This window comes from Pseudomonas sp. PP3, assembly GCF_905336995.1.
Taxonomy (GTDB): Bacteria; Pseudomonadota; Gammaproteobacteria; order Pseudomonadales; family Pseudomonadaceae; genus Aquipseudomonas; species Aquipseudomonas reinekei.
Genome location: NZ_HG995459.1, coordinates 57672 through 114632, shown reverse-complemented (window position 1 = coordinate 114632; position 56961 = coordinate 57672). Strand labels below are relative to the sequence as shown.

52 protein-coding genes and 1 pseudogene (2 of these 53 running past the window's edge) are annotated in these 56961 nt (G+C 58.1%); 21 read left to right on the top strand and 32 right to left on the bottom strand.

Features of this window, described 5'->3' with window-relative positions:
- From spoT to KHO07_RS00510, 3 genes are all read left to right on the top strand, one after another.
- Positions 1-831 carry the end of a bifunctional GTP diphosphokinase/guanosine-3',5'-bis pyrophosphate 3'-pyrophosphohydrolase gene (gene spoT / locus KHO07_RS00520; protein WP_075946868.1) on the top strand. The gene continues 1275 nt to the left of window position 1, outside the view, so the window shows 831 of its 2106 coding nt (coding positions 1276-2106); the start codon falls outside the window, past its left edge; its stop codon occupies positions 829-831.
- A gap of 25 nt (positions 832-856) precedes the next feature.
- Positions 857-1237 carry a RidA family protein gene (locus KHO07_RS00515; RefSeq protein WP_003229509.1) on the top strand — a complete coding sequence of 127 codons (381 nt, stop codon included), beginning with the start codon at positions 857-859 and terminating at the stop codon, positions 1235-1237.
- A gap of 68 nt (positions 1238-1305) precedes the next feature.
- Positions 1306-2046 carry a hypothetical protein gene (locus KHO07_RS00510; protein WP_212626227.1) on the top strand — a complete coding sequence of 247 codons (741 nt, stop codon included), beginning with the start codon at positions 1306-1308 and terminating at the stop codon, positions 2044-2046.
- Positions 2047-2185: 139 nt separating this feature from the next.
- Here the strand turns inward: KHO07_RS00510 and KHO07_RS00505 are convergent, their stop codons facing one another.
- Complete coding sequence (locus KHO07_RS00505) at positions 2186-3043, bottom strand: SDR family oxidoreductase (RefSeq protein ID WP_150734007.1); 858 nt, start codon at positions 3041-3043, stop codon at positions 2186-2188.
- Positions 3044-3232: 189 nt separating this feature from the next.
- Here KHO07_RS00505 and exbB point away from each other — a divergent pair, with 189 nt between their 5' ends.
- The 6 genes from exbB (at position 3233) to KHO07_RS00475 (ending at position 10078) form a co-directional block, all read left to right on the top strand.
- On the top strand, positions 3233-4207 hold the full coding sequence (exbB, locus tag KHO07_RS00500) for a tonB-system energizer ExbB (RefSeq protein WP_150734006.1): 975 nt from the start codon (positions 3233-3235) through the stop codon (positions 4205-4207).
- Between the two features lie 6 nt (positions 4208-4213).
- Positions 4214-4642, top strand: a complete 429-nt coding sequence (gene exbD, locus KHO07_RS00495) for a TonB system transport protein ExbD (RefSeq protein ID WP_150734005.1) — start codon at positions 4214-4216, stop codon at positions 4640-4642.
- Positions 4639-5388, top strand: coding sequence for an energy transducer TonB (locus tag KHO07_RS00490; RefSeq protein WP_212626226.1), 750 nt, complete (start codon positions 4639-4641; stop codon positions 5386-5388). The genes exbD and KHO07_RS00490 overlap by 4 nt, the downstream gene beginning before the upstream one ends.
- 196 nt (positions 5389-5584) lie before the next feature.
- A complete protein-coding gene (locus KHO07_RS00485; RefSeq protein WP_075946874.1) occupies positions 5585-6514 on the top strand; it encodes a hydrogen peroxide-inducible genes activator in 930 nt (309 codons plus the stop codon).
- Positions 6515-6523: 9 nt separating this feature from the next.
- The gene (recG, locus tag KHO07_RS00480; RefSeq protein WP_212626225.1) at positions 6524-8599 is read left to right on the top strand and encodes an ATP-dependent DNA helicase RecG; all 2076 of its coding nucleotides are present in this window, start codon (positions 6524-6526) and stop codon (positions 8597-8599) included.
- 78 nt (positions 8600-8677) lie between these two features.
- Entirely contained in the window at positions 8678-10078 is a 1401-nt protein-coding gene (locus tag KHO07_RS00475) for an aminoacyl-tRNA deacylase and HDOD domain-containing protein (protein WP_212626224.1), read from the top strand.
- Between the two features lie 279 nt (positions 10079-10357).
- On the opposite strand, the gene KHO07_RS00470 is transcribed toward KHO07_RS00475, so the two are convergent.
- On the bottom strand, positions 10358-11506 hold the full coding sequence (locus KHO07_RS00470) for an aldose epimerase family protein (RefSeq protein ID WP_150734000.1): 1149 nt from the start codon (positions 11504-11506) through the stop codon (positions 10358-10360).
- A gap of 178 nt (positions 11507-11684) precedes the next feature.
- Positions 11685-11813 (bottom strand): annotated as a pseudogene (locus KHO07_RS00465) (helicase); the annotation flags it as partial.
- A gap of 317 nt (positions 11814-12130) precedes the next feature.
- Here KHO07_RS00465 and KHO07_RS00460 point away from each other — a divergent pair.
- Both KHO07_RS00460 and KHO07_RS00455 read left to right on the top strand, forming a co-directional pair.
- Entirely contained in the window at positions 12131-13480 is a 1350-nt protein-coding gene (locus tag KHO07_RS00460; RefSeq protein ID WP_212626223.1) for a DUF6861 domain-containing protein, read from the top strand.
- A gap of 17 nt (positions 13481-13497) precedes the next feature.
- Positions 13498-14115: a GAD-like domain-containing protein gene (locus tag KHO07_RS00455; RefSeq protein WP_212626222.1), complete on the top strand. Its 618-nt coding sequence runs from the start codon at positions 13498-13500 to the stop codon at positions 14113-14115.
- A gap of 326 nt (positions 14116-14441) precedes the next feature.
- On the opposite strand, the gene KHO07_RS00450 is transcribed toward KHO07_RS00455, so the two are convergent.
- The 18 genes from KHO07_RS00450 to KHO07_RS00365 all read right to left on the bottom strand — a co-directional run bounded on the left by KHO07_RS00450 (position 14442) and on the right by KHO07_RS00365 (position 36206).
- Positions 14442-14819: a helicase gene (locus KHO07_RS00450; RefSeq protein WP_212626221.1), complete on the bottom strand. Its 378-nt coding sequence runs from the start codon at positions 14817-14819 to the stop codon at positions 14442-14444.
- A gap of 119 nt (positions 14820-14938) precedes the next feature.
- Positions 14939-15949, bottom strand: coding sequence for a serine/threonine-protein kinase (locus KHO07_RS00445; protein ID WP_212626220.1), 1011 nt, complete (start codon positions 15947-15949; stop codon positions 14939-14941).
- The gene (locus KHO07_RS00440) at positions 15946-16674 is read right to left on the bottom strand and encodes a PP2C family serine/threonine-protein phosphatase (protein WP_212626219.1); all 729 of its coding nucleotides are present in this window, start codon (positions 16672-16674) and stop codon (positions 15946-15948) included. The genes KHO07_RS00445 and KHO07_RS00440 overlap by 4 nt, the downstream gene beginning before the upstream one ends.
- Positions 16674-20174, bottom strand: a complete 3501-nt coding sequence (tssM, locus tag KHO07_RS00435) for a type VI secretion system membrane subunit TssM (RefSeq protein WP_212626218.1) — start codon at positions 20172-20174, stop codon at positions 16674-16676. Before tssM ends, KHO07_RS00440 begins: the two co-directional genes overlap by 1 nt.
- Positions 20174-21067, bottom strand: coding sequence for a type IVB secretion system protein IcmH/DotU (icmH, locus tag KHO07_RS00430; RefSeq protein ID WP_212626217.1), 894 nt, complete (start codon positions 21065-21067; stop codon positions 20174-20176). The genes tssM and icmH overlap by 1 nt, the downstream gene beginning before the upstream one ends.
- Before the next feature lie 5 nt (positions 21068-21072).
- Positions 21073-22404 carry a type VI secretion system baseplate subunit TssK gene (gene tssK, locus KHO07_RS00425; protein WP_212626216.1) on the bottom strand — a complete coding sequence of 444 codons (1332 nt, stop codon included), beginning with the start codon at positions 22402-22404 and terminating at the stop codon, positions 21073-21075.
- A 2-nt stretch (positions 22405-22406) separates the two neighbouring features.
- Positions 22407-22907 (bottom strand): type VI secretion system lipoprotein TssJ, encoded by a 501-nt coding sequence (gene tssJ, locus KHO07_RS00420; RefSeq protein ID WP_212626215.1) that lies wholly within the window; start codon positions 22905-22907, stop codon positions 22407-22409.
- Positions 22904-24097 (bottom strand): type VI secretion system-associated FHA domain protein TagH, encoded by a 1194-nt coding sequence (tagH, locus tag KHO07_RS00415; RefSeq protein ID WP_212626214.1) that lies wholly within the window; start codon positions 24095-24097, stop codon positions 22904-22906. The genes tssJ and tagH overlap by 4 nt, the downstream gene beginning before the upstream one ends.
- Before the next feature lie 20 nt (positions 24098-24117).
- Positions 24118-24258, bottom strand: coding sequence for a type VI secretion protein (locus tag KHO07_RS00410; RefSeq protein WP_212626213.1), 141 nt, complete (start codon positions 24256-24258; stop codon positions 24118-24120).
- 61 nt (positions 24259-24319) lie between these two features.
- Positions 24320-25837: a sigma 54-interacting transcriptional regulator gene (locus KHO07_RS00405; protein WP_212626212.1), complete on the bottom strand. Its 1518-nt coding sequence runs from the start codon at positions 25835-25837 to the stop codon at positions 24320-24322.
- A 10-nt stretch (positions 25838-25847) separates the two neighbouring features.
- A complete protein-coding gene (tssH, locus tag KHO07_RS00400; protein WP_212626211.1) occupies positions 25848-28472 on the bottom strand; it encodes a type VI secretion system ATPase TssH in 2625 nt (874 codons plus the stop codon).
- A 12-nt stretch (positions 28473-28484) separates the two neighbouring features.
- The gene (tssG, locus tag KHO07_RS00395) at positions 28485-29492 is read right to left on the bottom strand and encodes a type VI secretion system baseplate subunit TssG (RefSeq protein WP_212626210.1); all 1008 of its coding nucleotides are present in this window, start codon (positions 29490-29492) and stop codon (positions 28485-28487) included.
- A complete protein-coding gene (gene tssF / locus KHO07_RS00390; protein ID WP_212626209.1) occupies positions 29456-31243 on the bottom strand; it encodes a type VI secretion system baseplate subunit TssF in 1788 nt (595 codons plus the stop codon). The genes tssG and tssF overlap by 37 nt, the downstream gene beginning before the upstream one ends.
- Positions 31244-31258: 15 nt before the next feature.
- Positions 31259-31669, bottom strand: coding sequence for a type VI secretion system baseplate subunit TssE (gene tssE, locus KHO07_RS00385; RefSeq protein WP_212626208.1), 411 nt, complete (start codon positions 31667-31669; stop codon positions 31259-31261).
- 13 nt (positions 31670-31682) lie between these two features.
- Positions 31683-33158, bottom strand: a complete 1476-nt coding sequence (gene tssC / locus KHO07_RS00380; protein WP_212626207.1) for a type VI secretion system contractile sheath large subunit — start codon at positions 33156-33158, stop codon at positions 31683-31685.
- 26 nt (positions 33159-33184) lie between these two features.
- Positions 33185-33685: a type VI secretion system contractile sheath small subunit gene (tssB, locus tag KHO07_RS00375; protein WP_212626206.1), complete on the bottom strand. Its 501-nt coding sequence runs from the start codon at positions 33683-33685 to the stop codon at positions 33185-33187.
- 32 nt (positions 33686-33717) lie between these two features.
- Positions 33718-35274, bottom strand: a complete 1557-nt coding sequence (tssA, locus tag KHO07_RS00370; RefSeq protein ID WP_212626205.1) for a type VI secretion system protein TssA — start codon at positions 35272-35274, stop codon at positions 33718-33720.
- A gap of 557 nt (positions 35275-35831) precedes the next feature.
- On the bottom strand, positions 35832-36206 hold the full coding sequence (locus KHO07_RS00365) for a DUF6124 family protein (RefSeq protein ID WP_212626204.1): 375 nt from the start codon (positions 36204-36206) through the stop codon (positions 35832-35834).
- Between the two features lie 495 nt (positions 36207-36701).
- Between KHO07_RS00365 and KHO07_RS00360 the strand changes: the two genes are divergently transcribed.
- From KHO07_RS00360 to KHO07_RS00340, 5 genes are all read left to right on the top strand, one after another.
- Positions 36702-37097: a DUF6124 family protein gene (locus tag KHO07_RS00360; RefSeq protein WP_212626203.1), complete on the top strand. Its 396-nt coding sequence runs from the start codon at positions 36702-36704 to the stop codon at positions 37095-37097.
- A gap of 243 nt (positions 37098-37340) precedes the next feature.
- Entirely contained in the window at positions 37341-38690 is a 1350-nt protein-coding gene (locus KHO07_RS00355) for a DUF6861 domain-containing protein (RefSeq protein ID WP_212626202.1), read from the top strand.
- A 19-nt stretch (positions 38691-38709) separates the two neighbouring features.
- Positions 38710-39327, top strand: coding sequence for a GAD-like domain-containing protein (locus KHO07_RS00350; RefSeq protein WP_212626201.1), 618 nt, complete (start codon positions 38710-38712; stop codon positions 39325-39327).
- A gap of 54 nt (positions 39328-39381) precedes the next feature.
- Positions 39382-39999: a GAD-like domain-containing protein gene (locus KHO07_RS00345; protein ID WP_150733996.1), complete on the top strand. Its 618-nt coding sequence runs from the start codon at positions 39382-39384 to the stop codon at positions 39997-39999.
- Positions 40000-40048: 49 nt separating this feature from the next.
- Complete coding sequence (locus tag KHO07_RS00340; RefSeq protein ID WP_212626200.1) at positions 40049-40666, top strand: GAD-like domain-containing protein; 618 nt, start codon at positions 40049-40051, stop codon at positions 40664-40666.
- A 57-nt stretch (positions 40667-40723) separates the two neighbouring features.
- Here the strand turns inward: KHO07_RS00340 and KHO07_RS00335 are convergent.
- The 4 genes from KHO07_RS00335 to KHO07_RS00320 all read right to left on the bottom strand — a co-directional run bounded on the left by KHO07_RS00335 (position 40724) and on the right by KHO07_RS00320 (position 44572).
- Positions 40724-41946, bottom strand: a protein-coding gene (locus tag KHO07_RS00335; RefSeq protein WP_212624898.1) for an IS3 family transposase whose coding sequence is annotated in 2 segments (ribosomal slippage) — positions 40724-41595 and positions 41595-41946 — 1224 coding nt in all. Because the reading frame shifts where the segments join, the coding sequence is not laid out codon by codon here.
- 110 nt (positions 41947-42056) lie between these two features.
- The gene (locus KHO07_RS00330) at positions 42057-42830 is read right to left on the bottom strand and encodes a MetQ/NlpA family ABC transporter substrate-binding protein (protein ID WP_212626199.1); all 774 of its coding nucleotides are present in this window, start codon (positions 42828-42830) and stop codon (positions 42057-42059) included.
- Between the two features lie 60 nt (positions 42831-42890).
- Positions 42891-43565, bottom strand: coding sequence for a methionine ABC transporter permease (locus tag KHO07_RS00325; RefSeq protein WP_075946886.1), 675 nt, complete (start codon positions 43563-43565; stop codon positions 42891-42893).
- Positions 43565-44572: a methionine ABC transporter ATP-binding protein gene (locus tag KHO07_RS00320; RefSeq protein ID WP_150733992.1), complete on the bottom strand. Its 1008-nt coding sequence runs from the start codon at positions 44570-44572 to the stop codon at positions 43565-43567. The genes KHO07_RS00325 and KHO07_RS00320 overlap by 1 nt, the downstream gene beginning before the upstream one ends.
- A gap of 208 nt (positions 44573-44780) precedes the next feature.
- On the opposite strand from KHO07_RS00320, the gene katE reads away from it, so the two are divergent.
- Positions 44781-46919 (top strand): catalase HPII, encoded by a 2139-nt coding sequence (katE, locus tag KHO07_RS00315; protein ID WP_244858260.1) that lies wholly within the window; start codon positions 44781-44783, stop codon positions 46917-46919.
- Positions 46920-46959: 40 nt separating this feature from the next.
- Here the strand turns inward: katE and KHO07_RS00310 are convergent, their stop codons facing one another.
- Genes KHO07_RS00310 through zur form a run of 4 tightly spaced genes read right to left on the bottom strand, consistent with a single transcriptional unit; the run spans position 46960 to position 49762 of the window.
- Positions 46960-47676, bottom strand: coding sequence for a PA5502 family lipoprotein (locus tag KHO07_RS00310; protein WP_212626197.1), 717 nt, complete (start codon positions 47674-47676; stop codon positions 46960-46962).
- Between the two features lie 37 nt (positions 47677-47713).
- The gene (znuB, locus tag KHO07_RS00305; RefSeq protein WP_150733989.1) at positions 47714-48502 is read right to left on the bottom strand and encodes a zinc ABC transporter permease subunit ZnuB; all 789 of its coding nucleotides are present in this window, start codon (positions 48500-48502) and stop codon (positions 47714-47716) included.
- A complete protein-coding gene (znuC, locus tag KHO07_RS00300; RefSeq protein ID WP_212626196.1) occupies positions 48495-49280 on the bottom strand; it encodes a zinc ABC transporter ATP-binding protein ZnuC in 786 nt (261 codons plus the stop codon). Before znuC ends, znuB begins: the two co-directional genes overlap by 8 nt.
- Positions 49280-49762, bottom strand: a complete 483-nt coding sequence (gene zur, locus KHO07_RS00295) for a zinc uptake transcriptional repressor Zur (protein ID WP_075946891.1) — start codon at positions 49760-49762, stop codon at positions 49280-49282. The genes znuC and zur overlap by 1 nt, the downstream gene beginning before the upstream one ends.
- A 66-nt stretch (positions 49763-49828) precedes the next feature.
- Here zur and KHO07_RS00290 point away from each other — a divergent pair, with 66 nt between their 5' ends.
- Positions 49829-50749, top strand: a complete 921-nt coding sequence (locus KHO07_RS00290) for a zinc ABC transporter substrate-binding protein (protein WP_150733988.1) — start codon at positions 49829-49831, stop codon at positions 50747-50749.
- 151 nt (positions 50750-50900) lie between these two features.
- Here the strand turns inward: KHO07_RS00290 and KHO07_RS00285 are convergent, their stop codons facing one another.
- Both KHO07_RS00285 and KHO07_RS00280 read right to left on the bottom strand, forming a co-directional pair.
- On the bottom strand, positions 50901-51854 hold the full coding sequence (locus tag KHO07_RS00285) for a homoserine kinase (RefSeq protein ID WP_212626195.1): 954 nt from the start codon (positions 51852-51854) through the stop codon (positions 50901-50903).
- A gap of 57 nt (positions 51855-51911) precedes the next feature.
- Positions 51912-52202, bottom strand: a complete 291-nt coding sequence (locus KHO07_RS00280; RefSeq protein ID WP_150733986.1) for a DUF2782 domain-containing protein — start codon at positions 52200-52202, stop codon at positions 51912-51914.
- Positions 52203-52276: 74 nt separating this feature from the next.
- On the opposite strand from KHO07_RS00280, the gene polA reads away from it, so the two are divergent.
- Positions 52277-55081 (top strand): DNA polymerase I, encoded by a 2805-nt coding sequence (gene polA, locus KHO07_RS00275; RefSeq protein WP_150733985.1) that lies wholly within the window; start codon positions 52277-52279, stop codon positions 55079-55081.
- 323 nt (positions 55082-55404) lie between these two features.
- Here the strand turns inward: polA and yihA are convergent, their stop codons facing one another.
- Entirely contained in the window at positions 55405-56049 is a 645-nt protein-coding gene (yihA, locus tag KHO07_RS00270; protein ID WP_150733984.1) for a ribosome biogenesis GTP-binding protein YihA/YsxC, read from the bottom strand.
- A gap of 191 nt (positions 56050-56240) precedes the next feature.
- Between yihA and KHO07_RS00265 the strand changes: the two genes are divergently transcribed.
- Entirely contained in the window at positions 56241-56531 is a 291-nt protein-coding gene (locus tag KHO07_RS00265) for a c-type cytochrome (protein WP_046818664.1), read from the top strand.
- 46 nt (positions 56532-56577) lie between these two features.
- Positions 56578-56961: the 5' portion of a c-type cytochrome gene (locus KHO07_RS00260; RefSeq protein WP_212626194.1), read on the top strand. Its footprint extends 246 nt past the window's final position; the window shows 384 of its 630 coding nt (coding positions 1-384); the start codon lies at positions 56578-56580; its stop codon lies beyond the right edge, outside the window.

Here is a 56961-nt window from a genome sequence, read left to right as displayed (position 1 = left end):
CGGATCAATCGCCGTCTCGCGCCGCTGTCCGAACCGCTGCAAAGCGGCTCCACGGTCGAAATCGTCAGCGCTCCCGGCGCCCGCCCGAACCCGGCGTGGCTCAACTTCGTGGTCACCGGCAAGGCGCGTACGCACATCCGCCACGCGCTGAAGCTGCAACGTCGCTCCGAATCCATCAGCCTGGGCGAACGCCTGCTGAACAAGGTCCTCAACGGTTTCGACAGTTCGCTGGAGAAAATTCCGGCCGAGCGGGTCAAGGCGATGCTGGTCGAGTACCGTCTCGAACTGATCGAAGACTTGCTGGAAGACATCGGCCTGGGCAATCGCATGGCCTACGTCGTCGCCCGCCGCCTGCTGGGCGAAGGCGAACAGTTGCCGAGCCCGGAAGGCCCGCTGGCGATTCGCGGCACCGAAGGCCTGGTGCTCAGCTACGCCAAGTGCTGCACGCCGATCCCGGGAGACCCGATTGTCGGCCACCTGTCCGCGGGCAAAGGCATGGTCGTGCACCTGGACAACTGCCGCAACATCAGCGAAATCCGCCATAACCCGGAAAAATGCATCCAGCTCTCGTGGGCCAAGGATGTCACCGGCGAATTCAACGTCGAGCTGCGCGTCGAGCTGGAACACCAGCGCGGCCTGATCGCCCTGCTGGCCAGCAGCGTCAACGCGGCCGACGGCAATATCGAGAAAATCAGCATGGACGAACGCGATGGTCGCATCAGCGTGGTCCAGTTGGTGGTCAGCGTGCACGATCGCGTGCACCTGGCCCGCGTGATCAAGAAACTGCGCGCCCTCACCGGGGTCATTCGCATTACCCGCATGCGCGCCTAAGCCAGCCCCTTACAAGGAGTCATCAATGACCAAGACTGTTATCACCAGCGACAAGGCCCCGGCCGCTATCGGTACTTATTCCCAGGCGATCAAGGCTGGCAATACCGTTTACATGTCGGGTCAGATTCCTCTGGACCCAAAAACCATGGAACTGGTTGAAGGCTTCGAAGCCCAGACCGTCCAGGTGTTCGAGAACCTCAAGGCCGTGGCTGAAGCTGCTGGCGGTTCGTTCAAGGACATCGTCAAGCTGAACATCTTCCTCACCGACCTGAGCCACTTCGCCAAGGTCAACGAGATCATGGGCAAATACTTCGACCAGCCTTACCCAGCCCGCGCCGCCATCGGCGTAGCAGCCCTGCCAAAGGGTTCGCAGGTTGAAATGGATGCCATCCTGGTCATCGAGTAATGCGTGCGGCGCAGCCCAGGGCTGCGCCAATTGCTCTGCTGTAAAGAAAGCTTGAAAGGATTCCACCCATGCGCAAAGCGCTTGCTCTCTCGCTGCTCGCCCTGTTCCTGGGCGGATGTGCCAGCGACCCTGCCGACCGTGATATCAGCGGCACCTGGATCAACCAGGTGGCAATTGACGCTGCATCCAAAGGTGTCCCCCTGCGCGAAGCGCTCCAGGCCTATGGCCCGAACCTGGAATGGGACGTCAACGCCAAGGCTGGTCAGGCCCGCTACACCAATGGTTTTGAAAATGTCGACGGCAAGCTGCTGGGCGAAGAGTCCGGCGCCTGGAAAGTCGACTTTTATGGCAGCTCCGGTAGCGAGCTGAAGCGCGACGGCAAACAGTTGAGCCAGGCCGCGACTGAAAATGAATCGGCCCAAGTCTTCGACCGCGCCTTGATTCCGGTTCCGGATGGCGCACCGATCGGCGCCAGCTTCGAACGCGCACTGTATTCGGCCTATATGGGCGGCAGCTGGAAGGTCGTCAGCGGTCCCGGCGAAGGTAATACCGTGCAGTTCCAGGCCGACGGCCAGGTGACCGGTTTGCCGGGCAGCGATCGCTATGCCCTGTGCCTGGCAGGTGATTGCGCCTCGATGAGTGGCGGCAACGACAATATGTGGCTGCAACTGAACGGGCAAGGAAACGCCTGGATCTTTGCCCGCAAAGGCAAAGAGCTGGAAATCTTCCAGACGGTGAACACCGCTCAAGCGGACGAAATGCCGCAGTTCACGCCGGGCGATCGCAAGTGGTTGCTTGAAAAACAGTAATCCGGATCTGCTTCAAGGAAGACCCCCATGTGGGAGCGAGCCTGCTCGCGAAAGCGGTGTAACAGTCGACAGATAAGTTGAATGTTGCGACCTCTTCGCGAGCAGGCTCGCTCCCACAGTTGTTATGCGTTCCCGGAGGTCAGCTGTTCCCGTCGATGATCGCGGCATAACCTTCGCGGAAACTCGGATACTTCGGCGTCCAGCCCAAGGCTTTCGCCCGCGCATTGCTGCAGCGCTTGCTGCCCGTGCGCCGCACGCTGGCGTCATCGGCCCAATCGGTCACGCCCAGATACTCGCGCAACCAACCCACCACTTCCGCCAATGCCGCTGGCGCGTCATCGACGCCGATGTAGACCTCATCCAGTTTTACCCCGCGCCGGTCCGCCTCGAGCAGGCACGCCATCAGCCCTGCAGCATCGTCGGCATGAATCCGGTTGCCATAGAGCGGAGGATCGACCGCCACGCGATACCCGCGACGCACCTGGGTCAGCAACCATTCACGGCCCGGCCCGTAAATACCGGTCAGCCGCACGATGCTGGCGGGAATGCCGCTGTTGAGGGCGATTTGTTCGGCTTCCAGCATGATGCGTCCTGAGTAGCCGGACGCCACAGCCGGCGAAGTCTCGTCGACCCACTCGCCTCCCTGCTGGCCATAAACACTGCTGCTGGACACGAACAAAATGCGATTGGGCACCTGTCCGTAGTCGCCCAGCCACTCCAGCACATGCTGCAAGCCCTCGATATAAGCGGCGCGGTAGCCGGCTTCATCGTGATCGGTGGCGGCTGCGCAATACACCAGATAATCCACGGCACCGATGGGCCAGGTCTGCGGGCAGTCTTTCTTGAACAGGTCGCCGGCAACGCCGATCACGCCATCGGGCAAACGCGAAACGTCGCGCCGCAAGCCGTGAACCTCCCACCCGCCCGCCAACAATTGCGTGGCCAGACGGCTGCCGACATCACCGCAACCGGCGATTAATACAGAAGGCGCGGACATCAGAAAACTCCCCTTGGAAACGGACAGACTAGCCCCGGCAATGGACGAGCGGCTAGTAATGCAGGAAAAAAAGATACTCTATTACTTTTGTTAACAAGAATTACTTGCAATAATGCGGACCACTTTTGTTCTCGGCCCTTCGAGGCCTGGAAGAACATAACCCGTTTTTTTCTCTCAGGTCCGGCCAGCATGACACGCAATCAACTCCCCGCTTCGCCAACCAAACGACCTCGCGCCTGGAGCGCAGTGGCCGCCCTGCTGCTCAGCCTGATGCTGGCACCGACCACCACATTCGCCGACGCACAAGCGCCAGCCACCCCGGCCGCCGCTGCATCCGCCCCGGCCGATCATACTGCCCCCGCTGCTGCACCTGCCGCGACCGACCCGGCCCAGGCAGTACCGGCGCAAGACGCGCTGGGCGACGACGCTCCTCAAGTCCTCGAAGCCGACAACAGCCTGGGCATGGCCCATGACCTGTCGCCATGGGGCATGTACCAGAACGCCGACATCATCGTGAAAATCGTGATGATCGGCCTGGCCATCGCATCGATCATCACCTGGACCATCTGGATTGCCAAAGGCTTTGAGCTGATGGGCGCCAAGCGTCGTCTGCGCACAGAAATCGCCCACCTGAAAAAAGCCGCCACGCTCAAAGAAGCCAGCGCTTCCGCGACCAAGCCAGGCACCCTCGCCAACCTGTTGGTCCATGATGCGCTTGAAGAAATGCATCTGTCGGCCAGCAGCCGCGAAAAAGAAGGCATCAAGGAACGCGTCAGCTTCCGCCTCGAGCGCCTGGTAGCCGCCTGCGGCCGCAACATGAGCAGCGGCACCGGCGTCCTCGCCACCATCGGTTCCACCGCGCCATTCGTCGGCCTGTTCGGTACCGTGTGGGGCATCATGAACAGCTTCATCGGTATCGCCAAAACCCAGACCACCAACCTCGCCGTTGTGGCCCCCGGCATTGCCGAAGCCCTGCTGGCGACTGCACTGGGCCTGGTCGCGGCGATTCCTGCGGTAGTCATCTACAACGTGTTTGCCCGCTCCATCGCCGGTTACAAGGCGCAGGTGTCCGACGCGTCGGCAGAAGTCCTGTTGCTGGTCAGCCGTGACCTCGATCACCAGCCTGAGCGCAGCTCGCAACCGCACATGGTGAAAGTGGGGTAATCGGCCATGGGCCTGCATTTGAAAGAAGGCGCAGACGACGATCTGGCCGAGAACCACGAAATCAACGTCACGCCGTTCATCGACGTGATGCTGGTGCTGCTGATCATCTTCATGGTGGCCGCTCCATTGGCCACCGTGGACATCAAGGTCGACCTGCCCGCCTCCACCGCCAAACCGGCGCCGCGGCCAGAGAAACCGGTGTTCCTCAGCGTCAAGGCTGACCAACGCCTGTTCCTTGGCGAAGAGGAAGTGAAGGCCGAAACACTTGGCGCCACCCTCGACGCCAGGACCCAAGGCAAGAAAGACACGACGATCTTCTTCCAGGCCGATAAAGGCGTGGATTACGGTGACCTGATGAGCGTGATGGATAACCTTCGCTCGGCCGGTTACCTGAAGGTCGGCCTGGTCGGGCTCGAGACGGCAGTCAAGAAATGATCGAGACGCGCCATAAGCTGACGCGTTACAGCGGTAGCCTGGCCGTGGTGCTGGGCGTTCACGCCCTGGCTATCGCGCTGGCCGTGAACTGGACCTCCCGCCCGCCCATCGAATTGCCGCCTCAGGCAATGATGGTCGAGCTGGCACCGGTTCCCGCCCCGCCACCGCCGGCACCGCCAAAGGTGATAACGCCGCCACAGCCACCGGCACCGGTGGAAGAACTGCCAATACCGAAGCTGGCCGAAGCGCCGAAAGCCGAGATTGCGGTACCCAAACCCAAACCGCCCAAGCCAAAGCCGAAACCGCCCAAGCCGGTGGAGAAAAAGCCGGAGCCGCCGAAGGAAAAGCCGTCCGAGGAAAAACCGAGCGACGCGCAACCCACCCAGGCGCCGACGGAGAAATCCGCTCAACCCGCTCCTGGCCCCTCACCCGCACAAGTGGCCGCCAAGGCCAGCTGGGAAGGCGCGTTGCTCGCACATTTGGCCAAGTACAAAAAGTACCCGGCCAGTGCGCAGTCGCGGGGCAAGGAAGGCTTGAACCGTCTGCGCTTTGTCGTGGATGCCGAAGGTAACGTATTGTCGTTCGAACTGGTGGGCCGCTCCGGCAATGCTGATCTCGACCGGGCCACCCTGGACATGATCCGCCGCGCCCAGCCCCTGCCCAAGCCACCGGCCGACATGCTGAACAACGGCTCCATCGAGATCGTTGCACCGTTTGTTTACTCGCTGGAAAAACGCCGCCGGTAAAAGGCGGCCGTTCAAAAGATCGCAGCCTGCGGCAGCTCCTTCAGAGGTTTGTTCTTCACCTTGCAGGGGCTGCTGCAGGCTGCGATCTTTTTTTGCCTTTCGAATTGGCCGGTGTCACTCAACACATACTGTCTGATAACGTGCGTCTATCGATTGCAGCCGGTATGCTTGGCCCGCAACTTCATGGACGCTTGCTATGACTCTTACAGAATTACGCTACATCGTTACCCTCGCCCAAGAGCAGCACTTCGGCCACGCGGCCGAGCGTTGCCACGTCAGCCAGCCGACCCTGTCGGTGGGCGTGAAGAAGCTTGAAGACGAACTCGGTGTGCTGATTTTCGAGCGCAGCAAAAGCGCCGTGCGCCTGACTCCGGTTGGCGAAGGCATTGTGGCCCAGGCGCAAAAGGTGCTTGAGCAGGCCCAAGGCATCCGCGAACTGGCACAAGCCGGCAAGAACCAGCTGACCGCGCCGCTGAAAGTCGGTGCGATCTACACCGTCGGCCCGTACCTGTTCCCGCACCTGATCCCGCAACTGCACCGGGTTGCCCCGCAGATGCCGTTGTACATCGAAGAAAACTTCACCCACGTACTGCGCGACAAACTGCGCAACGGCGAACTCGACGCGATCATCATCGCCCTGCCGTTCAGCGAAGCCGACGTGCTGACCTTGCAGCTCTACGACGAGCCTTTCTACGTCCTGATGCCGGCTCAGCACCCATGGACGCAAAAAGAATCCATCGACGCCAGCCTGCTTAACGACAAGAGCCTGCTGCTGCTCGGTGAAGGCCACTGCTTCCGCGATCAAGTGCTGGAGGCCTGCCCGACGCTGACCAAAGGCAACGACGGTGCCAAGCACACCACGGTTGAATCCAGTTCGCTGGAAACCATTCGGCACATGGTCGCGTCCGGTCTGGGCATCTCGATCCTGCCGTTGTCGGCGGTCGACAGCCACCACTATGCTCCCGGCGTGATCGAAGTCCGGCCGCTGTCGGCACCGGTCCCTTACCGCACCGTGGCCATTGCCTGGCGCGCAAGCTTCCCGCGTCCGAAGGCAATCGAGATCCTCGCTGACTCCATTCGCCTGTGCTCGGTGGCCAAGCCCGCGGCACCGGTAACGGCCGGTTAAGCCAAGGCCATGACCGAGTTGTCGCAAGTGTCGGTGACGGAACTCAAGGGTGTCGGCGAAGCCATGGCCGAGAAACTGGCCAAGGTCGGCCTGGAAAACCTCCAGGACGTGCTGTTTCACTTGCCGCTGCGTTATCAGGATCGCACCCGCGTGGTGCCGATCGGTGCCCTGCGCCCAGGGCAGGATGCGGTGATCGAAGGTACCGTCAGCGGCGCCGACGTGGTCATGGGTCGCCGTCGCAGCCTGGTGGTGCGCCTGCAGGACGGCACCGGTGGCCTTAGCCTGCGCTTCTATCATTTCAGCAATGCGCAGAAAGAAGGCCTCAAGCGCGGCACGCGGATTCGCTGCTACGGCGAAGCACGGCCAGGCGCCTCGGGACTGGAAATCTACCACCCGGAATACCGCGCCATTACTGGCGACGAGCCGCCGCCCGTGGATGAAACCCTGACCCCGGTGTACCCGCTCACCGAAGGCCTGACGCAGCAACGCCTGCGCCAGCTGTGCATGCAAACCCTGACCTTGCTCGGCCCCAGCAGCCTGCCCGACTGGTTGCCCAAGGAACTGGCCCGGGACTATCAACTGGCGCCACTGGCCGACGCGATCCGCTATCTGCACAACCCGCCGGCGGATGCCGATGTCGACGAACTCGCCCTCGGCCATCACTGGGCGCAGCACCGTCTGGCCTTCGAAGAACTGCTGACCCATCAACTGTCTCAGCAACGCCTGCGCGAAAGCATGCGCTCCTTGCGCGCACCGGCGATGCCCAAAGCCACGAAGCTGCCGGCCAGATACCTGGCCAATCTCGGCTTCAATCCCACCGGTGCGCAGCAGCGGGTCGGCAACGAAATCGCCTACGACCTCAGTCAGCACGAGCCCATGTTGCGGCTGATTCAGGGCGATGTTGGCGCGGGTAAAACCGTGGTCGCCGCCCTCGCCGCACTGCAGGCATTGGAGGCGGGTTATCAGGTCGCGTTGATGGCGCCCACCGAGATTCTCGCCGAACAGCACTTCATCACGTTCAAGCGCTGGCTCGAACCGCTGGGCATCGAAGTCGCGTGGCTGGCCGGCAAGCTCAAGGGCAAAAACCGTGTAGCCGCGCTGGAACAAATCGCCGGCGGCGCGCCGATGGTGGTTGGTACGCATGCGCTGTTCCAGGACGAAGTGCAGTTCAAGAACCTGGCGCTGGTGATCATCGACGAACAACACCGCTTCGGCGTGCAGCAGCGATTAGCGCTGCGGCAGAAAGGGGTCGGCGGACGGATGTGCCCGCATCAGTTGATCATGACCGCCACGCCGATCCCGCGCACGCTGGCCATGAGCGCCTACGCCGACCTCGATACTTCGATCCTCGACGAATTGCCACCCGGTCGAACCCCGGTCAACACCGTGCTGATCACCGACACCCGGCGCGTCGAAGTCATCGAACGGGTGCGCAGCGCCTGCGCCGAGGGACGTCAGGCCTACTGGGTGTGCACGCTGATTGAAGAGTCCGAAGAGCTGACCTGCCAAGCCGCGGAAACCACTTTTGAAGACCTCACCGCCGCCCTCGGCGAGCTGAAGGTCGGGCTGATCCACGGCCGTATGAAACCGGTGGAAAAAGCTGCGGTGATGGCCGAATTCAAGGCGGGCAACCTGCAACTGCTGGTGGCCACCACAGTGATCGAAGTTGGCGTGGACGTGCCCAACGCCAGCCTGATGATCATTGAAAACCCCGAGCGCCTTGGTCTGGCGCAACTGCATCAGTTGCGCGGTCGCGTGGGTCGAGGCAGTGCCGCCAGCCATTGTGTGCTGCTCTACCATCCGCCGCTGTCACAGATTGGTCGCCAGCGCCTGGGCATCATGCGCGAAACCAACGACGGCTTTGTCATCGCCGAAAAAGACCTCGAACTGCGTGGTCCCGGCGAAATGCTCGGCACGCGGCAGACCGGCCTGCTTCAATTCAAGGTCGCCGACCTGATGCGTGATGCCGACTTGCTGCCCGCGGTGCGTGATGCCGCCCAAGCCTTGCTGGAGCGCTGGCCCGACCACGTCAGCCCGTTGCTCGACCGCTGGCTACGCCATGGGCAGCAATACGGCCAAGTGTGAGCATCGTCGCAGTTTCTATCAGCTCGTTCCTACAGAGCTGGTTATACTCCTGCAATTGTTTTAACACGGATACAGACCATGACCGACGCAGCCCTCGCTCCCGAACCTCCGCACGCTCCGTCGGTTATACGGATGTTGCTGGGCAGACTGGGCATTGCCTACGAAGAAGTCCTGGACCATCACGGACTGAATCCGGCCCGCAAGGTGCAGGCCGTATTGCTCGATGACGCCGTCGGCGCGCTGATGGTGCTGTTCCCGCAGAGCCAGTTGCTCGACCTCAATCGCCTCACCGAACTCACCGGTCGCCGCCTCACAGCCGTATCGACCGAGCGCCTGGAAAAGATGCTCGGCAAACACAACCTGAGCCTGCTGCCAGGCCTGCCATCGCTGACCACTTCGCCTTGCCTGTACGAAGAAAGCCTGCTGCGCGAACCGACTGTACTGGTCAACTCGGGCGAGCCGGGCGTGCTGCTGGAAATCACCAGCGAAGCGTTCAAATCCATGCTCAGCAAGGCCAGCGCCGCCAACTTTGGTGAAGCGCTGACCAGCATCCGCCCGAACCTCGACCGCCCCGACGATGACCGCGAGGAAATCACCCAGGCCGTTCAAGCGTTTACCGCGCGGCGCATCCAGCAGCGCCTGGAAGCGACCATCGAAATTCCGCCGCTGGCCGAAACCGCACAGAAAATCATCAAGCTGCGCGTCGACCCCAACGCGACCATTGATGACATCACCGGCGTGGTCGAAACCGACCCGGCGCTGGCCGCCCAAGTCGTGAGCTGGGCGGCATCGCCTTACTACGCCTCGCCGGGCAAGATTCGTTCGGTAGAAGACGCCATCGTCCGGGTGCTGGGTTTCGACCTGGTGATCAACCTGGCGCTGGGCCTGGCCTTGGGCAAAACCCTGAGCCTGCCCAAAGACCAGCCGCAACACAGCACACCGTACTGGCAGCAATCGATCTACACCGCTGCCGTCATCGAAGGCCTGACCCGCGCCATGCCGCGCACCCAGCGCCCCGAAGCGGGCCTGACCTACCTGGCCGGCCTGCTGCACAACTTCGGCTATCTGCTGCTGGCCCACGTGTTCCCGCCGCACTTCTCGTTGATCTGCCGCCACCTGGAGGTCAACCCACACCTGTGCCACAGCTACATCGAGCAACACCTGCTGGGCATCAGCCGCGAACAGATCGGCTCTTGGCTGATGCGCTATTGGGACATGCCCGAGGAACTGGCCACCGCGCTACGCTTCCAGCACGACCCGACCTACGACGGCGCCTACGCCGAGTACCCGAACCTGGTGTGCCTGTCGGTACGCCTGCTGCGCAGCCGCGGCATCGGCTCCGGCCCCGACGAAGACATCCCCGACGCCTTGCTCGAACGCCTCGGCCTGAGCCGCGAAAAAGCCAACGACGTCGTCAGCAAAGTCCTCGAAGCCGAAGTGCTACTGCGCGAACTGGCTTCGCAATTCTCCCAGTCATAAATAAGCCCGCTCCTACCGGATCCTCTCAATCCTGTGGGAGCGAGCCTGCTCGCGAAGCCGCCACCTCGGTCTGACAAAGAACAAGCGCACTGCTATGAACTGACTGCAAACAGAGGGCTTTTTCGATGAACCAACAGCTGCTGTCAGTGTTGCAAGCCCAGTCCGCCAACTGGCTAAAGACCACCCTATCACTGCCGATCCTGATGGCATGAGCCGCATGGCTGTGACCATCACTCGCAGGCTCGACAGCGGCTATGTGGTAGGGCGAAAGTTCGGGGGCTATTGGGCGGAAAACTTCAGCACAACGCTCTGGGTATAGGTTTTGCCCGGGTCCAGTCGCGTTGAAGGGAAGTTCGGCTGGTTCGGCGAATCCGGGTAATGCTGAGTCTCCAGCGTGAATGCGCCCCAATGCGGGTAAATCTTGCCGGCCTTGCCCTTGACCGTACCGTCGAGGAAGTTGCCGGTGTAGAACTGCACGCCCGGTTCGCTGGTGTAGAGCTGCAAGCGGCGGCCCGATTGCGGGTCGCTGACATCAGCGGCGAGCTTGCTCACGTCGCCCTTGGCGTCCAGCACCCAGTTGAAGTCAAAACCGCCCTGTTTCGATTCAGCGAATTTCAGCTGCGGGTGATCAGCCTTGATATTTTTGCCAATGGCGGTGGGCTGGGTGAAGTCCATCGGTGTGTTGGCGACCGGTGCCAGTTCACCGGTGGGGATCAACGTGGCATTAACCGGCGTGTACTGCGACGCGTACAGGGTGGCGACCTGTTTCAGCACATCACCATTACCGGCGCCGGCGAGGTTGAAATAGCTGTGGTTGGTCAGGTTCAGCACCGTCGGTTTATCGGTCGTTGCCTTGTAGTCGATCCGCAGTTCGTTGTTCTCGGTCAGGCTGTACGTGACCTCGGTTTTCAGGTTGCCGGGAAAGCCCATTTCACCGTCCACTGACAGGTAAGTCAGGGTCACGCCGACCGAATCCTTGCTGTTAGTCGGTTGCGCTTTCCACACGCGTTTGTCGAAACCCAGCGGCCCGCCGTGCAGCGAGTTCGGGCCGTCGTTTTTCGGCACTTGATAGTGTCTTCCGTCCAGTTCGAACGCACCGTTGGCCAGGCGATTGCCGTAGCGGCCGATGGTCGCGCCAAAGTACGCGGTACCACTTTGATAGCCCTGAACGTCATCGAAGCCGAGCACGATATCTTCGGATTTGCCGTCCTTTCCCGGCACCTTCAATGACTGCAGAATCCCGCCATAGGTAATGACTGTGGCTTGCAGGCCATGGCTGTTGCGCAATATGTATTGTTCGACGGGCGTGCCGTCATTGGTCTTGCCGAACGCTTTGTGTTCGGCAGACAGGCCGGCAGCCTGGGCGGAGAGAGTGGCGATTGTCAGGGACAGTCCGAGGCCGGATAGCAAGTGTCGGGATTGAAGCATGGTTGACCTTCCTTTTTGTTGTTTTGATAATTAGTCATACTAAATACTCAACAGCAGAAGGTTTATAGCTGTTTGTCGGACGATATCCAACAAAAAGCATGACTTATTAGTCTCGCCTGTAGCGCAGCCTTGCGCATGCAGCGGCCTAAAATAAAAATGGCTTTCAGATTCAGTCAACTCAAGCCTTCGGCTTCAAATACTTGGTCAGCCCCTGGAACCAGATCACCAGCGCCGGGTTGCCCTTGATCTGAATCGACTTGTCCTGAATCCCCGTCATGAACGCCAGCTGCTTGCTCTTCGCCTGCAGGGTGCATCTGGCGCTGTGAGCACTAAAGGGAGATCGCTTGTTGATCCACGTGCCATAAAAGTTTTACAGCTCACTCTGATAACGCTGATTCACGAACCAGTAAGCATCGTTTCACCTTCGGGGTTTTTCTCGTTATGGCGCCCGGCACACAGTTGGGAGCACAAAAACCAACACAGTTAACTTCCCTGTTTCCGCAACGCGTGTAGGACGCGTCCGATTTGATCTTTTGGGTCATGCGGCCCCCCTGTGCCTCGGTCCTTTGCCCACGTACAACTTGATGCGTGCATCCAAGGAGCGAATTGTCAGGGAGACAATTGATGTTTTTATGGCACATGGTGCCCACGTGGCACGAGATAGAAAACCGCATCACTCGAGAGATGGGTTACCAGGGAGGCGCCCGGTATCGCACTCACTTCAACGAACCCGCGCCCTCCGTCTCGCTCAATATCCGTCGGGTCAATTGCGTCAGGTCTGCCTTCATCGAGGCTGAGTGGGAAGCGGCTCGCCTATTGAGACAACGCTTCGCTGACATCGATATCGCCAGCGTCCTTAACGAGCTGATCGAAGTCGTCGCTCAAATGGCAATGATCGTTGCCGGCAGTGTATTGATCGGTGGAGCCATCGGCGCAGGGACCGGTGCATTTCTCGGTGGAGCAGGCGCCATCCCCATGGGAGCGGCTGGCGCTGCGATGGGCTTGCAAGTCAGCACGTGGATATTGGGCATTCTGGGCCTGACGTCCATTGCCGAGTTCTTCACCGAAGGCTTGCCACGCATTGGCGACTATTACTGGCGTGGCATCCACATCGCGTGGAACGGCCCACGCAGTGAGGGCGGTTTAGACCCGTTCAGGCCGGATGATTCCTCTGCCCGATACAGCGCCGCCCAAGAGATTGCACGTGGCCATGTCGAGGTTGTGGTCCTGCTGCTCGGCGCCATCGTGGCTTACCTCACCCGTGGTCGAGGCAATGCAGGCGTCCTTGCCCAAGAGATGCGCGCCAGCCCCAAAGGCGCGCGGTTAGGCGAATGGATGCTCAAGCACGAAGACGCCCTGAAAAAACGCCCAGACCTGCAAACCTCAGCACCGCGCCGGGGCGCTCTGAGCCATCAGGACCCTGCACCAACGCCGAATCACCCACCAGGCAAAGACAAAAACCCGCCCCGTGACAAGCCAAACGCGATGCCGCTTCATAAAGTCGAATGCTTCAAAGCGGACAAGCTGCCAGCGTCTAAAATCGGAGAATTCGAACGGCAGTTGAAGGGGCAGGAAGACGGGCTGAATCGGCTGACGATTGATGAGTATTTGGAGAATATTGCTAATCCGGTGAAGCGGAGTCGGGCGGCTGCTAGACAAGCGAGAAAGGATTTACAAACAAAACTCAAGGAACGCTTTCAAGTGGAATTTCAAAAAAGTATGGATCCACTTGAAGCGGAAGAATTTGCAGTTAAAAAAGCTAAGGTAACGATGTCCAGCCTTGCAGGGCTGCATAATCCTGATCTGAGCGCTGGCGGTAAAGACATCATTGCGGACTTTGGTGATCGACAAGTGAACTCTAGCATCGGTCCACAGTGGGGAAAAAAAATCGCAAACTTGAAGGCTGCCGCTGAAAATGTAACCCCCTCGATGCGAGCGCTAACTTTTCTTAATGTAAAACTAAATAAGTGCTGATCATAAAGGAGGCAGGTATGGACAAAGTGTTTGCTCGGTTTATAGAGAAATTTGGCAGCCCTATAGCTCGGCAGGAAGTACCTGTATCGAGTATTGAGCGCTACAGAGGGAAGGTGCCCAATCTATTGTTGGAGTACTGGGCCGAGCACGGCTGGTGCGGTTACGGTGACGGAATATTCTGGATAGTAAATCCTCAGGAATACGAGGGAGTTGTGGCTTCCTGGATTGAAGGAACGAAACTACAAAAGCGTGATACCTATCATCTAATTGCCCGAAGCGCTTTCGGCGACCTATACCTCTTCGGTGAAAAAACGGGGTTTTCTCTAAAGATAACCAGCGTTCTTTCTCGCTATGTCATCAATAACCTCGATTTTAGAACCGAAGAAATGGATAGACATCTGCAAGGTTTTCTATTGACACGTGAGGTAGATGCTAACAATTACGGAGACCTGTTCAAACCCGCCAAGAAAAAACTCGGCACCCTCCGTCACGACGAGATGTACGGCTTCGTTCCAGCCCTTGTGTTTGGAGGTCCAGATACCCTCGATCATCTTGAGAAAGTAAAGGCGGTGGAACATTTAACCCTGCTGTCCCAAATCGCCGAACTCCAGCCCTACAGTTTTTCGGATCTGTAGACGATGTGCTCCGAGGCTCGAATCGAAATCGTCAAAGCACTAAGGCGATACTGAATGGACAAAGTATTTACGAGTTTTTTGGAGAAGTTCGGTGGGGGTACTGCTCGGCGGGAAGTGCCGCTTTCCAGCGGAGAAAGGGATTTATCTTCCCTACTCGGAACGTCTGCTCCTGGCCGACTTCAGCCTCTAGCCAGCGGCAGCCTTGATCGTTCTCAAGTCCACGGCACGTATTGATGCAAGCACTTGTTCGGTTCGAACATCGATTGATGGACCAGGCGCTCCAACGGCCCTTACGAATATTCCTCGCCGGCGCTACCCACAAGTCCTCAAGCCTTAGCCTTCCTCGGCTTCAAATACTTGGTCAGCCCCTGGAACCAGATCACCAGCGCCGGGTTGCCTTTGATCTGAATCGACTTGTCCTGAATCCCCGTCATGAACGCCAGCTGCTTGTTCTTCGCCTGCATCGTGGCGAAGCCGTAGGCAGCGTCTTTGAAGGCGATGGCGAACGCAGGCTCGGCATACACGCCAGCCTTGCTGGTGATGCGCTGATCCTTCACGCGAAAATGCCGTGCCACCTTCCCGTCCAGGGTCTGCAGCTGAAACACCAGCTCCTTGTCACCCAACTGTTGCTGAAACGCAGGATTGGTCCGGCTGGCCTTGCCCATCAACAAACCCAGCATCCACAGCAGAAAACGAAATTTCATGCGCAAGCCTCAAGAGAAAAATGAACGGCCGGCGCAGTGTAGCGACTTCGGGGGATAACGCTACTATCGCGATGCTTTGGAAGAAGATGGCGCTATTTTTGCCGGCGATGACTACCAAGTCATGGACGGAACCCGTTGAAGAATATTCGACTCCAGCGTTGCAGCAGCCTGGAATGACTAGCGCCAGCGAAGTCCTGACGCAATTGGGGCACCGTGATATGTCGCTTCGAAGGGTCGAAAGACAACGCGACTTTCAAGGAGCTCCAACAGCGTTTGGGCAGGTGACTGGACGTCAAAGGCTCAACTTCCATACCCGCATCACGGGCCTGATTGGACGGCACTCGACGCAATGGGTGTTTGCCACATGCCAGCTCATAGAGCACGCAAGCCACCGAGAAGACATCTGCGCTGGCCACCAGCGGCGAGCCATCGAGCAATTCCGGGGCAGCATAGCCAAAGGTCCAGGCATGGAAACCATGACGGCTCAGCTTCGGCAGGCCGGGCAGTGTGTCTTCCTCGGCCAATCCCAAACCAAAATCGAATAGTCGCAGGCCTTCCTCGCCGAGCATCACATTGCTCGGTTTGATATCACCGTGGAGCACGCCGCGACTGTGGGCATGGGCCAATGCATCGAACAATGGAAGTGCGATGTCGCGCAGCTCTGGCCACGCTAAACCCAAGGGCCGCTCGCACAACAACTTATCCAGGGTCAGGCCGCGCATCAGCTCCATTGTGATGAAAGCCCTGTTGCAGCGGGTATCTGCCTCAAAACCGTATAAGCGCACTACATTCGGGTGCTGCACACGCCGCGTCAGGGCGAACTCACTAAAAAGCAGGGCACTGGCGTCCACGCAATCCGCATATTCATCACTGAGCATTTTCAGCGCGACGTAAGGCTCGGGATCACCGAACTGTTCTTGCAACAAGTCCCGTGCGCGATACACCACTCCCATCCCGCCAGCACCGAGCAGACGTTCGAGGCGATAGCGCCCGGCCAACACATCCGGCACCTGTTCTGGCCGTACTTGCGTCGCATCCGTGCGTGTCGCTACAGGTTTTGCGAAAGCGAAGTACGTCAGGTCTCCGTCGCGGCTGGACAAGTCATCAAGTACGTCCCCGGCCCCACTCATTGGCGAATAACCAAGCCTGTCAGGTTGTCCCGCGCCGGGCCGCCTAACACTTCTTCGAACAAACGCGTCAATGCCGACTCCGGTGCAGGCAGACTCAAGGCGCGCCCCAGGGACTCACGGCTCAAGTCTTGGTGCAAACCGTCGCTGCATAACAGAAACACATCGGCGGGATGCACTACGAACTCCAGCACATCAAGGTTCAATTGCTCGCTGGCGCCCACTGCGCGGGTCAACGCAGCCGAGTGCGGTTGAGCCCAGGCCTGCCGGTCATCCATCCTGTGTTCGTCGATCAGTTGCTGCCTCAGCGAGTGGTCTCTGGTCAGCTGATACAGCCGCTGCTCGCGCCACAAATAGCAACGACTGTCACCGGCCCAGATACAGACTGCGCGGCTGCCTTCGATCAGCAACGTCACCACTGTGCTGCCGATGATGTCGTCCTGACGCCCGGCAACCACGGTCAATTCCTGATTCAAGCGACGATTGAGCCACGACAGGCACCGCCGTACACCTTTGACTCGCTCATCGAAATCGCTTTGCTCCGCTAACTCGGCCAGGCCAGCGACAATCAGCTGGCTGGCAATGTCGCCCCGTTGATACCCACCCATTCCGTCGGCCACCGCCCACATGCCTTTTTGCGGATCTTCAAGGAAAGCATCTTCATTGCGCGCCCGGATCTTTCCGCGATCCGTACGCGCAACGCTGCGCCAAACGCCAAGTGTCGTCATCAGAGCTGCATGGGCATGCGGAAAGTACGTAGCACACCCATGTCGAACGGGTTCGGTGTGCGTTGACTCATGAGCAGGTAGTTGGCACGCAGGCCACCCACATCAGCCTTGAGCACCAGCACATCACGACCGATCAAAGACTCGGTCTGCATCAGGTCCAGGAGTCGGAACAATGACCATGGACCCTTGTTTTTCTCGATTCCGATCGGGCGTCCCACCATTCTGTCGAATACCAGACTTGTACGTCCGTCTTCGGCCTCGACAGGCCATTTAAATGAGGCTGCCATGATCGGACCATGACGGTACTCCATGGTCCTGTCGCCAAATCTGAACTCGGCACGGCTGACGGCCGGATCCAGGGAGTAAGGTTCCAGCTTGAATCGCACCTGTGGCTCGGAAGGATCTTCGGCAAAAAAGCTTTGGCGGATCACATGTGCCGAAGCCATTTGATCGAGGTAAAACCTGGATACGGGCAGGGAGCGTCCATCAACGGTTTTCAGACGGTAGCTGCCCGGATTGCCGCTCACAAACGGGCGCATGTAATTGTCGAAAAAGCGCTCAACAAGGCCTTGGGCCTTGAAGAACTCGCGAAAATCGCTGAGCGCCACATCACTGGCGCTGTGCGCGTTAAAGGGATATCGCTTGTTGATCGACTTTCCATAGAAGCTATACAGCTCACTCTGATAACGCTGATTCACGAACCGGTAAGCGTCATTGAGCACCAGGCGCCAACTGTCTTCGGCAAGCGTGTTGAACCAGGTCACCGCCGGCCGAGGCAAACGACCGGACGCCGTTCGCAAAATGCTCAGCGCGTCGCGCTGGTTTCCCATGCGTGCCTTGGCCATTTCGTACGCGGCCAGGTCCGGGGTGCCGGCACGAGCCAGGCTCGTCAGCTGCAGTTGGAGCTCGTTGAGCGCGTGCAATACGGCAGTCAGGTCGGCACTCGGACCGTTGTCGTCGTCCAGCAAACGGTGCAAGGGTTCGAAGCGGCGTTGCATTGCCTTTCTTGCCGTATCGGGCAAATGGCCGGCCAATGTCCCGGAAGCTTTCTGAACGCTGGCGACGGCAAGTGAGCCTAACCCACCGCTCTTCTGCGTGAGCTGTTGTGCTGATGCCGCTGCGTCATCCACGCTATCGGCGATCGAGGGAATGCGAGTATTCTCGCGAATTTGCGCCAGCAGTTGCAGCACCGGTGAGCTGGCTGAAGTCAGGCTGGCCAACTGTTCGGCGCCTTCCCCGGCATCCTCGATCGGCTGCAACGCAATCCGTGCGATGGCATCGCCCCAGACATTGGCGTAATCACGAAAGTACAGTTGCTCCAGTTCGACCATCAAATGCCGCAGGTCCATGGCGCTGATCTGCGAACTCTCACCCAATACCCAGTTGTCGCGCAGAATCTCGGTGACCAGCGCGGCACCCTGAACCGAAAAATATTGCTGATATCCCTTCAGGGTGTAGAACCCGGGGATCAGGAAGTGAGTACCCACGAACAAATCGCCCTGAGATCCCAGGTGCTGGTTCAAGTGGTAGTCGGGGAGCGCGCGAGCCTGCTCGCGCAGTACCCGATAAACCACATTGGCCAGGGATTCGCTGCGCAATATTTGCCGCGCCTGAGCGACCAGTGGGTCGTTGAGTGGGTAGCTGAATGATTGCCTCAGCAACTGATCAAGGTGTCCGCTCAAGCGACTTTGCACGGCGGTGTTTGCGGGGTATCGACGGGACCAATCGCTGGCGATCCAGTCTTTCAGCCATATCACGTCGCGGCGATCCTTGAGACTCAGCATCAGGTATGCACGAAGACTGTTGAGCAAACGCTCGCGATCCACCGGCTGGGTGCGAATCTGATCTTCCAGTAGCGACGCGATCGATGGCAGCAGGTGTGTTTCAAGCTCACGCTCGTAAGCACTCATGATCGCCGGATTGGCAGCTTCGCCCTGATACAAACCACCACGTTCCAGGTACGAAACGTCACTTGCTTTCGGGAATGCCCGTGTCGCTGCATGAATGGCATCAAGGTTTTGCAGAACCGGCAACACATTACCTTGAGGGGTCAGCGCCGAACGCTGAAGAGTCCAGGCTTGTGCCAGCGTGCGCAGGTTTTCCAGTCGCTCATGATTGGCCGAGAAACCTCCGGCCCACCACAGGCCGAACAGGCTCAGCGCCGCCAGCGAGGTCATGTACAGCGTTCGCTGCCCCCAACAAACAAGGCTGTGCTCGCGCTTGTCGAGTTGAACAGTATCGGCTTCGGGAAAAATGACCTGGCTGAACAGATGGTTTATGAACCGCGGGTGACCCATAAGCGGGGTCGTCAATACAGCGTTGTTCACGCCACTGTAGGCAAGCGGTTTTCCTGGTCGAGTGGCGCTGGTGAAGTAGAAGCCGCGAAATGTACTCGCGCCTTGACTACGATGACCGCAGAAGGCCATTTCTATGAATTGGCAAAGCCCTTCGCCGACCAATCCCAATTGATGCGGATAATCGAGAATACGACCTCGACAAAGAGGGTCACGCTCCTGATGCATGCGCATGATCACCTGGCTATCGAGACGATGCAGCAGCGCTTCAAACTCTTCACGTATCGCACTCGCATCAGCCGAGCCAATGTCCTTGCTCAAGCTCACACCCAGCACATGATCACTTTCCTCCCGGGTCAGCTGATCAAAGAATTCATTGAAGCCTGACTGCTCGTCCGCCTTGCTCAACACAAGATAGACCGGCAGTTCGATATGCAGCTTTTGCCGCACCTCTTGCAAGCGTGCGCGCACATGCCGCGCCAGCACTTGAAGGGCTTCGCCGTCATGCGAAAGGAGGATTTGCACCGGCAGAGTAACCAGTACGCCATTGAGTGGACGGTTTCGGCGGCGCTTGCGCAACAACCCCAGCAACGTGGCCCAACCGCCAGCGTCAATGTCAGCATCCGGCTGGTTGAGATAGCGTCCGGGGATGTCGATGAACACACCGTCTTCGGCAAAGTACCAATCGCACGAACGGGTACCTTGTGATTCATCGGTCGATTTACGGCCAAGGTTATTGAGGGGAAACTCAAGACCCGAGACATTCAGCAGCGTGGTTTTTCCACTCCCCTGAGGGCCGATCAGCAAGTACCAAGGCAGATCGCGTCGCCCTCGCTCGCGCTGATTGCGATAGAAGCTCGATGTCTTGAGGATTTTAACGGCGGCCTTGAAACGTGCCCTCACGTCCGCGCGCTCTTCGTCAATCTGTTGCTCTCGATGCATACGATCGACACCCTGCTCGCGCCCCTCGGCTTGCTCGCGAATGCCGGTGCGCCAGCTGACAAAAACCATGGCCAGCCCCCACACCAGAAACAACACACTGATACTCAGCAATCGAGACGTTGGGCTTTCCCAGAACCTGAAATCATCTATCGCCAACAACGGCCCGACACACCACACGAACACTGCCATCAACAGTATCGAGAGCAGACTCCACACCCAGGTTTTACGCAAAAAGGCAGCGGTTTTTCCGAAGAGGTTTTTCATCACTCGCGCCCCTTCCATGGCTGCGCCCGCGCTTGAATCGCGTCCTGCTCAAACGGATGGAATGGCTGCAACACTAACGCTCGTTGCTCACTCAAGACCCAGGCGAAACCTGAATACATCACCATCAGACACATCGCTGTAATCAGCGCCATCATCCACCACGGCACGATACGAACCGAACTTCCGCGCTTGCCTTCACCATCGCCGTTACCGCGTGATGGCTGTTCATTAGGAGCATCTGCGCGTATCAGGCGAATCTGCCGAAAAAGCGCATCACGAAGATTTTCGAGCTCCAGAAGACCTCGTGCCTGGATTCGGTATTTGCCCTCGAATCCGAGCGACAGGCACACGTACATCAGCTCAAGCATCGGCAGGTGCTTGATCGGGTTTTTTGACAGCCGATCAAGCAGCTGGAAGAACTTTTCACCACCAGACGTCTCATTGTGAAACCTGCTGAGAAGGCTCATTTGTGACCACTCGCTCTCCTTTCCCCACGCTGTTGTCACCACTGCCTCATCCACCACTGTGCACAGCACATATCGTGCAGTTGAAACCTGGCTGCTTTCGATACCGACACGTAATGCGCCATCTGCAAAGTGTTCCAGTGCCGTGCTCAATCGCTGATTGAGACTGGGTAAGTCTTCACCGGTAGCGCAGTGCTTGAGCCGTACCACTTCAGATAACAGCCATGACGCTGATGCCACCAATGCATTGCGGCGGACGTTGAAAGTTTGCTGCGGCATCTGCCGAGCGGCGTAGATCATGCGATCTTCGAGCTGCTCGAAACGCGGCGGCGCCACCGAGTCCGTCAATGGCCGCTGTGCCGGCCCACGGCCGAGACGGTCAAGCAGGACAGTTTTGTCATCCTGGTCGTATTGCATGTCCTTGATCATGTCGCTCAACTCCTGATGGCCCAGAATTTCAGTTCCAGCTCTGCGAACTCACCGGAAACGTGGAACGCGAAACCACCAGAGCGCTCGAGTTGCGCCTGGTCTTCGGGGCCGAGTTCAAGAATGAAATAGGTCTTGTTGGCGTGAAAGGCGATCTGCCGTGGAGCCACCGGTAACGGTTTGATTTTGAAACCCGGCAAATGGAGATTGACCAGTTGGCGGATACTCTCGACCGTGCCGACCTTGAGGTGTGCAGGCAATCGATGGCGCAATTCTTCGCTGTCGCAGTGGGCGCTGGCGGCCAGCACGAACGAGGCCGACCCCGTTAGTTTTGGGTCGTGCAAAGGCGAAACAATGATCCCGTACTGACGCGCCTGCATCGGCAACTCGATGGCATGCTGTTCCAGCACCATCGACAGCACCTGACGGATTGCCTCCATCAGTTTGCGAAAACTCGCGCCCTGGTCACTGTGTTCGTACCGAACATCCACTCGTGGACGCTTACTGTCACTAGAGAAAGTCGCCAGTTCGCCCAGCAGGGTCAACAGCGTGCAGTACAACTCTTGCGGGTGAACCTGCTGCAGATTGAGATAGTGACGCAGCAATGGCTCAGTTCGATTGATCAATTGCAGCATCATGAAGTCACCGACTTCCGCGCCGCCCACCTTGCCATTGGAACGGATCCTTTCTGCAATGGTGTCCCCCCGGTGACCGAGCATGCTGATCACCTCCTTCAGGGACGAAAGCAAATAGCTCGATGAGTGCATCTGGATGTAGGTCGGTACGAAGTCCGGATCGAGACTGATCACGCCGTCGGGCGTGGTGTCGAGGACGTGGCAGATTTTCAATCTGACAAAACCCTGATCGCCTTGCTGGTCGCCAAGCAGCAGGCGGAAGTCCGGGCGGGCGCAACTGACCTGGCTTGCACGACCGTCGCCGGCGTTGGAGTCCGTAACCTCTCGCTCATACGCGACATATCGTGCCAACACGTCCGCCTGCTCCAGACGACGAGCTTCGATGTGGTTGCCGGTGACCAGCGGCAACGCCAGATAGACCGATGTGTTGCCAGTGTTCACAGGTACATCCAGCACCAACGGTTGAGTGCTACCACCTACTTCGAAAAGACTGCCATCCGGCAGGACTCCCGAGGCACGGTTGACCACCAGTTTGCCCATGTTGAGAAACTGCGAATCAACGTCCAGGCTCAGGAACCCCCAGGTGAAACTACCCAGTAACTGAGTTCGAGCCTTTATCTGATGGTCGTGATACCGATCGTTGTGCTGGAAGTGCTGCGGACGCAGCAACATTCCTTCCTGCCAAATGACCTTATGGAAGTTCATGCTCAATTGTCCGCCTGTGCAAACGCTTCACCGTTGCCATGAATGCCGGCCTGATCCAGAACCAGGTCGATGTGAGTGACGCCCGCCGTGATGACGGGCACGGTGTAGCGCCATCGGGTTTCCGGTAAATCGCGGTAAGCGGCAAGAATGCCTACGTAGCGGCTTTGCGATTGCACGCTGAGCTTGAGCTCACGCATTTCGCCGGGACGCAGCTGCAACTCTTCACTGGCTACCAGGTCCGGAGCCAGGGATTTCGCGGCGCGCTCATAGAGACTGAAGAAGTCGGCACTCTCGAATGCAACCGGGTGCCTGAGCTCGACAAGACGGACGACAATCGGTGACGGACGCCCATTGAGATCCGGGTTCAACTGGTCACTCGCGGACAGCTTCAGATTGATTTTGGAAAGGCTGGAATACGGCGATATCGCTGCGCACGCGGTCAATAGCAACATGGCGGACAGCGCAATCAGCGCCTTGAAAAAAGCGGTCGACATGCCTGTCATCCCTGAAGGTCGGTATGGAGGGTGGAGATCAGGCGAATCTGCTCTTCATAGGCCTGGGCAAAGTCACGGGCCAACAAGCGCTCACCCCATTCGCCATCCTGTAGCAGGGCCTGGTGATAGCGGCCGTAGGCTTTCCAGCGATTGCCGAACGTTCCCAGCAGTGACGGGTTTTCACGCTCGAAACGAAGCGTCAGCTGTTGCGGTGAAAAGTGCTCCACAGCACCCCGAACTGCCGCGCGACTGGCGGCCAGCAACGCCACCTGATGCGCTTGCAGGTCACGGAAAGCGCGGGAGATTGCCTGATCTGCCGGTAACTGACCTGGCTTGTTGGCCAGCAGCATGCCCAACACGTCTGCGGCATCGGCTCCATACTTGAGAGGGTTGCAATGGAGGCCGTGTACCGTTGTCTGCGCCAGTCGAAGTTCGTTTTTCAGTTCGCTGCGGGTGCGCAGGCTTTGCTGTAAACCACCAATGCTTTGCTTGAGTAACCGCGCCGCATTCACTGCCAACGCTTCGCGAGCGCCAGTCTCGAGGCCGTCGAGCTCGATCCCCAGCGCAGTACCAAAGCGTGCCCAAAAATCTTCAGACGGGCGCTCGGCAGCCGTGCGACTCGCTGCCGGTGCAGATTCCTGGGGTGCGTCAATCAACTGCGGCACCCTCATGTTTTCCATATCGATGCGCGCAAAATCAGCACATTGCATGGGTTCCTGAATCGCGCTATCGAGCGCCGTGAACGCGTCAATCTCGCAGGCAACAGGTTGTTGCTGATCAACAGCGCTCAATGGGTCGTAGTCGAGGAAAACTTCCTCAGGAATGATGTTTCCTGTCATCCGCCGTCCACTGGCCCGCGTGTCAAAGGCTGTCGCTGAGTCACTCAGGCGCGCACGGATTTCGAAATCACCCAGCCGATAAACGCTGCCGGTTTCTATACGCATCGCTTCATTTTTGGGCAGCTGTGCACCGGTTGTGCAGTCCCGGATTCCGTTGCTACTGATATCGCTCAGGAAAAACCCATTGTCGCGGCAGCTGATCAATGCGTGCCGACTGGACAGGTGACGCTTGCGGTCCGGAATGACCCAGTCACAATCCGCCCCCCGACCGATCACCCCGCCTGACTCGCTGAAGGTCTTCTGGCACAAATCCGTTGGCACGAACTGCTTGCTGCTCAGTATTTCGAGAACCAGTTCCATGTAGTTGATGCTCCTTGCAGTCACTGGCCGCGATTGACCGCATGCGGATCACCCAAGGGGCGATAGGTGTTGTCATTGAATTTGTAATTACCGCCGCAACCACCAACGCCGCTTACAACGACGAAAGCCAGCAAGACGGCGGGCCAATTACGAACAGGCATGGGTGAGTCTCCGAAGAACAAAACAGAAAAGGCGAATGCCAGGAACCCGAGCGACGGGGCGTTAACCATCGAGGTCCCCAGGGCAGATATTCAGGCGCCCGAGGCGATACAGCAGGGTGCGGCGTGGCAACCCAAGCTCACGGGCCGTGCGTGTCTGATTGCCGCTGTTTTTTCGCAGGCAAGCGATCATCAGTTTGCGCTCGAACCGCTCCAGCCGTTCGCGCAGGTGCAGGCTTTTATCTTCAGCAAACACGTCCACGGGCAGGCAAAAATGTCCGGGCAACAGTTCGCCGCCGTCACACAGGAGCAGCGCGCGCTCCACCATGCCTTTGAGTTCACGCACGTTGCCGGGAAACGTATAAGCGGCCAGATGACCAAGGGCGGCCTCGGACCAAAGCACGGCATCCCGTTGCAGGAGTGCACACGCCTTGTCAGAGAAGTAGCGGGCCAGGTCGAGGATGTCACCTTCACGCTGACGCAAAGCCGGCAACTCGATCGGAAACTGTGCGAGGCGGTAGTACAAGTCTTCACGGAACTGGCCTTCCCTGACCAACGACGGCAAATCCCGGTGCGTCGCGGCAATAATCCGCACATCGACCCTATGGGTGTCGTTGCAACCCAACGGCCTGATCTCTCCCTCCTGCAAAACCCGTAGCAACTTTGCCTGGAGCGACAATGGCATGTCGCCGACTTCATCCAGAAACAAGGTGCCGCCGTCGGCGGCATCGAACAAGCCGGGACGATCCCGGTCGGCTCCGGTGAAAGCACCTTTGCGGTAGCCGAACAGTTCGCTTTCCAACAGGTTTTCGGCGAATGCCGCACAGTTCTGCACGATGAACGCCTGAGAGCGTCGAGGCCCACCGTCGTGAATGGCCCGCGCGACCACTTCCTTGCCGGTGCCGGTCTCGCCCAGCAACAGGACGGTGTAGGGGCTGTGAACGACTTTGCTGATCAGGGAATACGTTCGCCGCATGGCCGGGCTCTTGCCGATCAGCCCATAGCCGCTGGCATTCGGGATACTGACAGGCACAGCTCGCGCATTGCCGACTGGTTGCCGCAAGCGCTGCAACAGCTGTAGCTGCCCGAGTGCGAACGCGCCCAACTGGCCAAGGGAGCCAGCGAATCCCTGCAGATCGATCTGTCGATGACTGGCGCAAAGCACCAAGCCGTCAACAGCCTTTCGCTGATTCAGCAACGGCACACACAACAGCGATTGCCAGGGTCGGGGCCGGGTCGGCAAAAAATCAGTGTCGTGCAGGCTGTCTCTCAATGATCCGAGGCCCACTACACGGTTCTGGCGCAGAGCAAACTGCAACAGTTTCTGATCACTGTAATCCGCCTGCAAACTCGTGACAGCCCTGGGCTGCAGAATGCCGTCGAGATACTCGCTGATGAGCCCGAGGCCGCCATGAGCAGGGTCCAGCAGATACAACTGCGTCAACTCGCAGCCGCTGAGCTGCGCGACCCCGCGCACGAATTCCCCCAACAACGCGCCGCCATCCGCCGCCCGTGACAGCCCTGTGAACTGCTCCAGCAAGGCTTCGGCATACAGCAATGGCTGTTTCAGGTCAGCGAGCATCGCACCCATCTCAGACGAACTCGCAGATGACACAAGCATCGGCATCCAGCGTCGCATGAACATGCCCAAGGGACTCTCCCGTGGCCATCGAATCAAGGACACGGTCGGCTATTCGAGGCAGTACATGCAGTTCCAACAGGTGGTCAATTAAACGAGCACCGCTCTCGCTTTGAACACAGCGCTCCGCCAGATGATCGACCAGGTTTTGACCATAGGTGAAACCCAGATCGCGACGGCGCAGGCGTTCACCCAAACGCTCGAGTTTCATTTCAATCAACTTGCGCAGTACCGGCCCGCTAACGGGGTAGTACGGCACGACACGCATGCGCGCTAACAACGCCGGTTTGAAATGTCGGCTGAGGATGGGCGCAATCGCCTGCTCCAGCACTTGGGAGGCTGGCCGCTCAGCGTCATGGCAAAGCTCGCTGATCCGTTCGCTGCCCAGATTCGAGGTCAACAGGATCAACGCATTGCGAAAGTCGATTGCCCGGCCTTCGCCATCGTTGACCACGCCTTTGTCGAATATCTGGTAGAACAGGTTGAGGACGTCCGGATCGGCCTTCTCGACTTCATCCAGCAGCACGATCGAATACGGCTTTTGGCGTATGGCTTCAGTGAGCATGCCGCCCTCGCCATAGCCGATATAACCAGGGGGCGACCCGATCAGGCGCGAGACCGTGTGCTTTTCCTGAAACTCAGACATGTTGATCGTGGTGATAAAACGCTCGCCGCCATATAACAAATCCGCGAGCGCCAATGCAGTTTCGGTTTTACCGACACCACTTGGACCTACCAGAAGAAACACGCCTACCGGAGTGTCAGGCCTGTTCAACCCGGCGGCCGTTGCGCGCATTGCACGGTCCAGGGCCTCTATGGCGGGCTCCTGACCAAGGATGCGGTCGCGCAAGTCGCTGGCAAAACCGGTGACTTTGGCATTGTGCTCCCGGGCCAGTTGCGTCAGCGGCACACCGGTCCAGGCGCTCACCACTTCGGCCACCAGTCGTGGGCATACTTCAAAACTCACCAGCCGTTCGCTGCCTTGTGCATCGAGCAGAGCTCGATGAGATTCCTTGAGAGCGGCTTGCAGCGTCTCCACACATTGAATGTCATCTGCCTGCCCGCCTGAACATCCGTCACCCTTCTCGACGTTGCCGACTGAAGCCCGGGCATAGGCCAACTGCTGGCGTAAATTCAGCACTGACTCGGCCATGCCAGCCTGCGTCATCCACCGGGTTTGCAGCGCCGCTTTTTCCACTTCGACGTCCTGCAGATGACGCTCTAAAGCGTGCAGGGATTGGTGGTCGATCAACACACCGGCCTCGGCATCGCGACGTAGCGCCTGTCGTTTGCGTTCCCCTTCAACCAGCCCGCCCTGTAACCGTTGCAGGCTCTGCGGGGCGGCAGCCAGGCTGATACGGACGCGGGCGCACGCTGTATCGAGAACATCGATCGCTTTGTCGGGCAACTGACGCCCCGTGAGGTAACGAGCCGACAATTCAGCGGCAGCCACCACCGCGTCATCGCGCAGATAGATGCCGTGGCTCTTCTCATACACACCGGCCAGGCCACGAAGAATTGTCACGGCTTCGCTGACGGTTGGCTCAAGCAAATGCACAGGCTGGAAACGGCGGGCGAGTGCCGGATCTTTTTCGAAGTATTTTTTGTACTCGGTCCATGTGGTTGCCGCAATCGTTCGCAACTCGCCACGCGCCAGCGCCGGTTTCAGCAGGTTGGCCGCGTCGGAGCCGCCAGGAGCGCCACCTGCGCCGATCAATGTATGCGCCTCATCGATAAACAGGATGATCGCTTTGGGTGATCCTTTGACCTCATCGATTACGCCCTTGAGACGCCGCTCGAACTCACCTTTTACACTGGCGCCCGCCTGTAACAGCCCCATGTCCAGAGACAGCAGCTCAACACCGCGCAGCGGCGGCGGTACGTCCCCGGCAACGATGCGCAAGGCCAGACCTTCGACGATGGCTGTCTTGCCTACACCCGCGTCGCCCACCACAATCGGGTTGTTTTTGCGGCGACGGGCGAGGATGTCGATCATCTGGCTGATCGCATCATCGCGACACAACACCGGGTCCAGCTTGTCGTCACGGGCTTGCTGGGTCAGGTTGTGAGTAAAACGCTCTAACAGTGATTCAGTGCTCTTGATTGAATGATCGATGGCCGGGTGCCGTGTCCCCAACAACGCAAACTCTTTCAGTCGCTCAATGTTCAGCCTGGCCAGTAAAAGTTGGTATCGGCTGCCGGCGTAGCGCATTGGATTACGTAGCAGGGCGAGAATCAGCGAGGCCTGGTCAACCTGGCTGCGGCCCAGTTCAAGATTCGCCACCAGCAACGCATCCTGAAGCCATTGCACCAGCTCTGGAGCGAACACGGGGTTGCGTGAAGCGCCGTGTTCGCCCGGCAAATGCAAAGCGCTGATCAATTCTCCGGCATCAACTTCCGCGTCTTGCAGAGCACGGCCGAGCAAACCCAGCGGGCGGTCCAGCAAGGCCAGAAGCAAGTCCTCGATGAGCACTTTGCTGGCACCACGACCGACACAACGTTCGGCAGCGCTTTCCAGGTCGCGACGGCTTTCGACGTCCAGCGCCTGAATGAGTTGTTGCAGGTCCACATTGATCATGGGGTCTCGTCCTTAATGAATACTGCTGCTCAGCGTCACTTGACCGTCGGCGTGCTCGCGCCCCAACCAACTGGTCCAACCCAAGCGGCAGGCGCTCTGCTCACCCATGCGCAATTCGTGAATCTCTTCCTGGCGCAGGAGCAGTCGAATGTCGTAATCGAGTGGATCTCGCAGGGTGAACCGAACCAGTGCGCACAGTGGTTGATAGCCGAAGCCAATCGGCAGGAATTCATGGAAGCGTTCCCAGTCGAGCGCACGGATATGAATCCGGAATTTGCCGCCGCGATCACGAACGTATTCGCCTAGCACCAGATCCTCGCCAAGCTTGCTGTTGGCACGACCCAGGCGATTGCGTTGCTCATCCAGAATGTCGACGCGACGCTCAACGCACTGCTCGATGAATATCTCGGCGTGCTTGAAGTAGTAACGCAGCACCGCCTCGATCAACGCTGCCGAGTGGGCGCGCAAACTCAGGAGTCCGAGGTACGGCAAAAGACGTTTCCAGTTCAGTTCGCCAGCCTTGCGGATCTCTTCTCCACCCAAGCCGATCAGGGCAAAGAGTTGCGCCGAGAAAGGGTCGATGGCGCCACTCTTGAAGCCGGCGCGGTACCGGTATTTTCGCCATATCGGCAGCATCAATCGCTGCAGGCGATGGTGAAACAGATCGAGAAAACTGCGGGTCAGATTGCCGTCTTCGTTGTCACCCAAGGCTTGCTCGGCGTAGAACGCGGGCAGTGGTGACCCAGAACCCACCAGGCTGATCAGGTTGAAACGAAGTCGGGCGCGCAGTTGCCCGTGTTCCTCAAAAAACTCCACGCGATCAACGTCGCTACCGGGGAAACCAAAGCTCGGATTGGCCTGGAACTCCAATTGGTCGTACAGATCGTCTTCGCTCATGCCGGGGTGCGCCTCGCGCAGCCGATCAACGACTGCCAGCACAGCCTGGAACAGCGAGTACTCGCGTATGACTCGACTCAACCCACTCAAAGGAGGGGCTGCAGACCCATGCGGGGTAGCCATTGGTACACCTCTCCCTGTGTGCTGATTACCCGCAACTCGTGGTACGAATTGAGGCTGGCATAAAGCGCAAAAAACTCGTTGAGTACCGATGCGAAGACAAATAAATCGCCCTCGCCGATATACCCCTGCGGATCGACGATCAGTTCCGTACGCAACCCCCGGACCGGTAATCCTCGGTGCAGTCTGTCGACGTGCTGGTGCTTGATTGACTTCAGCCCACCGAGCAGCCGCTTGCTGACTTTCTCCGCATGCTGGTCGTAGTGGCGGGGCAAGTCGTAGGTTTCGAGAATCACCTTCAGCGCGTTGACGTCCGCCAGCGAAAGGTAGTTGAGCGACATGTTGCTGATCAGCTTCCAGAGGAAGTCCCGATTGAGCGGTGGCGCGAAACAGGCGGTGACAGGCGTGATGTTGCGAAAGCTCAAACACTCCGGCGTCCGCTCACAAGCCTGATTGATGTCACCGAGCTTCAGCTTGCGCGCAAGGTTCTGGTTGGTGCAGACCAGCTCAATCGACAGGGTTTCCTGCATGTCGACGGCTTGGGTGCCAAAGCTCAGGTAAGTGTCGAGGCCGTCGTGCAACAAGGACGAGCGCTGGCGAACGCTGTAATGCGCTCGGTGGGTCGGTACATCGAAACTCGGATCATGTTCAAACGACTCGAACGGCACATACTGCCGATACCCCAGACCACCCGGCCTCCAGCCTGTAACGGTCTCGACAGAGAACACGCCACAGTTTTCCTGGTTGTACCGGGCAGGCAACAGCAGGTACTCATCCTGCTTGCCGTCAAGTCGTATGGGCAGCGCATCGTGCTTGAACAGGTTTGCGATTGGCGTGCAGTAAAGCTTCACGTTATCGAGGGTCGGACGCAGGCGCTGCAGGGCGCTTTTGCGAATATCGAAGCGCAACTCCATTCCCCGCACCTGCTTGATGCTTTCTTCGGGCAAGGTCTTGAGCAGGTCGAGACCCTTGATATCGACGAACAAAAACTTGTCCTGAAAAGCGAAGTACTCCTGCAGGTATCGATAGCCGCGGAAGGTATTCAGCGGGTATGGCATCAAGGCTTCATCTTCAGCAAAGCCCACCGGTCGCACACATTCGTCCGGCAACTGAAATGCCACTGGTAGATCATTCACCCCGATAAGCGGCTCACCCCTGCCATCCAGCGGGATCAGCTCGGCACCTTGCAGATTCCGCAACAGGCTCAGGTACAGCGCTTGGCTGATGTAGCGTTCACCCGCGAAGTGCAGGCGCAGGTGGCGTAACTGCAACTCGCCAAGATGACCGTCAGCGGTCATTTCCAGTCGCAGGCTCAACAGCGAACCATCACCTTTGACCGAGTGGCTCAACGCGACAAGATCCAGCGCTGACACCTCGGTGGCATAGCACGTACGGAAACGGCAACGCTCTCCTTCGATCGGCACGCTCTCCACCGGCGTGTCGCGTGCAACCGTCAACGCAGGCTCCGAACGCGTCAAAGGGGCGAACTGCAACATGCTGAAAGCCGGAACCGGCCGCATATAGTTGGGCCACAGCAGGTGCATCAACGAATGGCTCAGCTCCGGCAATTCGTCATCAAGCTTTTGGCGCAAACGTCCGGTCAGAAACGCAAAGCCTTCCAGCAAACGCTCCACGTCGGGATCTTGCCCGGTTTGTCCCAGATAGGAGGACAACGCCGGACTGCGCTCGGCCAATCGACGGCCCAACTGGCGAAGTGCGGTGAGCTCACTTTGGTAGTAATGGTTAAACGACATGGCGAGCTCCGAATGTCATGCGCTCACCATGACCTGACCATTGCCATCCACGCGGGCGGCAAAACTGACCTGACGCTTGAACCCGTGGACTTCCAGCAGGCCTTCAATGCAGAAGGACAAACGAAGCGGATCTTCTTGCTGCAATCGAGGATGAACACGCACATTGCTCAATCGCGGCTCGTAGGCCTCGATAAAACGTTCGATGAACAAACGCGCGCGGCTCAAGGAATCGTGCAGGCTCAGACGCATGTCATTGAGGTCCGGCAATCCGTAATCTGCCAGCGTCTGCACACTGCCTGCACGGGTGCTGAGCATCTTGGCCAGATGGGCAGCCACAGACGCCATGGCAGAGTTTTCGAGGCTCCAGCCATCACGTTTGCTTGCATCGCCATTCAGGCGTTCGAAGAGGCTGCCGTATCCGGCCATGGGTCAACTCCGCTTACTCTTTGTCCAGTTTGCCAACCAGAGAAAGGGTGAAATCGGCCCCCATGTACTTGAAGTGCGGGCGCACGTTGAGGCTGACGCGGTACCAACCTGGCTCGCCGTCGACATCGCTGACGGTGATTTGAGCCGCCCGCAACGGTCGCCGGCCACGAACCTCGGCACTCGGGTTTTCCTGGTCGGCAACGTACTGGCGAATCCACTTATTGAGCTCCAGCTCAAGGTCGGTGCGTTCTTTCCACGACCCCAGTTGCTCGCGCTGCAGAACCTTCAAATAGTGGGCCAGCCGATTGACGATCATCATGTAGGGCAGTTGAGTGCCGAGCTTGTAGTTCAGCTCGGCAACCTTGCCTTCGGCGCTGATACCGAAGTGCTTGGGCCTCTGCACGGAACTGGCGGAAAAGAAGGCTGCATTGTCACTGCCCTTGCGCATCGTCAGCGCAATGAACCCCTCCTCGGCCAGCTCGAACTCACGGCGGTCAGACACCAAGACTTCGGTGGGAATCTTGGTTTCGATTTCGCCCATGCTTTCGAAATGGTGCAACGGCAGATCTTCAACCGCACCGCCGCTCTGCGGACCGACAATGTTCGGGCACCAGCGAAATTTCGCAAAGCTGTCGGTCAGCCGGGTGCCGAATGCAAAAGCCGTATTGCCCCACAAATAGTGCTCATGACTGTCAGCAACGGTTTCCTTGTAGACGAACGATTTGACCGGGTTTTCTTCCGGGTCATACGGATTACGCAGAAGGAAGCGTGGCACGGTCAGGCCCATGTAGCGGGCGTCCTCTGACTGGCGGAAGCTCTGCCATTTGGCGAACTGCGGGCCTTCAAAATGATCCTTCAGGTCTTTCAGGTCCGGCAGGCCGGTGAAGCTGTCCAGGCCGAAGAATTCCGGACCGGCCGAAGCAATGAACGGCGCATGGGACATGCACGCCACGCTGGATACGTACTGCATCAACTTCACATCCGGTGAGCTGGGGGACATGAAGTAATTGGCGATGATTGCGCCGACGGGCTGGCCACCGAACTGGCCGTACTCCGCGGTGTAGATGTGTTTGTAGAGGCCGGCTTGCATCACTTCCGGTGAATCTTCGAAATCGTCCAGCAGGTCCGCTTGGGAAACGTTGAGGATTTCGATCTTGATGTTCTCGCGAAAGTTGGTGCGATCAACCAACAATTGCAAACCACGCCACGAAGACTCCAAAGACTGGAAATCCGGGTGGTGGAGAATTTCATCCATTTGTTGGCCAAGCCTGGCATCGATCTCGGCAATCATCCGGTCGACCATGGCCTTTTTAACCGGCTCACCGCTGTTCTTCGGCTTGAGCAGCTCCTCGATAAACGCCGACACGCCGCGCTTGGCAATGTCATAGGCCTCGTCGTCCGGGCTCAGGCGGGTTTCGGCAATGATGCTGTCGAGGATGCTGTATTCGCGATTCTCGGTGCTTTGCTGGTGTGCTGCATTCGTACTCATGTTGGCTTCCTTGGCGGCAGGTGAGCTCAGGCTCGCTCGGTGGTGGCATCCAGTCCCAGCTCGCCCAATACGCGGCTACGGGATTCGTCGTCGGCAAGAACACCTTCGATGGCATTACGGAATGCAGGCGCGTTACCAAGCGGGCCCTTGAGGGCCACCAGTGCGTTACGCAGTTCCATCAGTTTTTTCATTTCAGGCACTTGCTCGACCAGACTGGCCGGATTGAAGTCTTTCATCGAGCCGATGCGCAGACCCACGGCCAACTCTTCAGCACCCTCCTCCTGAAGCCGGTTCGGCACGCTCAAGGTGACCTGCAGTTCCTGCTTTGCGAGCACTTCGTCGAAAGTCATCTTGTCGATGCTGATCGGTTTGCGATCCTCGACTTTTCGCTCGTCCTTGCGCTGGGTGTAGTCCCCGATTGCCAACAATTTGAGCGGCAATTCGATCTCTTCCTGAGCGCCACCGGTGGCGGGCTTGAACGTGACGTTGATGCGTTCCTTGGGGGCTACCGAGCCTTCTTTGGCCATGGCTATTCTCCTTGCGGTTGTGGCCCGGGGGCCTAGTCGAGTACCACTTCAAGATCGAGGTGGCACAACCTGCGATAAATCTCTTCCTTGCATTCACGAATCGCGTGGCTCTGCGGCAATAACTCGCAGCAGCTATGCAGCAGCTGCAACACTTGCAGCGCAAGGTCCGGCTCCCACGTGTGCAGGCCTGCATCGCGTAATGTCTGGTCGAGGGTTTCAAGTTGGGTCTTGGCCAATTCGAACTTGCGGGCCATGAAGCACAAGCGCGCGAGGGCGAGCTGCCAGAAAAAACACGCTCGTGCGCCATGGGCGGTCTGCAGGCCTTGCTTGAGAACTTGCACGGCGGCTTTAAGACCGTCCTGGCGCAGGACAGGCTGGACGTCTTCGAGCGCCCGCTCCCAGGCCGGGAGGGCGTGGTGGCTTTCTAACGTCTGAGGTTCAACGGGATTTTGCAGATGCGGCATGACATGGGCATCGATCCACATCCGGGTGGCCGGGTCAGCGAAAGGAACACCATCATGGAAGCGCAACTCGAGGATGGCGGGCAGCCGCTGAATCAACAGCGAGAATTGAACTTCCACCTCACGCATCGCCATGTCTGCGCCCAGCGCCTGAAGACACTCCCAAACCATTCGCTGACCATCAAACCAGAATGGCGCCTTCGCCAGGCTGCCCTCGAGTTCCACCAGTAAATCTGCGTACTTGGCCAGAGCGTAGCGCTCCTGGAAGAGTTGCAGTCTCTCGGGAGGCAGCCCGCGCAGCGCGGTAATCTGCTCGGCGTTACGCTCGGGCAACATCTCGACCGGCAGCCAGAGCAGCGTACGATTGAGGCGTAACGCGCGCACATCGGTGGCCTTGCTTTTTAACCACCAGGCGCACAGTCGCCGCGCACTCTCCTGCTGAGTGCGCAATGCTTTATGCGCATCTTTTTCGTTATCGATAGATGTGTCGGGATTGAATAGTTGCGTGGCAGCCTGTTTCACCTGAGCCACCGCGGATTCCACGACGCTTAATGCCGGTTGATCTTCGACCACCCGTTGCACCAGGCTTTTCAGGCGGCGGGAAACAGGAAGCAAGAGCGGTGCTTCGTCGCCCAGATGGCGGGTGCAAATGGCATCAAGACCTTCCAGGTGTTCCAGCAAACACCGGAACAAAGGCAACTGCTCTTTGATCGCAATGCTTTCGTTCAGTACTTGTTCAAGTCGTGGAACCAACCAACCGATGGCCGCAGCTCGGGTCCGGGCCTTGAGCGGATACATGTCCAGCCAATGGTTGGCGCACAGGTAATGCAGCAATCCCAAACCGGCCAGCAACCCCGCAAAGGACTCGCGCTGATAAAGCGCCCAAGTCAGCCAGGCGCCAACCCGTAGATCCCTGGACTGGGTGCGAAGGAGGCGTTCGCTGATTTCGAGGACTTTCAGCCAGTCGGTCTGTCCGCGCTCGTGCAAGGATCGGGCTTTGCCCAACTCACACTCCAAGTCCTCGTATTCACTCGAATAGCGAGCGTCCTCTCCCACAAATTTATGCTGGGAGACAGGCGTCTTTGCGAGATCCAGATAGTGTTCCGAAAGTTTGCTGGAGTAATTCATACAAACTTACAACTTGCGACAGAGAAGTATCTCGCAGCTATTAATTCGATATCTGCATGTCTGGACAAGATGCGCTCGACTCCCTTCTAAGCAAAAAAACATCCACTCGAGGAATCGAAATCTATCTGGCGTCGGTATCAACGTATGTAGGAAGGATCTTCAAATTTGTGCGACCGATCCGGCGGCTATGTAGGGCAACAAAGAACCACACGGAACAGCCTAAAAACACCTCGCCTCTGCGCAATAACTTGCGCAATACGTTGTAAGCGTATTTCAGCAATGGTCACTGGGAGGAGTCGTTCATGAATGAGAGAAATGTCAGGGAGACACTCCAATGTATGTGGGGCAAATCGAGCCCACGTGTCGCGAGATCAAACCGAATCACTTGAGAGATGGGTTACCGGGGAGGAGCCTGGTATCGCACGCACTTCAACGAACCCGCTCCCTCCCTCCCGCTCGCTCATTCTCCGTCGGACCAACAGCGTCAGGTCTGCCTTCATTGAGGCCGGGTAGCACACCAAAGGATTCTTGGCAGAGGCCGGTATTTTAGGGGAGGTTTACGAATTGCGAGTCGAGCCAACATTATCGAGCACTCGACTCACTGCCAACTCACTTAGCATGATGACCTGTTGAAGTGCCAACATCGCCTTACGGCTAACCCCTTCCAAACCCCCGGCAAACTCACTGGCCATCGCACCTGCCGACGCCAGCGATTCGCAGGCGTGGGCTAATAACGTTTCATTGTCCACATCGGGCGCAACTACAAAAATACTACCGGGAGCCTGCATTGCAGCTGATTTTGCTGGTATCGGTTTCAGGTAAAAATCGAGAGCTCGATCAACGGCATCGTGACGTTCCTTTGTAGAACCGGCGACGTATGGAGCAGTGCTTTCCACTTGTGATCCGGCGTGTGACTCGGTGTCTTTGGGCATAGTGAATATCCATAAGATGTTTGGAGACATCACGCTAACTGTCACGCTTCCGACCGCCAACCCTAAAAAGACGTCGGAGGCTTCCTCAATTTTCGGGACGATTTCATCGCTCTAAACACCATTCCTACTCCGAGCAAACGCAACTTAACAAGGGCTGTTTAACATCCCTCAAAGTTACTTCATGAAAGCTACAAAACCTTGTGCCGTTGCCTACAGGTACGCCAGAATCCGCCGGCTTGTGCGCCTTAACCTTGGCCTCTATCGTTTCCCTGCCACTGCCCATCAGTGGTCAGGTTTAGTCGCCTGAGGTTGTTAGTAAGCTGCACAGCGTTCCGTTCAGTCAGATATTCGTATCTGTATTTAATGGTGACTGTGCGCAGGGCGCTCTCGGGCGCGCCGGTTTTGCTAACTCCCCCGGTCGACTAACCTGCGTACAGCCGCCACCCTTTCGTTTAGTCGCGAAGTGGTTGAGGCAATATTTCGGAGTTTGCAGACATGTTCAAAGTTACGCCGAATCCGCCGGATACCGATCCGATATCACCTTACGAATCCCCAGATTCCACCAAGCTCCACGAAGCCGCCGAACGCGCCCTCGACCATCATTTCCCTCCAGCCGAAAAGAAAACTCCCAAACACAACGGTCAACTCTTCAGTGTTTGCCCCGGCATACATTCCGAAGCCCTACTCGCCAACGCCTCAGAAGACCTGCTGTCAATCAGCGCCATCGCCGCAGATCTCGCCGATGATGTGGACGGTTCTCGCCGCTCTGTGGCCTTGGCAATCAGTCGCATGGCCGACGGGGTGCATTTGTTGGTCGAGCGAGTACTTGATCATCTGGAAGATCCGGAAATGGCGGCGATACTCGCCAAGCAACACAGCCTGACCCGCTAACTCATCTAGCAGTCAACAACCCCGATCGGTGTGTTCTTCACCTTCGGGGTTTTTCTCGTTCCGGCGCCCGGCACACAGTTGGGAGCACAAAACCCAACACAGTTAACTTCCCTGTTTCCGCAACGCGTGTAGGACGCGTCCGATTTGATCTTTTGGGTCATGCGGCCCCCCTGTGCCTCGGTCCTTTGCCCACGTACAACTTGATGCGTGCATCCAAGGAGCGAATTGTCAGGGAGACAATTGATGTTTTTATGGCACAGGGTGCCCACGTGGCACGAGATAGAAAACCGCATCACTCGAGAGATGGGTTACCAGGGAGGCGCCCGGTATCGCACTCACTTCAACGAACCCGCGCCCTCCGTCTCGCTCAATATCCGTCGGGTCAATTGCGTCAGGTCTGCCTTCATCGAGGCTGAGTGGGAAGCGGCTCGCTTATTGAGACAACGCTTCGCTGACATCGATATCGCCAGCATCCTTAACGAGCTGATCGAAGTCGTCGCTCAAATGGCAATGATCGTTGCCGGCAGTGTATTGATCGGTGGAGCCATCGGCGCAGGGACCGGTGCATTTCTCGGTGGAGCAGGCGCCATTCCCATGGGTGCGGCTGGCGCTGCGATGGGCTTGCAAGTCAGCACGTGGATATTGGGCATTCTGGGCCTGACGTCCGTTGCCGAGTTCTTCACCGAAGGCTTGCCACGCATTGGCGACTACTACTGGCGTGGCATCCACATCGCGTGGAACGGCCCACGCAGTGAGGGCGGTTTAGACCCGTTCAGGCCGGATGATTCCACTGCCCGATACAGCGCCGCCCAAGAGATTGCACGAGGCCATGTGGAGGTTGTTGTCCTGCTGCTGGGCGCCATCGTGGCTTACCTCACCCGTGGTCGAGGCAATGCGGGCGTCCTTGCCCAGGAGATGCGCGCCAGCCCCAAAGGCGCGCGGTTAGGCGAATGGATGCTCAAGCACGAAGACGCCCTGAAAAAGCGCCCCGACCTGCAAACCTCAGCACCGCGCCGAGGCGCTCTGAGCCATCAGGACCCTGCACCACCGCCGAATCACCCACCGGGCAAAGACAAAAACCCGCCCCGTGACAAGCCAAACGCGATGCCGCTTCATAAAGTCGAATGCTTCAAAGCGGACAAGCTGCCAGCGTCTAAAATCGGAGAATTCGAACGGCAGTTGAAGGGACAGGAGGACGGGCTGAATCGGCTGACGGTTGATGAGTATTTGGAGAATATTGCTAATCCGGTGAAGCGGAGTAAAACAGCCGCTCGGCAAGCCCGAGAGGCTCTAGAAGCAAACCTGCAAAAGCGTTTCCAAGGTGAGTTTTCGCAAACATTGGACCCATTCGACGCAGAAGATGCGGCCATCAAAAAAGCCAAAGAAACAATGTCAAATCTTGCAGGACTGCATAATCCCGATTTGAGCGCTGGTGGGAAGGATATCATCGCGGACTTTGGTGATCGTCAAGTCAACTCCAGTATCGGGCCGCAGTGGAGGCCGAAAATCGCTAACCTGAAGGCTGCGGCTGAAAGCGTTCCTCCATCCATGCGAGGGTCAACCTTCCTCAATGTGAAACTGCATAAGTGTTAATTAATTAAGGACGTTTGACGTGGATAAAGTATTTGCCCGTTTTATAGAAAAATTTGGAGAACCGATTGATCGGCAGGAGGTGCCTGTATCAAGCATCGAGCGTTACCGGGGCAAGCTGCCCACTCAATTGCTGGAGTACTGGGCCGAGCACGGGTGGTGCGGCTATGGTGAGGGAGTTTTCTGGCTCGTGAACCCGCAGGAGTATGAGGGGGTTGTAGCATCTTGGATTGAAGGAACTAAATTTGAAGCGCTGGATAATTATTATCTCATCGCACGCAGTGCCTTTGGTCACATGCATCTTTGGGGTAAAAAAACGGGTGCTTCGCTCACAATCACAAGTTGCCTTTCACGATATACAACCCATACCTCGATTTTTTCAGGGGAACAGTTGAATAAAGAGTTGCAAAACTTTCTTCTTTCCACGGAAGTTAGATACAACAATTATGGCGACTTTTTTAAACCAGCGATGAAAAAGCTCGGCCCCCTGCGTCATGATGAAATGTACGGCTTCGTTCCAGCCCTAATGTTCGGCGGCCCGGATACCCTCGATCATCTTGAAAAAGTGAAGGCGGTGGAACATTTAACCCTGCTCTCCCAAATCGCCGAACTCCAGCCCTACAGTTTTTCGGATCTGTAGACGATGGGCTCCGTGGCTCGGCTCGGAGTCGTCAAAGGACTAAGGTGGTACTGAATGGACAAAGTTTTTTCCAGATTTTTAGAGAAATTCGGTGGGGCAATCGATCGGCGGGAAGTGCCGCTTTCTAGCATCGATCGCTACCGAGGCAAACTACCCAATCAGTTATTGGAATATTGGTCAGAGCATGGCTGGTCTGGTTACGGAGACGGGATTTTCTGGATCGTCAATCCTCAGGAATATGAAGGAGTGGTGGCATCCTGGATTGAAGAAACAAAACTAATAGAAAAGGACAATTATCACCTGATTGCTCGTAGCGCCTTTGGTGATTTGTACCTATGGGGCGAGAAAACGGGATCTTCTCTTCAGATAACTAGCTTTCTTTCGCGATTTATTTTTGACAACTGTGAAATTACAAATGAACAAATGGATCGAGAACTCCAAGATTTTTTGTTAACCATGGATGTGGAAACAAATGATTATGACGACCTCTTCATACCAGCAAAGAAAAAACTCGGCCCCCTGCGACACGACGAGATGTACGGCTTCGTTCCAGCGCTGATGCTCGGCGGTCCGGATACCCTTGATCATCTTGAGAAAGTGAAGGCGGTGGAACATCTCACCCTGCTCTCCCAAATCGCCGAACTTCAGCCATACAGTTTTTCGGACCTGTAAAGGTTAGACACGCAATTTACTCGGCTGGGTGAAATTCAAGGGATTTTGAATGGACGAATTTTTTTCCATTTTTTTGGATACGTTTGGTGGACCCATTGATCGGCGAGAAGTACCGACGTCTAGTATTGAACACTACAAAGGCAAGCTGCCTAATCAGTTGCTTGAATACTGGGCGGAACACGGTTGGTGCGGTTATGGCGGCGGTATTTTCTGGATCGTTAATCCACAAGAATACGAGGGTGTGGTGGCATCTTGGATTGAAGGAACTCGTTTTGAAGAGGTTGACACATACCATCTGATTGCTCGGAGCGCCTTTGGCGACTTGTATCTCTGGGGCGAGAAAACCGGATTTTCGCTTAAGATAACCAGCGTACTTTCTCGTGTGGTAGTCAAAAATCTCGAAATCATTAATGACGATATGGACAGAGAACTGCAGGCTTTTCTGCTTTCCAGAAATGTGGACTCCAACGATTATGGCGACCTGTTCATACCAACAAAGAAAAAACTCGGCACCCTCCGCCACGACGAGATGTACGGCTTCGTCCCAGCCCTGATGCTCGGCGGTCCGGATACCCTTGATCATCTTCAGAAAGTAAAGGCGGTGGAACATCTCACCCTGCTGTCCCAAATCGCCGAGCTTCAGCCCTACAGCTTTTCAGACTTCTAAGGCAGGCTACGGCAGATCGGTGTCTAGTCCTGAAATAGGTTTACACCTGTTTCAGCCTCAAAACGCCCGATGCACCGCATCGGGCGTTTTGTATTTCAGCGACAGATGAGGCCGCTCGTTGTTATAGATCTGCACCGACTCGTCCACCATCCGGATGGCCTCTGCAAAATCTTTGGGGCGATACAGCAATAACTCGTTTTTCAAAATCCCGTTCACACGCTCAGCCAATGCGTTTTGGTAGCAGTCGTAGCCATCGGTCATTGAGCAGGTGATGCCGTATTTGGCATGCAGCCGCTGATAAAGCTCGGAGCAGTATTGGGCGCCTCTATCCGAGTGATGCACCAGGCGTTGCTCCGTTGTCCGCTGCCTGAGGGCTTTGTTGAACGCCTGGATCACCGATTCGGTGTGCAAGCTTTCATGGACATGGTGCCCCACGATTTTTCGGGAGTACGCATCGGTGATCAAACTCAGATAAGCCACACCCGTTTGCGTCGGTAAGTAGGTGATGTCCGCAACCCATACTTGCTCTGGCGCCTTGGCGACTACCTGAATAGGCCCATCTTTGAGCAGGTTTGGATGCCGGTGAAAGCGATGATGGCTGTCTGTCGTTTTGTGATAGGCCCGTCTGCGGGGAACCAGTTCGCGCCGATCTCGCAAGATATCGAATAAACGGTCTCGACCAACCTTTACGGACACTTCTGGCTCAGTGCGCATTAGATTGTGAAGTTTTCGGGTGCCAAGGCGCGGCTGCCTAAGTCGCTTTTCCCTCACGAATCCCATCACTTCCTGGGCATGACAGGCCCGGGCATCACACGCCCGGTTGCGCTTGTAATAAGCCTGACGGGAAATCCCCATGAACTGGCAAGCCCTACTGATGCTCAGGCCTTGGATCTGCCCTTGGGAGAGGACTTGCCGGATCGCTTTTTTACGACAGAAACACCGAAGTCGTTCTTCAAAACGTCAACGACGGCTTCGAAAAACTGAGCTTTCTGGTTGGCTTGGGCAAGCTTTTCTTCAAGCTCTTTGATTCGCTGTTCGGGTGTCAGCGGTTTATCGGGCTCATCCATGGAACGGGGTCTCTTGGAGCGAATGGACGCGCCTTGACTCCAGTCCTGCCGACCATGCCTGCGTAACCAGTTCAGTACGGTCGTTTTACCCTGAATGCCATAGCGCTCTTGAGCCTCTTTATAACTCAACTCGCCTTTTTCGACCTGATCGACGACCGACAATTTAAAGGTCAGCGTGTAATCACGCTGACTGCGCCTTTCTCCCGTATTCATTACTCCCTCCTGAGAATGGGTCAGAAGGTGTAAACCTTATTCAGGACGGGACACGGAAACGAAAAAGGGGACGCCTGTAGCGTCCCCTTTTTCGTAGCGCGTGCTTCGGATCAGAACGCCGGCACGACCGCGCCTTTGTACTTCTCAAGAATGAACGCTTTCACTTCCGGGCTGTGCAGTGCAGCCACCAGTTTTTTCATCGCTTCGCTGTCTTTGTCTTCCGGGCGGGCAACGAGGATGTTCACGTATGGCGAGTCGCTGCCTTCAATGACCAGTGCGTCCTTGGCCGGGTCGAGTTTGGCTTCCAGCGCGTAGTTGGTGTTGATCAAGGCCAGGTCGACCTGGGTGAGCACGCGCGGGATGGTGGCGGCTTCCAGTTCACGGAACTTGAGGTTCTTCGGGTTGGCGGTGATGTCCTTGACGGTCGACAGGATGTTGTTCGCATCCTTCAACTGGATCACGCCAGCCTTGGCCAGCAGCAACAGCGCACGACCGCCGTTGGTGGCGTCGTTCGGGATTACAACGGTGGCGGTGCTTGGCAGCTCATCCAGCGTTTTGTATTTGCTGGAGTAAGCACCCAGCGGTTCCAGGTGTACGCCGGCCACGGAAACCAGATTGGTGCCCTTGGCTTTGTTGAACTCATCGAGGTACGGCTGGTGCTGGAAGAAGTTGGCGTCCAGGCGTTTTTCCGCCACCTGCACGTTCGGCTGGATGTAGTCGGTGAAGACCTTCACTTTCAGGTCCACGCCTTCTTTGGCCAGGGCCGGCTTCACGAATTCGAGGATTTCTGCGTGCGGGACCGGCGTGGCCGCGACCGTCAGGGTGTCGGCGGCGTGGGCGGAAAACGCTGCAACGGCAGCGAACGCGACGAGTAGTTTTTTCATTCAGCTAACTCCATGTGAGGCGCCCGTTTGGCGCCTGCCAGCGAATGGCCGGCTCAAGTCTTACTTACGGGAAAAGTGGACGACCAGTTTGTCGCCGACGGTTTGCAGTATTTGAACCAGTACCAGCAGCAGCACCACCGTGACGACCATCACGTCAGTCTGGAAACGCTGGTAGCCGAAACGGATCGCAAGGTCACCCAAGCCACCCGCGCCGACCACACCGGCCATGGCGGTGTAGGACACCAGTGTGATGGCTGTCACCGTAATCGCAGCGTAGATGCCCGGACGGGCTTCCGGCAGCAAGGCGTTGGTGATGATCTGCCGCGTGGTCGCGCCCATGGCCTGTGTCGCTTCGATGATGCCGCGATCGACTTCACGCAGGGCGGTTTCCACCAGTCGCGCGAAGAACGGCGTGGCGCCCACTACCAGCGGCGGGATCGCGCCGGCAACACCGAGCGAGGTGCCGGTGATCAGCACCGTGAACGGGATCATCACGATCAACAGAATAATGAACGGCAGCGAACGCAGGATGTTCACCACCAACGACAGCATCGCGTAGACGCCTCTGGCTTCGAGCAACTGACGCGGGCTGCAGAGGAACAGCAACACACCCAGCGGCAGGCCGAGCAGTACGGTGAACAACAACGAACCGCCAAGCATCAGCAGGGTGTCGCCGGTGGCCAGCCAGATTTCGAACCAGTCGATATTGGCGAAGAAACTTGTCAGGGCTTCCATTAGCGCAGCACCTCCATGTGGACGTCGGCTGCGGTGAAGCGGGCGAAGGCCGCTTCCATGTCACCGCCCGTCACGGCCAGGGTCAGTTGCCCGTAAGGGATGTCTTTGATGCGATCGATGCGACCGGCGAGGATGCTGTAGTCCACACCCGTTTCGCGGGCGACGGTACCCAGCAGCGGCGCGTAGGTCGCTTCGCCCTGGAAGGTCAGACGCACGATGCGACCCGGCACGTGAGCGAAGTCGTCACGCTGTTCGCTTTCGTCGATCTGCTCGTCTTCTTGCACGAAGCGCTTGGTAGTCGGGTGTTTTGGATGCAGGAACACCTCGGCCACCGAGCCTTGCTCGACGATCACGCCAGCGTCCATGACTCCGACCTGATCGCAGACCCGGCGGATCACATCCATTTCATGGGTAATCAGCACGATGGTCAGCTTCAGTTCGCGATTGATCTCGGCCAGCAATTGCAGGACCGACGCGGTGGTCTGCGGGTCCAGGGCGCTGGTGGCTTCATCGCACAGCAGGATTTTTGGCTTGGTCGCCAGGGCGCGGGCAATGCCGACACGCTGCTTCTGGCCACCGGACAACTGCGCCGGGTATTTCCTGGCGTGATCGGACAGACCGACCCGCGCCAGCAACTCAGCCACGCGCTGGTCGATTTCCCCGCGAGACATTTCACCGGCCAGCGTCAGCGGCAGCGCGACGTTGTCGGCAACGGTCTTGGACGCCAGCAGGTTGAAGTGCTGGAAGATCATCCCGACCTGTTGACGGAAACGGCGCAGACCGTTGGCGTCCAGCGCCGTGACTTCTTCGCCATCGACAAAGATCTTGCCGCCACTGGCGTTTTCCAGGCGATTGATCAGACGCAGCAGGGTACTTTTTCCCGCACCGGAATGGCCGATCAGGCCGAAGACCTGACCGTTCTCAATCGTCAGACTGGTCGGATGCAGGGCGGGGATATCCTTACCGGCGACGCGGTAGGTTTTATGGACGTTTTGAAACTCGATCACGTAGCGAACCTTGTGGGGCGCGTTGGAAAAGGGTCAGCGGTTAGCCGGGCGCGCATTTTAGCCTGTCCGTATAGAGGTTCTTAGCATTTATTTCGCATTCATCCAGCGATTTGGCAATAACGCGATCAAAGGTCAGATAAAAGGAACGGCTAAAAACAGCACTAGTCACTACTTAGGCACCCCGAAAATGCCTGAGGAGAGATGCCTGATGAGTACCAAGAAGCCTGCCGCCCCCAAGAGCGCAATGGCCGGGACCGATACCCTGGACCGCAGCAACACCAGCACCAAGCTCGACAGCCTGGAAAATTTTCGCTCCGACGCCACCGGCCAGGCCTTGCGCACTAATCAAGGCGTGAAGGTGGCGGACAATCAAAACACCCTGAAAGCCGGGGCCCGCGGTCCTTCGTTGCTGGAAGATTTCATCATGCGTGAAAAAATCACGCATTTTGACCATGAACGCATTCCCGAGCGCATCGTGCATGCCCGAGGTACCGGCGCTCATGGTTTCTTCCAGACCTACGAGAACCACTCCGTACTGACCAAGGCTGGTTTCCTACAGGATCCTGGCCAGAAAACACCGGTATTCGTACGATTTTCTACCGTGCAGGGTCCTCGTGGGTCAGGCGATACCGTGCGTGATGTACGAGGTTTCGCCGTTAAGTTCTTCACCGACGAAGGCAACTTCGATCTGGTGGGCAACAACATGCCGGTGTTTTTCATTCAGGACGCCGTCAAGTTTCCGGACTTCGTCCACGCGGTCAAACCAGAACCGCACAACGAAATCCCCACCGGCGGCTCGGCCCACGATACGTTTTGGGACTTTGTCAGCCTGGTTCCGGAATCGGCCCACATGGTGATCTGGGCCATGTCCGACCGGGCCATCCCGAAAAGCCTGCGCAGCATGCAGGGCTTCGGTGTGCATACTTTCCGCCTGATCAATGCCGAAGGGAAATCGCGCTTCGTCAAATTCCACTGGCGCCCCACCGCCGGGACTTGTTCGCTGGTGTGGGACGAGGCGCAGAAACTCGCCGGTAAAGACACTGACTACCACCGTCGAGATCTCTGGGAAGCCATCGAGATGGGGGACTACCCGGAATGGGAACTTGGCGTACAGGTAATCGAAGAGGAAAACGAACACGCCTTCGATTTCGACATCCTCGACCCGACCAAGCTGATCCCGGAAGAACTGGTGCCCATTACGCCGCTTGGCAAAATGACGCTCAACCGCAACCCGGACAACTTCTTTGCCGAAACCGAGCAGGTCGCTTTCTGCCCGGGGCATATCGTGCCGGGCATCGATTTTTCCAACGATCCCTTGCTGCAAGGTCGGCTTTTTTCCTACACCGATACGCAGATCAGCCGACTCGGCGGGCCGAACTTTCATGAAATACCGATCAACCGTCCGGTAGCACCGTTTCACAACGGCCAACGGGATGCGCTGCATCGCACCACCATCGATAAGGGCCGTGCAGCCTACGAACCGAATTCCATCGATGGCGGCTGGCCGAAGGAAACGCCGCCCGCCGCACAGGACGGCGGTTTCGAGAGCTATCCGGAGCGCATCGACGCCAACAAGATCCGTCAGCGCAGCGAATCGTTCGGCGACCATTTCTCCCAGGCGCGGCTGTTTTTCCACAGCATGAGCAAACACGAACAGGAGCACATCATTTCGGCCTACAGCTTCGAGCTGGGCAAGGTCGAGCGTGAGTTCATTCGTGCCCGGCAGGTCAATGAAATCCTGGCCAATATCGACCTGGAACTGGCCAAGCGCGTGGCGCAGAACCTTGGGTTGCCTGCGCCGAAGGCCGGGACGGTCGAGGTGCCGAAAATATCCCTGGAGCGCTCGCCGGCCTTGAGCCAGGCCAATTTGCTGCCTGCTGACATCAAAACCCGCAAAGTGGCGATCCTTGCAGCCGATGGTGTGGACGGCGCCGCGATTGATGCGATGAAGAAAGCGCTGGAAGCCGAAGGCGCTCACGCCAAGCTGTTGGGACCGACTTCGGCCCCTGTGAAAACCGCCGACGGTAAGGCGCTGCCAGTGGATGCCTCCATGGAAGGTATGCCTTCAGTGGCGTTCGACGCGGTGTTTGTGCCCGGCGGCGCGGCGTCGATCAAGGCATTGAGTGGTGATGGCGTGGCGCTTCATTACGTGCTGGAAGCCTACAAGCATTTGAAGGCGATTGCCCTGCATGGTGAGGCGAAGCAGTTGCTGGATGTGCTGAAACTGGAGGCAGATGCGGGGTTGATCGTGGGTACGGACGCCAAGTTGTTCAAGGCGTTTTTTGCGGCGATCGGGCAGCATCGGGTTTGGGACAGGGAGCCGAAGGCGAAGGCGATTCCAGCCTAAAAGCAAAAGATCGCAGCCTGCGGCAGGCTGCGATCTTTTTTCAGGGTTTGCGCGGGCTAAGAACCATCTGTGCCGGCACGCTGCGCAGAATCTGCTTTTCGATGTTCAGATCAAACTGCGAATCGAGTTTCTTCACCCGCTTGGTCAGCAAATTGGCTAGCCACGGATAGTCATCGGTACGCGGTGCCTGAACGGTTACGTCACACTGATAATTCACCACATCGGCGGCGATGGCGTCCAGTTGGCGACGCAACTTGCCCATATCGTTGATGTTCAGCGCCACCGTGGTGCTTTCAGCTGTCGGGTCGATGACTTTGGCTTTTGGCATGGCTTCCGCAGCTTTCAGCGCTGCTTCGGCTTTCTCCAGTTCAGCCTTGCGGGCTTCTGCGATAGGGCCGTTGACGCCTCCGGTCAATGCCGGCGCCTTGGGCATCAGCGCGCGGGCGCGGGCCAATGCTGTCGCGGCAGCATTCACGTCACCTTTTTGCAGCACGATCTGGCTACGCAGCAAGTAGGCTTCGGCCAGTTGCCGCTGGTATTGCTCAAGGGACTGGTCGTTGGGGGACTCGGCCTGCAACGCGGCCAATTGACCTTCGGCGGTGGCCAGCTCGCTGCTGGCCAGGCTTTGCTCAAGCTGTGCAATGGCCGTGGCCTGCGCATCCGGGACCTCGGGGGCCGCCGGTGGCGTGCTTTGGCAAGCGCCGAGCAGCAAAGAAAATGCGACAAGGAGCAGATAACGGGAGGCGAACGACTTCATTCCTGCGACTCTCTATTTGCGCAAAAAACGAGCAAGTCTACACCCCTCGACGGGGCAGAACAAAACTCAGCAGAAACAGTGCGGCGGCCGTCACAACAATCGACGGGCCGGCCGGGGTGTCTTTGAACCAGGACAGCGCCAGCCCGCCACACACAGCGAGTATGCCCAGCAGGCTCGCGCCCAGTGCCATCTGTTCCGGTGAACGGGCGTGACGTTGTGCCGCAGCCGCCGGAATGATCAACAACGAAGTAATCAGCAATACGCCGACGATTTTCATCGCCACGGCAATCACCACGGCGATCAGCAACATCAGCGCCATGCGCAACCCCGCCACGGGCAGACCTTCGACCCTGGCCAGTTCCTCATGCACCGTGATCGCCAGCAATGGCCGCCACAAGGCCACCAGCAGGGCCAGCACGGCCGCGCTGCCGCCGAGAATCCAGGCCAGATCGGTCGGACTGATCGCCAGCAAGTCGCCGAACAGATAGGCCATCAGGTCGATCCGCACTTCGTGCATGAAGCTTAGTACCACCAGCCCCAGAGAGAGAGTACTCGGTGCGAGAATTCCCAAAAGCGTGTCGGACGCCAGTGGCTGGCGCTGTTGCAATGTCACCAGCAACACCGCCAACAGCAAGCAGCCTACAGTCACCGCGACGGCCGGGCTGACATCCAGCAGGAAACCCAGCGCCACCCCCAGCAACGCCGCGTGGGACAGGGTGTCGCCGAAATAAGCCATGCGCCGCCAGACCACGAAAGACCCCAACGGGCCCGCGACAACTGCCAGAGCCAGACCTGCAAGCAGGGCGTAGAGCAGAAAATCAGCCATGCTTGCAGCTATCTCCGTGAACATGGTTATGGCCCGACGCGGGCGCCTTGACCACCGAGCCATGCAGATCGTGTGCGTGGTCGTGGTGGTGGTGATAAATCGCCAGGCTCTGTGCGTTTTTTCCGAAAAGCTCGACGAAGGCTGGATCGCCACTGACTTGTTCAGGGTGGCCTGAGCAGCAGACGTGGCGATTGAGGCACACCACCTGGTCAGTGGTGCTCATCACCAGATGCAGGTCGTGGGAAACCATCAACACACCGCAGCCGTGACGGTCACGCAGGCGGGTGATCAGGCTGTAGAGTTCTGCCTGGCCGGCCACATCGACGCCTTGCACCGGCTCGTCAAGCACCAGCAATTCCGGTTCGCGCAACAAAGCGCGAGCCAGCAGTACGCGCTGCATTTCACCGCCGGAAACACTTTGCACCGGGCTGTCGATCACCTGCTCGGCGCCAACTTCCTTGAGCGCGGCCAAGGCCATCGCACGGTCCACGCCCGGCACCAGGCGCAAGAAGCGCAACACCGACAGCGGCAGGGTCGGATCAACATGCAGTTTTTGCGGCATGTAGCCGACCCGCAGTTTCGGCTTGCGCCAGACACTGCCGCTGTCGGGCTTCAACAACCCGAGCACGGCACGCACCAACGTGGTCTTGCCCGCGCCGTTGGGGCCGATCAGGGTGACGATCTGCCCCGGCTCGACGCTCAGCTCGATGTTGTCCAGCACCTGCTGCCCGGCAAACGTAACGGCAACCTGTTCGAGTCGGATCAGCGCGTTGCTCATCAAGCCCCCTGACAACCCGAGCACAGACCGATCACTTCGACGGTCTGGCCCTCAACGACAAACCCCACATCCTGGGCGCTGGCGATAATCGCGTCGCTGATGGATTTCTGCTCGAGCTCAATGGCGGCGTGGCATTCGCGGCAAATCAGGAACTGGCCCTGGTGGGCGTGCTCCGGGTGATTGCAGCCGATGAAGGCGTTCAGGGAAGAGATGCGGTGCACGAGGCCGTTTTCCAGCAGGAAATCCAGCGCGCGGTACACGGTTGGCGGCGCAGCACGGCGACCGTCCTGCTCGCTGAGCACTGCGAGAATGTCGTAGGCGCCCAATGGCTTGTGGCTTTGCCACACCAGCTCCAGCACCCGCCGGCGCAACGCAGTCAGGCGCAAACCCTGACGTGCGCACAAGGCATCGGCCTCAGACAGAGCGCTGTGCACGCAATGAGAGTGGTCGTGGGGACGGCTGGCAATCGGTGTTTTAGGCATGAGCGGCGACGAGTTTTGTGAGAGACGTTATTATGTTACCCGTTCTCGCCTCTTCGAGTGGTCATCGTGTCCCGACTTTTTTCTATCTTCGTCGCATTTATCGCAAGTTTTCTGCTGATCGGTTCAGCGCAAGCCGAGGTTAAAGTCCTCACCAGCATCAAGCCGCTGCAACTGATCGCCGCCGCCGTGCAAGACGGCGTGGCGATTCCGGAGGTATTGCTGCCGCCAGGTGCTTCGCCGCATAACTACGCCTTGCGCCCTTCCGACGTACGGAAGGTGCAGTCGGTCGACCTGCTGTACTGGATCGGTCCGGGCATGGAAGGGTTCCTGCCGCGCGTGCTCAATGGGCGTACGTTGCCCAGCGTTGCCGTTCAGGATCTGCCGGGGTTGAAACTGCGCCACTTCGCCGAAGATAACCACTCCCACGCCGAAGAAGCTGACCAACATGACCACGATCATCGCCCGGGCAGCCTGGACGCGCATTTGTGGCTGTCACCGATCAACGCCCGGGTCATCGCCACGAAAATGGCCACTGACCTCAGCGCTGCCGATCCTGCCAACGCAGCGCGCTATCAGAGCAACCTCAAGGCGTTCGATGAGCGTCTGGATGCACTCGATGCTCGCCTGAAAAAACGCCTGGCAGGCATTGAAGGCAAACCTTACTTCGTGTTCCACGAGGCTTTTGACTACTTCGAGGACGCTTACGGTCTCAAGCATGCGGGCGTATTCAGCGTCGCGGCGGAAGTACAACCTGGCGCCCAGCACGTAGCGGCGATGCGTGCGCGATTGCAGGAAGTCGGCAAAACCTGCGTGTTCAGCGAGCCGCCACTGCGCCCGCGTCTGGCGGAAACCCTGGTGGCGGGCCTGCCGGTGAAACTGGCGGAGCTGGATGCGCTGGGCGGGTACACCCCGGCGACTGCTCAGGGGTATGAGCAGGTGCTGGAGAAATTGGGGAATGATTTGGCAGGGTGCCTGGAGTCGTTGTAACCCCATCAAAAGATCGCAGCCCTTGTAGGAGCCGGCTTGCTGGCGATGGAACGCAAGGGCACCGCGTTTATCCATGCCCTACGCGTTATCGTTAACAACCATCGCCAGCAAGCCGGCTCCTACAGAGTTACGCATAGCTGATTTTTTGCTTTTAGAGCGCGAAAGGCAGCGGTGTAATGACTTTCTGCCGCTGAGCCAGGCGCAACTGGAACTCCATCGGATCGTGAATCAACACGTCCTGACCGGCAAAAGATTCGGCCGCGATCAAGCGCGACAACCAGAACCGCACGCACGCCACCCGCAACAGGGTCGGCCACAACTCGGCCTCAGCGGCGGTAAACGGACGTAGCGCCGCATAAGCGCCCAACAAGGCCCGCGCTCGCGCTCCGTCGATCAAACCGTCGTCATCGGAACACCAGTCGTTCAAGGCAATTGCCACGTCGTAGAGCATCGGGCCCGAACAGGCGTTATAGAAATCGATCAGCCCGGTCAGGTGCGTGCCTTCGAACATCGCGTTATCGCGGAACAAGTCCGCGTGGATGTTGGCGCGAGGCAGCGCCAGAATTTTCTCTTTCTGTTGGGTGATTTCTTCCAGCGCCCGCTGCAACAGTTCATTCTGCTCGGCATTCACGTGCGACAAGAACCGCGCGCCCTCCTCCAGCATCCAGTCCAGGCCACGATCGGTCTTGCGCTTGATCATGTTTCCCGCCTGGGTGGCCAGGTGCAGATGCGCGAGCAACTCGCCCACTTGCGCGCAATGCTGCGCGTTGGCCTGCTTGATGTGCTTGCCGGCCAGGCGCGGTTGCAACAGCGCAGGCTTGCCGGCCAGTTCGCGCAGCGCCACGCCATCGGTGGTGCGGATCGCGTAAGGCACCGGCAGTTCGGCCTCGTGCAACACGTCGAGCAACTCGATGAAGAACGGCATCTCCTGGACCGGGCCGCGCTCGATCAGGGTCAGGACGAATTCACCTTGCTCGAGGCTGATGAAGAAATTGGTGTTTTCACTACCGGCGGCAATCCCCTGGAAATCAAGCAGGCGGCCGAGGCCATAAGGGGCGAGAAAAGCTTCCAGCTCGGGCCGAGCCAGGGGGGTGAACACAGACATGTTTAAGCTGCCAGTACGGGCGCCGCTATTGAGCCAACGCCGATTGAAATTAAGAAACTACTTCCACTCGAAAATCTTCCACGACGGAATCAGCATATCGGGCTGATCCGAGCGGATAAAATTACCGTCCGATCCATCGGCGCGCACCAGAAAGTACGGTTTTCCGCCCTTCGGCGTTACCTGAATGGCATACAGGAAGCCATTCTGGCGGTATTCCTTGATCGTGTTATCGCCTTCCGTGCGAATGGTTACATCCGGTTCCGGCGATGGCGCATCGTCCGCCGCCATGACGGTTATGGGTGTGATTGCAAACAAGCCAGCCAGCAACAGGCGATTTAGTGTGCGCATGATAACCTTGTCCCTTTGTCGTCAACGGTCCCGCTATTCTAGCGCCGGACCCGCCGAAAAGGTTGATCCTGCTCATGAGCCAAGCCCCCCTCGTCCTGGTGGACGGTTCTTCTTACCTGTACCGCGCCTTTCACGCGCTGCCACCGCTGACCACATCCAAAGGCCTGCCGACCGGTGCGGTCAAGGGCGTGTTGAACATGCTCAAGAGTCTGCGTAAGCAGTACCCGGACAGTCCGTTCGCCGTGGTGTTCGACGCCAAGGGTGGGACTTTTCGCGATGACATGTACGCCGAATACAAGGCCAACCGTCCGAGCATGCCCGATGACATGCGCGTGCAAATCGAGCCGCTGCACCAGAGCGTGATCGCCCTGGGCTTCCCGCTGTTATGCGTCGAAGGCGTCGAGGCCGATGACGTGATCGGCACCCTGGCCCGCAGCAGCGCCGCGGCTGACCGTCCGGTGATCATCTCCACCGGCGACAAGGACATGGCACAGCTGGTCGATGGCCACATTACCTTGGTCAATACCATGACCGGTAGCAGCATGGACGTGGAGGGCGTGAAGGAGAAATTCGGCGTCGCTCCCGAGCAGATCATCGATTATCTGGCGCTCATGGGCGATTCGTCCGACAACATCCCGGGCGTTCCGGGTATCGGTCCGAAGACCGCTTCCGGCCTGCTGGTAGGCGTGAATGGCGGTCTGACCGAGCTTTACGCGCAGCTCGATATCGTGCCGACTCTGCCGATTCGCGGTGCCAAAACCCTGCCGGCCAAGCTCGAAGAGCACAAGGAAATGGCATTCCTGTCCTATCAACTGGCGACCATCAAGGTCGACGTGCCGCTGGACATCGGCCTCGATGACCTGCAAATGGGTGCAGAAGATCCGGACAAGCTCTACGAGTTGTACACCGTGCTGGAATTCAAGAGCTGGCTGAACGACCTCGATCGCGACGCCAAACGCCTTGAGCTGAGCAGTGCCGCCGAGCCTGCGCCGGCTGTTGACCTGTTCAGCACACCCGAAGCCGAAGCACCGGCCGCCGCTGCTGAAGCCGCTTACGAAACCATCCTCGATCAAGCGCGTTTCGACGTCTGGCTGGAGAAGCTGAACAACGCCAAACTGTTCGCCTTCGACACGGAAACCACCGGCATCGACGCTCAACAGGCGCAACTGGTGGGCCTGTCATTCGCCGTGCAGGCCAACGAAGCGGCCTACATTCCGCTGACCCATTCCTACATCGGTGTACCCGAGCAACTGGATCGCGACACTGTACTGCGTGCCCTCAAGCCAATTCTCGAAGACCCGAACAAACTCAAGGTCGGCCAGCACGCCAAGTTCGACATGAACATCCTGGCCAATTGCGCCATCGGCGGCGATCAAGCGAACGGCATTACTGTGCGTGGCATCGCGTTCGACACCATGCTCGAATCCTACGTGCTCAACTCCACGGCGACCCGCCATGACATGGACAGCCTGGCGCTGAAATACCTGGACCACACCACCGTGAGCTTCCAGGACATAGCCGGCAAAGGTGCGAAACAGCTGACGTTCGACCAGATTGCCTTGGAACAGGCCGGCCCGTATGCCGCCGAAGACGCCGACATCACTTTGCGTCTGCATCAGGCACTCTTCGAAAAGCTGAACGCGATCCCGAGCCTCGCCAGTGTGCTGACCGACATCGAAATTCCTCTGGTGCCGGTGCTGGCACGCATCGAACGCCAAGGCGCGTTGGTCGATGCCGCCCTGCTGGGCGTGCAGAGCATCGAGTTGGGCGACAAGATGGTCGCGCTGGAGCGCGAAGCCTTCGAGATCGCCGGCGAAGCGTTCAACCTTGGCTCACCGAAACAACTGGGTGTGATTCTCTACGAGAAACTTGGCCTGCCGGTGCTGAAGAAGACAGCCAAGGGCCAGCCATCCACCGCTGAAGAAGTGCTCGCCAAGCTGGCCGAGGATGACTACCGGTTGCCAAAAGTGCTGATGGAATACCGTTCCATGAGCAAGCTGAAAAGCACCTACACTGACCGTCTGCCGGAGCAGATCAACCCGCGCACCGGCCGGATTCACACCTCGTATCACCAGGCCGTGGCGTCCACCGGCCGCCTGTCTTCCAGCGATCCGAACCTGCAGAACATCCCGGTGCGCACCGCCGAGGGGCGGCGCATTCGCCAAGCTTTCGTGGCCCCAACCGGCTACAAATTGCTGGCGGCGGACTATTCGCAGATCGAATTGCGGATCATGGCCCACCTTTCCGGGGACGAAGGCCTGATGAACGCCTTCCGCCACAACCTGGACGTGCACACCGCCACGGCCGCCGAGGTTTTCAAGGTCGATTTGACAGAGGTGACCTCCGATCAGCGTCGCAGCGCCAAGGCGATCAACTTCGGCCTGATCTACGGTATGGGGGCGCAGAAACTCGGTAAGGACATTGGTGTCGATACCAAGACAGCCAAGGCGTATATCGACACTTACTTCGCCCGCTACCCGGGTGTTCGCCAATACATGGACCGCACCCGCGCGCAGGCGGCGGAACAAGGGTTTGTAGAGACTTTCTTCGGGCGACGCTTGTACCTGCCCGAGATCAACTCCAACAAGCCGCAAGAACGCGCCGCTGCAGAACGCACGGCGATCAACGCACCGATGCAAGGCACGGCGGCAGACATCATCAAGAAAGCCATGGTGGCGGTAGATGAATGGCTGGCTTCGTCTGGCCTAGACGCCAAGGTCATTTTGCAGGTGCACGATGAATTGGTTCTTGAGGTGCGTGAAGACCTGGTTGATCAGGTCAGCAACGAAATTCGTGTGCACATGAGCGGCGCCGCGCAGCTCAATGTTCCGCTGCTGGTGGAAGTTGGCGTAGGCAATAACTGGGATGAGGCTCACTGAGCCGATTGAAATAGAGCGCTTCTGCCGCGGCATAGTGCCGCGGCAGAAGGGTCGAAGGGCGCTTAGTCCGGAAAATGCTTGGGGTTATTCCAAAGGCATTTGAAAAAAATCTGAACTAATCTGGTGAAATGCCACTCAGAGATACTGAATGGCTGGTGAAGCCCTTCGATGCTCCTATGTTGTGTTAAGTGTTGGCAGATATCTGGACCCCGCCCTAGCGGTCTAGAACTTGAACCCCGGAACTTCCCCCTCCCCATAAGAAGTCCGGGGTTTTTTTTGCCCGCAGAAAACTGCCTGAGCGCGCCCCAGGCAGTTTTCGACGCTTACTGAGCCTCTGCTTCGGAACCCTTGTCCGCCAACTCCATCCAGCCTGCCAATACCGTGTAGGCATCTTCCAGGCCCATGCGTTTTGGTGCCGAGAAGAGCTGGATGGTCACCAGATCGCCCCAGCCCTTGCGGATTTCCGACTGCACTTTGAGCAGCGTGTTCTTGGCAGCGCCGTAGGTCAGCTTGTCGGCCTTGGTCAGCAGAATGTGCATCGGCATGCCCGCAGCCACGGCCCAATCGAGCATCAACAAGTCGAAGTCGGTCATTGGATGACGGATGTCCATCATCAGAATCAGACCTTTCAAACTCTCGCGACCGCCCAGATAGGCTTCCAGGTGACGCTGCCAGTGTTGCTTGAGCGGAATCGGTACTTTTGCATAACCGTAACCCGGCAGGTCGACCAGACGGCGTTCATCGTCTAGCTTGAAGAAGTTCAACAGCTGTGTGCGCCCCGGGGTTTTCGAGGTGCGCGCCAGGCTGGCGTGGGTCAGGGTGTTAAGCGCACTCGACTTGCCGGCGTTGGAACGCCCGGCGAAGGCGACTTCGAAGCCTTCGTCATCCGGACATTGGTCGACTTTGGCGGCGCTGAGCATGAAGGTGGACTGTTGGCACAGACCGAGGATGGGATTCTTGAGTTGCATGGGATTTCCGATGTGGGCGGCGCCAGGAATGGGTCCGGCAAGCAGTGTCGCTTCCGTTTCAGTGACGCCAGTATATAATGCCGCAGATTTTGTGTGCGCTTTGTCCCAACGCAGGATGAAGTTCACGGGAGCGATAGACCTTGATTGCGCATTAGAACGCAGAACGCTCTCAACCCTGAAAAGGTCGTTTTATGACGAAATGGCTGCTAGCTGCCGGTGTCCTGATACCGCTTTACAGCGCTCAGGCTACACAGGATCCGGAAGCTGTGTACAACCGTGTTTGTGGTGCCTGTCATTCCGGCCAACTACCCATGGCGCCCCGCAAGGGCGATCAGGAAGCTTGGACGCCGAGGTTGGCGAAAGGTATGGAGACGCTGGTGCAACACGTGACCCAGGGTTTCAAGGCGATGCCGCCGCGTGGTTTGTGCATGGACTGCAGTGCCGAGGATTACCAAGCCATCATCCAGTGGATGAGCGAGTAAACCCGGTCCATAACTCTTTAACCCTTAGCCGTAGTTGGATTAGCTGATGAACAAATTGATCGTGAGTCTGCTGTTGACCGTGGGGATCTCCGGCGTTGCCTATGCCGCAGGTGAGCCGGTAAAACCTGGTGACGCCGCCGCAGGCCAGGCAAAGGCCGCCGTCTGCGGCGCCTGCCATGGTCCGGATGGCAACAGCATGGCGCCAAACTTTCCAAAACTGGCCGGCCAGGGTGAACGCTACCTGACCAAGCAGTTGCACGACATCAAGTCGGGCAAGCGCACCGTTCTGGAAATGACCGGCCTGCTGACCAACCTGAGCGACCAGGATCTGGCGGACATCGCCGCCTACTTCGCCAGCCAGAAAGGCAGCGTCGGCGCCGCCGACCCGAAAGTCGTGGCTCGCGGTGAAGCACTGTTCCGCGGCGGCGAC

Excerpts from the sequence above, each read along its gene's own strand:
- KHO07_RS00515 (WP_003229509.1), top strand. The coding sequence starts at position 857 with ATGACCAAGACTGTTATCACCAGCGACAAGGCCCCGGCCGCTATCGGT.
- KHO07_RS00510 (WP_212626227.1), top strand. The coding sequence starts at position 1,306 with ATGCGCAAAGCGCTTGCTCTCTCGCTGCTCGCCCTGTTCCTGGGCGGA.
- KHO07_RS00505 (WP_150734007.1), bottom strand. The coding sequence starts at position 3,043 with ATGTCCGCGCCTTCTGTATTAATCGCCGGTTGCGGTGATGTCGGCAGC.
- exbB (WP_150734006.1), top strand. The coding sequence starts at position 3,233 with ATGACACGCAATCAACTCCCCGCTTCGCCAACCAAACGACCTCGCGCC.
- exbD (WP_150734005.1), top strand. The coding sequence starts at position 4,214 with ATGGGCCTGCATTTGAAAGAAGGCGCAGACGACGATCTGGCCGAGAAC.
- KHO07_RS00490 (WP_212626226.1), top strand. The coding sequence starts at position 4,639 with ATGATCGAGACGCGCCATAAGCTGACGCGTTACAGCGGTAGCCTGGCC.
- KHO07_RS00485 (WP_075946874.1), top strand. The coding sequence starts at position 5,585 with ATGACTCTTACAGAATTACGCTACATCGTTACCCTCGCCCAAGAGCAG.
- recG (WP_212626225.1), top strand. The coding sequence starts at position 6,524 with ATGACCGAGTTGTCGCAAGTGTCGGTGACGGAACTCAAGGGTGTCGGC.
- KHO07_RS00475 (WP_212626224.1), top strand. The coding sequence starts at position 8,678 with ATGACCGACGCAGCCCTCGCTCCCGAACCTCCGCACGCTCCGTCGGTT.
- KHO07_RS00470 (WP_150734000.1), bottom strand. The coding sequence starts at position 11,506 with ATGCTTCAATCCCGACACTTGCTATCCGGCCTCGGACTGTCCCTGACA.
- KHO07_RS00460 (WP_212626223.1), top strand. The coding sequence starts at position 12,131 with ATGTTTTTATGGCACATGGTGCCCACGTGGCACGAGATAGAAAACCGC.
- KHO07_RS00455 (WP_212626222.1), top strand. The coding sequence starts at position 13,498 with ATGGACAAAGTGTTTGCTCGGTTTATAGAGAAATTTGGCAGCCCTATA.
- KHO07_RS00450 (WP_212626221.1), bottom strand. The coding sequence starts at position 14,819 with ATGAAATTTCGTTTTCTGCTGTGGATGCTGGGTTTGTTGATGGGCAAG.
- KHO07_RS00445 (WP_212626220.1), bottom strand. The coding sequence starts at position 15,949 with ATGAGTGGGGCCGGGGACGTACTTGATGACTTGTCCAGCCGCGACGGA.
- KHO07_RS00440 (WP_212626219.1), bottom strand. The coding sequence starts at position 16,674 with ATGACGACACTTGGCGTTTGGCGCAGCGTTGCGCGTACGGATCGCGGA.
- tssM (WP_212626218.1), bottom strand. The coding sequence starts at position 20,174 with ATGAAAAACCTCTTCGGAAAAACCGCTGCCTTTTTGCGTAAAACCTGG.
- icmH (WP_212626217.1), bottom strand. The coding sequence starts at position 21,067 with ATGATCAAGGACATGCAATACGACCAGGATGACAAAACTGTCCTGCTT.
- tssK (WP_212626216.1), bottom strand. The coding sequence starts at position 22,404 with ATGAACTTCCATAAGGTCATTTGGCAGGAAGGAATGTTGCTGCGTCCG.
- tssJ (WP_212626215.1), bottom strand. The coding sequence starts at position 22,907 with ATGACAGGCATGTCGACCGCTTTTTTCAAGGCGCTGATTGCGCTGTCC.
- tagH (WP_212626214.1), bottom strand. The coding sequence starts at position 24,097 with ATGGAACTGGTTCTCGAAATACTGAGCAGCAAGCAGTTCGTGCCAACG.
- KHO07_RS00410 (WP_212626213.1), bottom strand. The coding sequence starts at position 24,258 with ATGCCTGTTCGTAATTGGCCCGCCGTCTTGCTGGCTTTCGTCGTTGTA.
- KHO07_RS00405 (WP_212626212.1), bottom strand. The coding sequence starts at position 25,837 with ATGCTCGCTGACCTGAAACAGCCATTGCTGTATGCCGAAGCCTTGCTG.
- tssH (WP_212626211.1), bottom strand. The coding sequence starts at position 28,472 with ATGATCAATGTGGACCTGCAACAACTCATTCAGGCGCTGGACGTCGAA.
- tssG (WP_212626210.1), bottom strand. The coding sequence starts at position 29,492 with ATGGCTACCCCGCATGGGTCTGCAGCCCCTCCTTTGAGTGGGTTGAGT.
- tssF (WP_212626209.1), bottom strand. The coding sequence starts at position 31,243 with ATGTCGTTTAACCATTACTACCAAAGTGAGCTCACCGCACTTCGCCAG.
- tssE (WP_212626208.1), bottom strand. The coding sequence starts at position 31,669 with ATGGCCGGATACGGCAGCCTCTTCGAACGCCTGAATGGCGATGCAAGC.
- tssC (WP_212626207.1), bottom strand. The coding sequence starts at position 33,158 with ATGAGTACGAATGCAGCACACCAGCAAAGCACCGAGAATCGCGAATAC.
- tssB (WP_212626206.1), bottom strand. The coding sequence starts at position 33,685 with ATGGCCAAAGAAGGCTCGGTAGCCCCCAAGGAACGCATCAACGTCACG.
- tssA (WP_212626205.1), bottom strand. The coding sequence starts at position 35,274 with ATGAATTACTCCAGCAAACTTTCGGAACACTATCTGGATCTCGCAAAG.
- KHO07_RS00365 (WP_212626204.1), bottom strand. The coding sequence starts at position 36,206 with ATGCCCAAAGACACCGAGTCACACGCCGGATCACAAGTGGAAAGCACT.
- KHO07_RS00360 (WP_212626203.1), top strand. The coding sequence starts at position 36,702 with ATGTTCAAAGTTACGCCGAATCCGCCGGATACCGATCCGATATCACCT.
- KHO07_RS00355 (WP_212626202.1), top strand. The coding sequence starts at position 37,341 with ATGTTTTTATGGCACAGGGTGCCCACGTGGCACGAGATAGAAAACCGC.
- KHO07_RS00345 (WP_150733996.1), top strand. The coding sequence starts at position 39,382 with ATGGACAAAGTTTTTTCCAGATTTTTAGAGAAATTCGGTGGGGCAATC.
- KHO07_RS00340 (WP_212626200.1), top strand. The coding sequence starts at position 40,049 with ATGGACGAATTTTTTTCCATTTTTTTGGATACGTTTGGTGGACCCATT.
- KHO07_RS00330 (WP_212626199.1), bottom strand. The coding sequence starts at position 42,830 with ATGAAAAAACTACTCGTCGCGTTCGCTGCCGTTGCAGCGTTTTCCGCC.
- KHO07_RS00325 (WP_075946886.1), bottom strand. The coding sequence starts at position 43,565 with ATGGAAGCCCTGACAAGTTTCTTCGCCAATATCGACTGGTTCGAAATC.
- katE (WP_244858260.1), top strand. The coding sequence starts at position 44,781 with ATGAGTACCAAGAAGCCTGCCGCCCCCAAGAGCGCAATGGCCGGGACC.
- KHO07_RS00310 (WP_212626197.1), bottom strand. The coding sequence starts at position 47,676 with ATGAAGTCGTTCGCCTCCCGTTATCTGCTCCTTGTCGCATTTTCTTTG.
- znuB (WP_150733989.1), bottom strand. The coding sequence starts at position 48,502 with ATGGCTGATTTTCTGCTCTACGCCCTGCTTGCAGGTCTGGCTCTGGCA.
- znuC (WP_212626196.1), bottom strand. The coding sequence starts at position 49,280 with ATGAGCAACGCGCTGATCCGACTCGAACAGGTTGCCGTTACGTTTGCC.
- zur (WP_075946891.1), bottom strand. The coding sequence starts at position 49,762 with ATGCCTAAAACACCGATTGCCAGCCGTCCCCACGACCACTCTCATTGC.
- KHO07_RS00285 (WP_212626195.1), bottom strand. The coding sequence starts at position 51,854 with ATGTCTGTGTTCACCCCCCTGGCTCGGCCCGAGCTGGAAGCTTTTCTC.
- KHO07_RS00280 (WP_150733986.1), bottom strand. The coding sequence starts at position 52,202 with ATGCGCACACTAAATCGCCTGTTGCTGGCTGGCTTGTTTGCAATCACA.
- polA (WP_150733985.1), top strand. The coding sequence starts at position 52,277 with ATGAGCCAAGCCCCCCTCGTCCTGGTGGACGGTTCTTCTTACCTGTAC.
- yihA (WP_150733984.1), bottom strand. The coding sequence starts at position 56,049 with ATGCAACTCAAGAATCCCATCCTCGGTCTGTGCCAACAGTCCACCTTC.
- KHO07_RS00265 (WP_046818664.1), top strand. The coding sequence starts at position 56,241 with ATGACGAAATGGCTGCTAGCTGCCGGTGTCCTGATACCGCTTTACAGC.